Source organism: Acinetobacter sp. AOR14_HL, assembly GCF_027855175.1.
In the GTDB taxonomy this organism is placed as follows: Bacteria; Pseudomonadota; Gammaproteobacteria; order Pseudomonadales; family Moraxellaceae; genus Acinetobacter; species Acinetobacter calcoaceticus.
In genome coordinates this window covers 1-57,671 of sequence record NZ_JAKTII010000002.1, presented here as the reverse complement: position 1 = coordinate 57,671, position 57,671 = coordinate 1, and the positions used below count along the sequence as shown (strand labels likewise).

Sequence of the window (57,671 nt, the reverse complement as noted above, 5' to 3'; positions counted from 1 at the left end):
CAATTATTGTTGACTAAGACGTCGTTTAGCTAATTTTCGCATCTTATGATCGACAAAGGCCCACAGACAAAATATGAAAGAAACAACCATCGCATACATAAAGTATTCAGGTTTTAAATTTCCTTTGATCATACCTTGAAACAGTAAAGTCAGCATAAGAGCAAGCGGCGTTACTCCATACACAACTGAATCTTTGCTGTTCAGAGTGTTAATGAAGACTTGTTTGTTGAAATGTAATGATAACATCTCCATCCCTCCTTGTGGTGGTACTAAAACCTAATGTTTTAGTCAAGAATTTGTTTTAAGTTTAATGTTGTACTTCTATTTTTCATACAATTCAATAGCGAATAGAAAATTTTTTGAGCAGTTTTATAAAAACCTCTATATTTATAAAGGTTTAAGGTATTAAAAAGGTAAATATTTAATATTTTTGTATGAAATACTTATTCTTTTAGAAAAGAGAAATTATTTAAGTGAAAAGTATATTAATTTCTCTTTCCTGTCATTTTATTTTAGCTATTTTGCTTTTTAAAAAATGTGTCAATTGCGTGTTGAGCAATTTCTGCATCTTCAAAAGATTGAACACCTGATACACCAATAGCACCTAAAATTTCACCTTCATAAATAATCGGTTTTCCACCTTCTAGCATCCCTTGAGCGCTGGGCATACTTAAAAAACCAAGACGTCCACTTTTTAGAAGTTCTTCGTAAAATTTTGACGGTCTACCTGATATTGAAGAGCATTTTGCTTTTTCTAAGCATAGATGTGAACTTAAAGGAGAGGCGCCATCTAAACGTTTCATGAGTAATAGAGAGCTTGTTTCATCAACAATTGCAATGCTGACTTTAAAGTTGTGTTCAATAGCATATTTTTGAGCTTCTTCCATTAAAAACTCTGCATCTGCTAATGTTAAGTAGTATTTAGTTTTCATTGTTGCTCTTCTTTCCTGAGTAAGCTAAAAATTATTTTAGTGTAATTTTACAGTAAAAATTAATTATATCTATTGTTGATTTGTCATTAAAAGCTAGTGTGGAAATAAAATGCTGGTTGGGTAAACACAGCATTCTATTCAATATATAAAATCATGTTTGGATAAAACTCGATTTCAAAAAAGCCACTAAATTAAATGTTTTTGAATTTAACTTTGTCGATAATTACGGTAATTACAAGAACAACTAAAGATGGGATCAACCAAGCTAAGTTTTGTTCATTTAGAGGTAAATGTTGAAGAAATTCAGGTAAATAATCACTGAAACCTGCAACTTTAAGACCATCAATAATACCGAAAATTAAAGCAATACTCGTTACTGAACCGACAATAAAAGAAGGTTTGTGCCAAAATTTCCAAAAGAAGCTCAGCATAATCACCACAATTGCAGGTGGATAGATTGCACTTAAGACAGGTACTGAAATAGCAATCAGTTTAGTTAAGCCAAGATTCGAAATAATGAAAGAGAAACCAACTAAAATAAATACTAAAAGCTTATATGGTAATTTCGTTAACTGAGCAAAGTACTCACCACACGCACAAGTTAAGCCAATTGCTGTAACCATACATGCTAAAAAGATTAGGCCAGTTAAGAATAATGAACCCATATTTCCAAAAGCATGTTGAACATATGCATGTAAAATTACTGCGCCATTTGCTGCATTTGGTGCTACTTCATGGCTACCTAAACCTAATTTGAATAAGCTTAAATAAACTAAAGTAAGACCAACACCTGAAATGAGACTGGCAATAATTGCATATTTGGTGACTAACTTTTTATCAGTTACACCGCGAGAGTAAATCGCTTGAATAATAACGATACCAAATACGAGTGCACCTAAGGTATCCATGGTGAGATAACCGTTTACGAAACCTTCGGAAACAGGAGACGCAACGTAATGATTAATTGGTGCAGGAACGTAACCCGCAGGAATCATGACCGCCGCAATGCCTAAAATTGCTAAAGCGATAATTTTTAGCGGGGCAAGTACATGTCCTACTGTATCCAAAAGCTTGTTTGGATAGAGTGAAACTACAGTTACAAATGAAAAATAGATTGCACTATAGATTAAAAGACTGCTACTTGATGTTCCAAAATAAGAGGAAAAACCAATTTCATAAGAAACAGTAGCTGTACGAGGAGTGGCAAATAGTGGTCCGACTGATAAATAACAAATAACTGTCAAAATCAGGCTTGCTACTCGACCTAAGGGAGAACTAATAATTTCAATGGATCCCTGCATACGAGAGAGTGCCATGATGGTAATTACAGGTAAGCCGACAGCCGTAATCAAAAAGCCTAGTGCAGCTAACCAGACGTGTTCACCAGCTTGTTGAGCGACGATGGGAGGAAAGATAATATTGCCAGCACCAATAAAAAGGGCAAAGGTCATAAAACCTAAGGCAATAATATCTCCAGTGCGAAGATGTTGCATAAATTAAAAGTGAATAAAAAAGAAGGAATTTTAGAGCAAAAGTAATCATGTTCAAGCGCTAATTTATGTGAAAAAGCTTTTTTTCGGGTGGTTAAAACGATATATGGTGTTATACGCGATTGTTTGGTTAAAGTATGTGCTTGAAAAGCCATTAAAAGGACAAAAGAACTTCTTTTTAAGTTCTGACTTTTTATAAAAAATATGTAAGAATGAAAAGATAAACTTTTACTATGAATGCTGGATATTTAAGCATTTTAGGCTTTTGGTCTGACTTATATTCATCCTAAAATATTTTGAATTACCTTAGGTTTTGTAGGGACGGGCATGTTTATTGTCTGCGAGGATAGAATTGAATGAGAGCTTCTACTGTTACCATTAAAACTGAACAAGATCTGGAAAAATTAAGAGTTTCTGGACGCTTGGCTGCTCAAGTTTTAGAAATGATAGAGGCCTATATTAAACCGGGCGTATCTACTGAATATTTAGATAACCTCTGTAATGACTATATTGTAAATAATTTAAAAGTTATTCCTGCTAATGTGGGATATCACGGTTTTACAAAAACGATATGCACTTCAGTCAATGAAGTTGTTTGCCATGGAATACCATCGCCGAATAAAATCTTAAAAGATGGCGATATTATTAATATTGATGTTGCAATAATTAAAGATGGTTATTTTGGTGATACGAGCCGCATGTATTTTGTGGGTAATGTAAACCCACAAGCAAAAAAACTTGTTGATACAACATATGAAGCGATGGTTGCTGGTATTCATACAGTTAAGCCAGGAGCTACATTGGGTGATATTGGTTATGCTATTCAATCGGTTGCTCACCGAGAAGGCTATAGTATTGTTCGAGAGTACTGTGGACATGGGATTGGTAAGGTCTATCATGAACAACCCAATGTTTTGCACTATGGGCAGCGTGGGCAAGGTTTGGTTTTAAAGAAAGGAATGGTCTTTACCATTGAGCCTATGGTGAATGCAGGTAGGCCGCAAGTGAAAGAGTTAAATGATGGATGGACAGTCATTACTCAAGATCTTTCGTTATCTGCTCAATGGGAACATATGGTTGCAGTAACAGATACTGGCTTTGAACTATTAACACCATGGCCAGAAGGTGTGGGAAATTATCCTGCAATTTGAAGAATATAAAAAAAGTTCGATAATTTATCGAACTTTTTTATTTTAAGTAATTTTAACGTTCAGAAAGATGTTCTACTAAATAATCAATAAACACTCTGACAGCAGGCAGCAAACCTCGGCGTGATGGATAAACTGCATGAAATATGCCATGTGGTGCTTTCCATTCTGGTAAGATTGGTAGGAGTTGTCCAGACTTTACGAAATCTTCTGCTGCGCTCTCTGGTAATAAAGCGATGCCACAGTTTTGACTAGCCAATTGCGCTAACATGTGAATATTTGTACCCATTACAGTAGGACTGACTTTGATTTTCTTTTGTTGATTGTCAGGGCCATGCAAAATGAATTGTTGATCAAGATGCTCTTCAGATAAACTTAAAATGCGGTGTTCGCTAAGTTGTTCTGGATTTTTTATATCTCCAAACTCATTTAGATATGCCTGACTTGCGAATAGGCTTTGTTGTATAAGAGCAAACTGTCTAAGAACTAAACTTGGGTCGTCATCAAGTTTTGAGCGAATACGTAAAGCGATATCAATCCCTTCATTAATGACATCTACTCGGCGGTTACTGACCATAAGTTGCAAACGAATTTCTGGATATTTTTTTAAGAAAGCAGGTAGGATTTTAGGAAGTTGATTTTGAGCAATATCAACAGGCACACTAACCTTCACCACACCTCTAGGTTGAATACTTAAATGATCAACCAAATCATGAGCAGCTTGTGCAGCATTCATCATGACTTGAGCATGTCTATAAATATCCATTCCAATATCTGTAACGGCAAAATGACGAGAGCTACGTTGGATTAAGCGAACACCTAAGTTTTCTTCTAAGCTGTACACACGACGACTTAATTTTGATTTTGGTATATCTGTTACACGCTCAGCAGCACTAAAGCCACCATGCTCAACAACGAGAGCAAAACAATAAAAATCATCAAGATCAGTGAGCATTAAAATATCCTATTTCTGCAACAACCATGATTTTACATTATTATTTTTGCAACGATAATTCTTATACTAAATTTTTTGTAAGCAGGAGATAAATTCATTATCTAATTGCTGGAGATAAATTTGAAATTATAATGTAATTACGTTGTAATTTTTATGTATGTTTTTTATTGGGTTTATGGGTTGTCTATAGAACTATTAATCAATTTCTTCTACACTATAATTTTTCTCTACTTTTCAAATCTAATGCCTTATCAATTGATAGAACTTAACGATGCCTCTACGAATATTGAGTGCCCATTTTGCAAACAAGCGATAATTGACTGGACACAAGAGCAATACGTTCAGCCATGTGAACATACTTTATTTATTGCTATGGATTTGGGATTCGAGTTTGTTGCAGATCGATTTGAAGAGTGCATGAATCAGAGCGTGGATGAGTTACACGAAGATCCAAATATGAATATTTTTGAAGCTCTAACTACAACACCTTATGAGAATCTGATTGTTTTAAAATCTGATTTAGGTGTGGAGGGTTTATTCCGCTATGTGGGAGTGAGCGATTTTTAAAGTTGAGAGCATAAAAAAGCCAATCTATTGATTGGCTTTTTTATTATTTACGCTTCTGGAGCTGCGCTATATTGTTCAACTAATGGTTTTAATTCACCATTTTGGAACATTTCAAGCATGATATCGCTACCACCAATAAGTTCGCCATTTACCCAAAGTTGCGGGAATGTAGGCCAATTCGCAATTGCTGGTAAGATTGCACGAATATCAGGATTTTCCAAAATATTTACATATGCAAATGGACGACCAATTTGACTGAGCGCCTCTACAGCACGTGCAGAGAAACCACATTGTGGAAACTGTGGAGTGCCTTTCATGTAAAGTAAAACGGGATGCTTCGCAATTTGATCGCGGATTAACGCTTCAGTATCACGTGCTTGTTCAGTCATAAATAGATCCTCAACTAATCTAGCAGCATTATAGGGGGTGTTTATGTTGCTTTGCAAACCACCTGATTACTTAAAGTTGCATTGAATCTTCAATATTTTATTGTATAAACCGAAGTGATAGCGAAAAGCGGACGAAATTTTAGATAAATGATTGATGAGACTTTTCATCAGAGCCAGTTTTTGCTTATATAAACCCTTCTTAAAACCTCATACAGACTGAGTTCGTTATGACTGATATTACCCTAGCTCCAATACAACCTGATCAACCATCACACTTAATGGCTACTTACGGTCGCCAAGCGATCAGTTTTGTACGAGGCCGAGGGGCATATCTATATACTGAAGATGGTACAGAATATCTAGATGCCTTAACTGGTATTGCGGTATGTGGTTTAGGTCATGCGCACCCAGTTATTGCAGAAGCAATTGCTGAACAAGCTGCAACACTTGTGCACACAAGTAATTTATTTGAAATCCCTTGGCAAACTGCCGCTGCTCAGAAGCTTGCTGAGGTTTCTGGCATGGAAGAGATCTTCTTTTCAAACAGTGGTGCTGAGTCAAATGAAGGTGCGATTAAGATTGCTCGTAAATTTGGTACCCAACAAGGTGTACGTTTGCCAAAGATTATCGTGGCAGAGCAATCATTTCATGGTCGTACTTTGGCAACACTTTCAGCAACGGGTAATAAAAAAGTACAAGATGGATTTGCTCCCTTGGTGAATGATTTTATTCGTGTGCCATTTGGTGATGTGGAAGTAATTCAGGAAGCTGCTTTGCAGCATCCAGATATTGTTGCAATTTTGATTGAGCCAATTCAAGGTGAGGGTGGTATTAATACTGCTCCTCAAGGCTTTAGCTATCTTGAAGAAGTTCGCAATATTTGTAATCAGCATAACTGGCTTATGATGCTAGATGAAATTCAAACAGGTAATGGACGTACTGGTAAATATTTTGCATATCAGCACACCAACATTGTGCCTGATGTCCTAACGACTGCGAAAGGACTCGGAAATGGTTTCCCTGTAGGTGCTGTAATGACACAAGGTAAAGCTGTTGGTTTGTTGGGACCTGGTAGTCATGGTTCTACCTATGGCGGTACTGTACTAGGTTCTCGTGTGGTTTACACAGTCATTGATACAATTCAAAAAGAGAATGCTGTAGAAAATGCGGCGGTAGTAGGACGCTATATTGTTGACCAGCTACGTGCAAAGTTAGCTGACAAGAATGTTCAAGTGCGTGGTTTTGGTATGATGATTGGTATTCAATTACCTAAAGACTGTGCTGAACTGGTTGCTATTGCTCGTGATCAGCATAAGCTTATTATCAACGTTACAGCAGGTTCGGTAGTTCGTCTATTACCGCCTATTAATATGACTCAAGCGCAGGCCGATGACTTGTTAGGGCGTTTAGTTACTTTGATTAATAGCTATCTTTAAGTTTTAGTATAAAAAATGGGCACTTAATGTGCCCATCTTTTATTTCAAAGCATTACCCAGAGATATACTGCTTTAACTGTTCAATTAAGTTTTTCTGATCTTCCATTGCTGCTTTTACCAAGTCACCGATAGAGATAAAACCAACTAATTTTTCATTGTCCAATACTGGTAAATGGCGTAAGTGGCGATCTGTCATTAACTGTAAACATTCTTCAACTGTGTTGTTTAGACTTACAGTAAGTACTTTAGATGTCATAATTTCAGCGACTGTAGTGCTATATGAAGAACGTTCCATGAGCGTCACTTTTCGCGTGTAGTCACGTTCAGATAAAATTCCGACAACTTTTTCACCTTCAGCTACGACTAATGCACCAATTCCTTTATCAGCCATGATTTTAATGGCTTCAAGGACAGTGGCTTCTGGAGAAATTGTAAAAATATCTTGCTCTGATTTGTTTTTGATTACTTGTGCAACGATTGTCATTTCTTCTATCCCGTGTTTTATCATTTTGTTTTAAATTAGCTTGATTTTATAAAAATGCAAAGACTTGATAGTCATTCAAATACAAGTTTTACACTCAAGCGTTCAAAAAGCATTCTATATAGTGGTTAAGAACCTAAAGAAAACTTTAGGCTTCTTGCCAGTTCGGATGTTTAAAAAAGAAATGATGCATCTGCTGAGTAGATAATTTTAACTTCCTGTGAGAAGAATTAAACAAAGCGGGTGTAACGTTGAGTCGGGTTAATGTTGGCAATAAAGATTCATGAAAATCTTTGGGGGTAATTCTTCTTGGTTTGTAATGGGGCCAATGTTCTTTGGCGTAGCGGTGAGCTTGCAATCCATTGAGCCAGAAAGGAAAAATAAAATCTTCCTGATCTGATTTAATTGCCCAACCTTGATGAAATAATCCCCAAAGAACTCCGCAGTACATCATGGTTCTTAAAATATAAATTTTAATCATCAAGTCTTTTGAAACCGGTTGTAGATTGCTTAAACTATTCATTGTCAATTTAATGGTTCTTAACTTGTCTTGCTTATTATAGAAAAAATAGATGACATTTCAGTTTAAACAGGTATCAAATCGTAAACAAATATTCACAGCTAAAGCAAACGCCACCTGAGCCAGACAAAGCGATTATAGCTTTGGTTGGCGCAAGACAAACGAAGTGCGTAGTGAATTATATTTATAGAAAGTTTTTTACAGGCATAAAAAACGCTACCTGAGCCATGACTAAAGTGGCGAAGTAAGGCTTTAGATAAATTGACAATTTTAGGTTATTATAGATATAAAAAAACGCCACCTGAGCAAAACAAAGCGATTAAGCTTTGGTGAAGCGCAAGAAGAGATAAGGGGTGAATTGGTTTATATCGAATTTTTACAGACATAAAAAAACGCCACCTAAGTGACGTTTCTTTATGCTTGCATTGTGGCTAACTTTTGCCAATATTGTGCTTTAAGTGAGTCACGTTCAACACGGAAACCTTGATAATACAATTCTGCTAAGAATAGAGCAGCTTTACCGTGCCCAGCGCGAGCAACTTCTTCTAACTGTGTAACTGCATCTTGAAAGTTCATTTGAGAATGAATTGTGTTTACTGCAGTTGCATATACATGTTCTAAATCATGATGAGAGATACGTTGAATCATAGAAAACTCCTTATTGTAATTATGATTACTTTTTTCTAAAGGCCACTGCCTTTAAATTAATTTAACTTAGAATTATTAAACTAATATTACAAATTGATGGATTTGTCAACTATTAGTGCATATTGCTTAGTTCACTATTAGGATACATGATTAAACATTATTCACAAATAATTTTGATTAAAATCAATATGAGAATAAAAGACAAGGAGAATAAAATATGACAAATACAATCGATGGCTTTGTTTTTGATACTCCGCCTAAAGAGGAACAAATCATAGAATTGGCCCATTATCACCGTAAATTATTAGATGAAGCTATTTTTCATGAGGAAATCCATTTAGGGGATTACTGTCTTGCACAGCGCAAAAGGGTATTTGATTTTGCTGGTCATTTGGAACCCGCACAAAAAAACTGGTTTTATCAAGTTTATGATGGGGAGCTTCGAAAAATTGCCGATGAAGACGAGTTGCATCCAGCAGATGCAGAAGAAGGGTTAAGTATTTTTGCTATGTTTTTAGTCTTAGTGATTATTGCGGCAATTTTATACTTTTCCGTCATTCGTTCACTAATAAGTTAAGCATACTATCCAGTAAGGTACGATTATTAACCTTACTGGATGTTTGATCTTGTGCTTATGTGCATTGAACCCTACACTACACTAATTCGAGGTAGGTCATGCTCATATTCAAACAAAATTTTCTTAAATTAAAGTCTGAGTTAAAAGTTGATCAATGTTTTAACCTGTTTGTGGTTATTGTCATTGGCTGTATTTTTGTGCTGTCATATTTAGCATTACTTCGGCCTATTAGTCCGGATCAATATCAACGAATTGTACAACTTTCTCATCAGGCGACTTATCCAAGAACTCAAGACATGGCTGAGTTGCTTATAGCTCAGGCAGAAATTCATCGAGCTGAGTATTTAAAGTTAATGCATGCTTACCAATTTGAGGGTGCTCATATTAAGCAATATCCGGCACTCGCTCAGGAAGATACTCAGTAATTGGGTTAATCAGGCTAAATCTTGGTTTCCAAAGCTTTTTGAGCACTATTGTGGCAGGCAAAATTTTGAATTTATGCTAAACTTTCTCTTTTTAAACGCGCTGCTTTTCAAGGAATCCGCATGGAGCAACAATCGAATATGCAAAATAAATTCTTGATAGATGCTGAGATCGGTGATGACGATGTCACATTACCTAATTTACCTGCTATCGATGTTCCCATCGTTGAATCTCCTGTTAAATCACAAGAAAACATTGAAGTAGCCAAAGTTGAATCGGCTTCAACAGAAACAGCGGTTGAACAACCAAAATCTGGTTTTTTTGGCCGGATGAAAGAAGGTTTAACCAAAACTCGTCGTAATTTCGCTGATGGAATGGTCAATATACTGATCGGTGGAAAGGAAATTGACGATGAATTACTGGAAGAAGTCGAAGAACAATTATTGGTTGCAGACATTGGTGTTGAGGCAACTAAAACGATCATTACCAATTTAACAGAGCGTACTGCTCGTGGTGATTTGATTTATTCCCACTCTCTTTATAAAGCTTTACAAGAAGAGTTAGTTGCTTTGTTGGCTCCACGTGTTAAACCTTTGCATATTGACCCGAACAAATCACCGTATGTGATTTTAATGGTTGGGGTAAATGGTGTTGGTAAAACCACAACTATTGGTAAATTAGCGAAACGCTTGCAAGGTGAAGGTAAAAAAGTGATGTTGGCTGCTGGTGATACATTCCGTGCCGCAGCAACAGAACAATTACAAATCTGGGGTGAACGTAACGATATCGCTGTTGTAGCCCAAGGTCACGGAGCTGATAGTGCCTCTGTTATTTTTGATGCCTTTGAGAGTGCTCGTGCTAAGGGAATTGATGTATTAATTGCAGATACAGCAGGTCGTTTACATAATAAAAGCAACTTGATGGAAGAACTTAAAAAAGTTAAGCGCGTTATGCAAAAAATTGATGCGACTGCACCTCATGAAATTATGTTAGTCGTAGATGCTGGTACAGGGCAAAACGCGATTAACCAAGTGCAAGAGTTTGACCAGACGGTGGGTTTAACTGGTATTACAATTACCAAGTTAGATGGAACCGCGAAAGGGGGCGTGCTCTTTAATATTGCAAGCCGTACCCATGTGCCAATTCGTTTCATTGGCGTTGGTGAAAAAATTGATGATTTAAGACCTTTCTCGGCTAAATCATTTGTCGCTGCGCTGTTTGAAACTGATAAATAATTGGTTGCCAGCAATAAAAAGCTTCACTAAATGGTGAAGCTTTTTTATATCTATATCTTTTTTTATTGTTGCGAAAATAAAACGAACTGTCATATTTTTAATGCTGATTATAAAAAATGAGTTCAATACACTGTATTCATTCCCAAACAACGGCCCATGGTCAATCAAATAGATAGGAAATAACAAAATGTCTACTTTCTTAGATAAAATTAAAAACCGTCGTACTATTTATGCAATTGGTAAAAATGTTGCATTAGATCGCACTAAAATTGAAGAGACAATTCGTGAGGCGGTTAAACATAGCCCTTCAGCTTTTAACTCGCAATCTTCACGTGTGGTGACATTATATGGTGAATCTCATGCTAAATTCTGGAATTTAGTTCGTGAAGCATTACGTAAAATTGTTCCTGCAGACGCTTTTGCAGGTACGAACACAAAAATTGATAGCTTTGTAGCGGGTGCTGGTACGGTTTTATTTTATGAAGACCAAGCTGTTGTTAAAAATTTACAAGAGCAATTCGAATTATATGCAGATAACTTCCCTGTATGGTCTGAACATTCAAGCGCGATTGCTCAATTTGCAACTTGGACTGCGCTTTCAGAGCTTGGTTTAGGTGCATCTTTACAGCACTATAACCCAATTGTTGATGCTGAAGCAGCTGAAGCGTTTGATGTTCCTGCAACTTGGAAACTACGTGCTCAATTAGTATTTGGTTCAGTTGAAGCACCAGCAGGTGAAAAAGCATTTATTAATGATGCTGATCGTTTCAAAACTTTCAATTAATTGAAAGTTAAAAAGAGCACCTATTTGGGTGCTCTTTTTTTATGTCTTTAGAATTAATAAAAGGACTAAATAAAACGGAAACTGATGAAATTCAATTATATATTTTAAAAATAATAAATCTGAAAATTAGCCAATAACTGCACTGTCATAAAATAGTCACAATCATATTGCATATTGCTCATGATTTAATAGCTTATCAAATACAGAGAAAGAAACAGATGACTTTAAGATTAGGTGTTGCTGCAATTGGTTTATTACTCAGTGGTTCAGTATTTTCAGCAGTTACAATTACAGCACCAGAGGAAATTGTAATCCTTGCGGTAAATGGTCAAGAAGTCAATTCTGGGTTATTTCGTTCATCTAAAAATAACTATAAAGTCGATGCGGGTGAGACTAGCTTAAGTGTGCGTTACCAAGAATATTTTGAACATTTAAATGGCGAGCATGACATTGTTAAATCTGGTGTAGTCACAATTCAAACACCTGCATTGCAAGATGGGAAAACTTACAAGCTTTCGATGGTAGATGTGCCTAAGGACTTTGAAAATGCGAAAAAATATGCAGAACAACCAACAGTTGCTTTGTACAGTGCAAATAATGAATTAATTGTGAAACAAACGGGCGCAAACAATGAAGCAAAACCATGGTTTGCAACTGGCTTGTTGGGTAAAGTAACTGACTTTACGACTAAATCATCTAAACCACAGCCTGAAGCAGTGTATGCATCGGCTAAACCTACTTCTGCTCAAGTTGTTGTGCCAACTCCAACGTCTATGCCAGTAACAGGTGTAGCACAAACGAATGATCAACGGTTAGTGGAAACTTGGCAGAAAGCTTCTAAAGCTGAGCGTCAAAAATTTATGGCATGGTTAGCTGAACAATCAAATTAATCAATTGCTATTTAAAATAAAGCCGATTTAATATCGGCTTTATTTTTAGAATTTTTATAAATAGCTTAAGTATATTTTATGACTAATTTAAATTTCCGTTTAGCTCAATTCGCTGATATTCCACAGCTTGTAGATTTAATTAATAAGTCTTATCGAGAACAACAAGGCAGAAGTTGGACAACTGAGCTTGAGTTTGTAAAAGGGCAACGTATTACAGAACTTCAATTAAAAGAATAGCTACAACTTTCGAATTCGACATTATTGGTAGGGGAAAGTAACTCTTCCAAAATTGTTGCATGCATTGGGCTTACATTTGAAAACAATCAGGTTGAGGTTGGGACGTTCTGTACAGATCCTGATGTTCAAAATATGAGAGTGGGTCGCTCTGTTTTAGAATATGCGGAGCAATATGCATTGAAAGAAGTTCCTTATCTGCTCAATGCCGTAATGTATGTGCTAGATGTACGTTCAGAGTTGATCGCTTATTATGAACGACGTGGATATGTGAAACGGGTAATGAACAGCCATATCCAGTTGAAGCAAATGTAGGGGTGCCAATGGTACCTATTAAATTAATTGAAATGAAAAAAGACCTCAAATGAGGTCTTTTTTGTTTAGGTTAGAAACCAGATATAATAGCCTAAAAGCATGAGAGGCCAAGCCACCCATGGGCTAAATAGCCATTTCCATAACCAGAAGTTGGGTACAAAACCCACTCCATAAATAAAGCCACCAGAAATACCGATCATCACCAACATGAGCTGACTATGATTGTAGTGTCCGTTTGCATCTAACATGAGTGAAGGGTAAATCAGCAAAATTGCAGCAAGAGGCAATGCCAACAGAAATGAAAGGGCCATTGCGAATGCTTGAACTTTTCGATGATTTGATGCTGTCATTGCTTTTGCCATGATTTATTCCTCATCTAAGTTTTGATGGTGCTCGATATAAAGTGCACTGAGTACACCTGCAAAACATGCCATCAAAATGCCAAGGATCCATGCGAAATACCACATTTGCTTCTCCTTAATACAAGCTATGCGAGTTTGACTCGATGTGTTTGTTGGTAATGACTCCCCACATTTTGTAATAAGACCAACTGGTATAGATCAAAATGAGTGGTACAAAAATGCCAGCAGCTACAGTCATAACGCCTAAAGTAAGGTGGCTTGAGACAGCATCCCACATCGTCAAGCTAGAATTAGGATTAATGCTAGATGGCAGTAAGAACGGGAATAGTGCAAAACCTGCGGTTAAAATTGCTCCTACAATCATTAAACTTGTACCAGTGAAACTTAAACCTGCTTTTGCTTTTGAAGCTGCAATAATTGCAATGATTGCACCTAATATTGCAAGAACTGGGGCAACTTTAGTAATTGGATAGGTACTGTAGTTGTTCATCCAACCAGGGTTGCTATTGGTAACTACCTCTTTTGCTAAAGGGTTGAGTGCAGCATTTGGATCAATTGCTACTGCATAGCTATAACCGGGTATTTGACCAAAATACAACCAAGCTCCAATAACAAGAAAACAAGCTAAAAATAGCATTGCCATAATCTGGGTTGCTTTTGCAGAGCGTTGCTTTAAAGCATCGTCTGTACGCAACATGAGCCATGCACCGCCATGGGCACAGAGCATTGAAAGACTGACAATACCGCAAACTAATGCAAACGGATTTAAAAGAGCAAAAAAGCTGCCAGTATATTCAGAGCGTAAAGTGTCATCTAAACCAAAAGGTAAGCCTAGAAATAAATTACCAAAGGCTACACCGAACACAAGCGCTGGAACAGCGCCTCCAATGCATAGGCCCCAATCCCATGAATTACGCCATTTGGTGTTTTCAAGTTTGGAACGATAATCAAAGCCGACTGGTCGTAAGAAAAGGGCGAATAAAACCAGTAGTAATGCCCAATACATACCAGAGAAAGCTACAGCATATACCATTGGCCATGCAGCAAATAATGCACCGCCTGCTGTAATAAACCAAACCTGATTGCCATCCCAGTGAGGCGCGATCGTGTTAATGGCCGCACGTCGTTCGTTATCGGTTTTTCCAACGAAAGGCATGAGAGCCATGGAACCCATATCGAAACCGTCAGTGAGAGCAAAGCCGATCAGAAGTACACCAACTAACACCCACCAAATGATTTTTAATAGTTCATATTCAATCATGATAAGGCCTCCCCATTAACAGCTGCTTTTGGTTCTTGCTTTTCAAAATGATATTTACCAGTGTGCAGAGAGCTTGGCCCTAGACGAGCAAACTTGATCATTAAATACATTTCAATAATTAAAAGTGCGGTATAGAACGCTGCTAGCGCAAGAATTGAACCCCATACATCCCCACTACTTAAACTAGAAGTAGATAGGTGAGTTGGTAAGATTTCACCAATAGACCAAGGTTGACGGCCACCCTCAGCTACATACCAACCTGTTTGCGCAGCGATCCATGGAAGTGGCAGAGCAAACAATGCATATTTAAGTAGCCAAGGTTTATTTTCAGCATTTCTTTTTGCTACAGCCCAAGTTGCTAAAATGAAAAGTAATAGCATCAAGAAACCAGACGCAACCATTGCTCGGAAAGAGAAAAATAGTGCTGTAACATTTGGAACAGTATCTTTTACAGCAGCTTTAATATTTTGCTCATTTGCATCAACTACATTTGGTGCATATTTCTTAAGAAGTAGGCCATAACCTAAATCTTTTTGATTTTTTTCAAACGAAGCTAATAACTCTGGTGAGCGATCACCCGCACGTAGTTTTTCAAGTTCAGCATAGGCAAGCATACCGTTGCGAATACGAACTTCGTGCTGCTGCATGAGATCTTTAAGCCCAGTAACTTCTTTGGTTGTTGAACGGGTTGCAATTAAACCTAATGCATATGGAATTTTAACTGCATAATCTGTCCGCATTTCTTCATGGTTCGGTATACCAAATAAAGTAAATGGAGCTGGAGCAGGGTGAGTATCCCATTCAGCTTCAATTGCAGCCAGTTTGGTTTTTTGAACATCCCCTAATTCATAGCCAGATTCATCACCGAGTAAAATCACTGAAAGTGTAGAGGCAAGACCGAAAATCGCAGCAATTGCAAATGAACGACGGGCGAAAGGAAGATCACGTTTTTTAAGCAAGTAGTAGCTTGAGATGGCAAGTACAAAAATTGCACCAGTTACATAACCTGCTGATACAGTATGAACGAATTTAACCTGAGCTACGGGGTTAAAGATAAGCGCGCCGAAATCGACTAATTCCATACGCATCGTTTCAAAGTTAAATGCAGCACCTACAGGGTTTTGCATCCACCCATTAGCTACTAAAATCCAGAGCGCTGACATATTAGAACCGAGCGCAACTAACCAAGTTACACCTAGATGCTGGACCTTAGTTAAACGGTCCCATCCAAAGAAGAATAAACCAATAAATGTCGACTCAAGGAAGAAAGCCATAAGGCCTTCAATTGCTAATGGCGCACCAAAAATATCACCTACATAATGTGAGTAATAAGCCCAGTTTGTTCCAAACTGAAATTCCATGGTTAAGCCAGTCGTTACCCCTAACGCAAAGTTAATACCAAATAATTTTCCCCAAAATTTAGTCATATCCTTGTAAATTTCTTTACCGGAAATGACATAGGTGGTTTCCATGATGGCAAGGATAAATGCCAAACCTAAAGTTAAAGGGACGAAAAGAAAGTGATACATTGCGGTCATTGCAAATTGAAACCGCGAAAGATCAACCACGCTTTCAGAAATCATCAACGTGTCTCCTTAATGTTGGAAATGTTATCGCCAGCAATATGCTCGGCGACCTGATTGTCAAAATTTTTGGGGATGGTGGGAGCATCAAACCAAATATGTTTAATCGTTAAAAGAAGCACTATTTTTATTATTAGAATAATAGTGATTTCTTTAATTAAGCGACTATTAAGATTTTGAAAATTAAGGCTCATTAATTAAACCTCATTTGATATTAATTTTATTATTAATCAAAATATAATAAAAATAAACAATAAATATATTTTAAATGGATATTTAAATAATTAATTTATAAAAAACAAATATTTAATATTTGAAAAATAATACTATACTAAAATAGTTTGAATTGATTGTTAATTCCTACTAAAACACTTGTAAATAAAATTATTAAGTTGATTAAAATGGTTTGTTTTAAATTTAATTCCGACTAAAATGGTTGTATATAATATTTGTTAATTTTATTTCTAACTAAAATAGTCGGGATAATAAATAATTAATTAAAAAAGAAAATAATAAAATAAGGCCGTAATAAAGCCTGCAAAAAAGCAATAATGGATGAGAAGAATTATTAAGGATTAATCGGGTGCGAAAAGATCGTTTGAGATAGAGATTTTTTTGGCTACATAATGGCTTTTATGCACTTTGACAAGAATGACTTGGGAATATAATTCGAGTTCACCATATTCTGGTTCTACTTGAACATAGTGAAGTTGACCAAATTCATCACGTACGCGTGCTTGAGCAGAAAAACCTGGTCTGGCATTACCACTGGAAATAGTCGCTAATCGCCCTAAAAGGTTATAGTTGGTATGTGTAAGCTTCGGCTTAATCACTTGGTCAAGGCAGTGAATCATGAACACAGTAAAAAAGATTGCGATTACAAGTGCTGGGACGATTAAATAAAATGGTGAAATAAAATAATGCTGTATTGCAAAGAAAGAGAGTTGTAAAAAGTAACCTGCATAACTGAAATTGATGAGTAAAAAAATGAAAATTAGAGCTTTAGAAAATTTAACATTAAGTAGTGGTGAGTTAGAAAGCCAATCTGGTGCAATTTTTTTAAGTAACTGACTTGGACGGAGTCCAATATACATACCAATGGTTTCTACCACGCTGAGTAATATCAAAGCCACTACACTTAAGTGAAATGGCATAAGATAATAATTGAAAAAGAAATCAGCCATGGCAGAAACTCTAATGTTTATAGCTTCAGTCTACGATATAGATACCGCCATCTGAATGTACTTTAAGCTCAACTTTATTTAAAAAATCACCTAAACATGGTCCTGAAATACATTCGCCTGTTTCCACAGTAAATAAAGCACCATGAGTAGAGCACTGGATATATTCTTGGTCTTGATCGAGAAATTGATTTTCTAAATATTCAAGCTCAGTTTGTAGGTGAGGGCATAAATTCTGATAAGCATAGAATGCGCCGTCACGTTGCGTAACGAAAATAGTAGTTCCTTGTAAAGTGTCAAAAGCTCTAGCTTCACGCTCAGGAACTTCTTCCGTCATACAGATCCTTTCCATTTTAAGCACATTCCTTCTGAAAATTTTCAAGAAGTTTAGCATAATCATTTACAGCTAAACGTGGTCCAAATTGAGAGACTACTTCACTCGAAATTAAGATGGCTAACTGAGCCGCAGCATTCAAATCTTGGTGATGGTTTAGGGCATAAAGGAACGCGCCTGCAAATGCATCGCCTGCACCATTTGTATCAACTGCTTCTACGTGGCGTCCCGCAACATGAAAATGTTGAGTTGGGTTAGAAACTAAAGCACCTTTGGCACTTTGTGTAATGACTACGGTATGATTTTTAAAACGTAATTGAGTAAGAGCATCTTCTACAGAAGTTGTATTGGTATACATTAAGGCTTCTTGCTCATTACAAAATAGTAAGTCTACGCCATCATCCATAAGTTCTTCCAAGCCTTCACGAGCGTATTGCACCATGGCAGGATCTGAAAGAGAGAGGGCAATTTTAACGCCATTTGCTTTTGCAATTTCTCTTGCTTGTTTTACAGCTTTACGAGCCGTTTCACTTGTAGAAAGATAACCTTCAATATAAAGCCACTTTGCTGTTTTTAATGGTTCAAAGTCGATTTGATCTTGAGAAAGTTCAGCAGTAATACCCAAGTAGGTGTGCATAGTGCGTTCAGAGTCAGGGCTAATTAACACCATACATGTGCCAGTTACGCCTTCACTGATCGATTTTGGTGTGGTTTGGATGCCAGCTTCATTTAGACCTTGTAGGTAGATCGCACCTAAATCGTCATGACCAACACGGCAACCATAAAAAGCGCTTCCACCTAATGCACTAAAAGCTACAGTCGTATTTGCTGCAGAACCGCCACTTGCTTGACCTTTGTAGTCTTGATGCTGTTTTAACTCTGCATATAGAGCAGACTGAGTGTCACCATCGGACAACTGCATTGTGCCTTTTTGCAGGCCTTGTTGATTAAGAAAATCATCAGACACTTTAAATTCTTGGTCGATTAATGCATTACCAATTGCAAAAAGATCTACAGTTGCCATATGTGTTGTCACAAATAAAAAAATCAGGTAGCTAAGTTTACACCATTGCTTGGATTTGCTGTAGTTTGTTGAATAAAATTCAGTTAATTCAGAAAGTGACGTTTTATGTGCACTCTCATTATCGCCATCAGTGAGTTGGCGGGGGTATTCGATGCAGCCATTATTTTATTAAGAAATAGGGTATTCCGAGACAAATATGCCGAATAGTAATTTTTCTAAAAGAATAAGATGATTTTTTAACTCAGGTCTGATTTAACAAGGCCATTGAATTCATATTTTTAATAAATATTATCAATTAATAATGATTCTTGCTAATATTTACAAATATACTGTATTTCCTTGAAACTTCGCATGAAATTTTTCGTAGCGAACTTACATGAAGCGTTCTATTTTATTTATTTCATCAGTTGGGGTTATGACAAGCCATGTATATGCCGTAGAGGCAGAGCAACAGGCTGTAACGAACCTTCCAACAATTTCAGTAAAAGCTGAAAAGGAAAAAAGCTTAAAACAAGAAGTGGGACAAGCATCGAGCGCAACTAAAGGACTTATGCAATTAAAAGATGTTCCTCAAATCGTAAATGTGGTGCCTAAACAAGTTTTAAGAGAGCAGACTGTGACCTCTATGCAAGGTGCCTTGCAAAACGTTGCTGGTTTGAGCTTTAGTGTGGGGGATGGGCAACGTGATCAGGTCATGATTCGTGGTTTTTCTGCAATTACAGATAACTATGTAGATGGTATTCGTGATGATGCCTTGTATTTTCGAGATATGTCGAATGTTGAGCGTATTGAAGTATTAAAAGGGCCAGCTTCTGTATTATATGGACGTGGTTCTGCTGGTGGGTTAGTCAATAAAATTAATAAAAAACCAATGGATGAATCTTTGCGTGAAGTCAGTCTTATTGGTGGCACAACAGGTCAACGCCGTGCAGAAGTCGATGTGAATGAAAAAGTAGCAGAGAATGTTAAGATTCGTTTAACTGGCGCAGTTGAAGATTCAGATGGCTATCGTGATCAGGCCTTTTTAAAACGCCAAGCGGTTGCTCCGTCTTTACAGTGGGATATTACAGATAAGACAAAACTTTTAATTCAGGCTGATTATTTGCATGATAATCGTTTAGCAGATCAGGGTTTTCCGACAGATCCAATTACAGGTAAACCTGTTAAAACAAATCCTAAAACTTTTTATGGTGCATTAAACGGTAAAGAAGTTGGTGATGTTGATACTGAAATCTCAAGCCAAACCATAAGCTTAGACCATGAGTTTAATGATAATTTAAAATATCATGGTGCAGTTCGTCACTATAACTATTCATTAGACCGTCAATACAGTGTTGATTCACATCAAAAATTGCCAGCTGATCAAATTCAATTGACTCAAAATAAACGTCTCCGTAATGAAGATGGCGTCTATGTTCAGCAAGAATTAAGTAGTTTATTTAATACAGGATTTTTAAAGCACAACACTTTGATTGGTGCAGAGTACAGTAAGCAGCACAAAGATGAACTCGTGTGGAGCAAAGCTCGTCAAATTACAAATATATTTAACCCAGAGCTTGAAAATTGGGCTCCACTAGATACAAGTGTAGCTGCGGAAACTAATAATAGTAATACATTTGAAAACTATGGCATCTATTTACAAGATTTAATGACAGTTACAGATCAGCTGAAAGTTTTAGTTGGTTTACGTTACGATAACTTATCGCAAGATCGTAATAATAAAGTGAAATCTCAAATATTAAATAGAACTGATAACACTTATTCTCCACGAATCGGGGTGGTTTATCAGCCTTTAAGTAATATTTCCTTCTATACTTCTTATAACCGATCTTTCCAGCCTTTAGCTGATTCATTTGTTTTATATAAAAATAGTGATGATTTAAGCCCAACAAAAACTGAAAATGTTGAAGTTGGTGCAAAGTGGGATGTAAATGATCAATTGAATGTGACAATGGCTTTATTTGAGATGAGCCAAACGAATATTCAAAACCAAGATCCAGCAAACCCAAATCAAGCATTGTTAGCAGGTGAGCAAAAAACCAAGGGTGTTGAGCTTTCATTAACAGGTCAATTGACTGATCAATTGTCAGTATTGGCAGGTTATTCTTATATGGATGGTAAGATTGAAGAGTCTACTATTGGATTTACAGGCAATCATTCTGCGCTTACCCCAAATAACACTGCAAACTTGTGGTTGAAATATCAACTTAATGATCACTGGTATGCGGCTGTTGGTGGACGTGGCGAATCATCACGTTTTAGTGCTCCAGATAACAAAAACGTTTTGCCTGGGTATGCTGTTGTAAATGCAGCAGTAGGCTATCAAAGTGAACATTATGATGTGAACCTGAACTTAAATAATCTATTTGATCGCGATTACTTTGTTTCAGGTCATAGTAACGCAAATGATTCAAACATGATGGGTGATCCATTAAATGCTCAAATTGCGCTTCGTTATCGTTTTTAAGTAAAAGTTTTTCTAAAAGCTCATCGATTTGATGGGCTTTTTTATTTATTGGGTAATATATAAATAGAATTAAAAGCTTTTGTTCTGTTAGGATAAAACATTCATGGCTATGTGCTTGATATCAAAGCCGTGCCAATGAAAACTAATACTCAACAAAAACATAGTATTTTACTTGGCTTTTGTTCGCCAATCTCAAGCTGACTCAGGCTATAATGAGACTTATTCACTTATCCGATATGTTAGGAGATCACATGACTGTAGATGTCACTGAAACCATTTCTCAAACTGTTCACCCTGCGTTTCAGTTGCTACGTCAGCACCATGTAGAAGCATTAGATATTTTAGTGTCTGAATATAAGCATAAAGTTACAGGTGCTGTGCATTATCACTTGGCAACTGACTATGATGAAAATGTATTTCTTGTTGCTTTTAGAACACAACCTATGGACTCTAAAGGCACGGCACATATTTTAGAACATACCGCTTTGTGTGGATCTGAAAAGTTTCCGGTACGTGACCCGTTCTTTTTAATGATTCGCCGTTCTTTAAATACGTTCATGAACGCATTTACAGCAGCAGATTGGACTGCGTATCCATTTGCTACTCAAAACAAAAAAGATTTCCAAAACTTACTTTCTGTTTATCTTGATGCGGCGTTTGCCGCTAATTTGAATCCACTTGATTTTGCTCAAGAAGGTATTCGTATTGAACTTGAAAATGGACAACCTGTTTATAAAGGTGTGGTCTTTAATGAAATGAAGGGTGCCATGAGTGCGCCGTCTGACCAACTTTATCACCAGTTGGCTCATCATTTATTTCCTGAAACGACCTACCATTACAATTCAGGTGGCGATCCGAAAGATATTCCTGATTTAACGTATGAGCAGTTAGTCGAGTTTTATAAAACTCATTACCATCCAAGTAATGCGGTGTTTATGACTTTCGGGAATCAAACAGCTTACGAGTTACAAGAGCAATTTGAAAAACTAGCTCTAAATAAGTTTTCTGCGGGTACAACTTTATATTCTAAGCCTGAAAAACGTTTAGCTGCGCCAATTGAAGTAACAGAAAATTATGGCGTTGATAGTGATGATTTAAAAGATAAAACTTATCATATTTTATCTTGGTTATTACCTGAAGCAAACGATGTTAAATTGCGTTTGGGAATGCGTTTAGTTGAAGGGATTTTATTAGAAAATTCAGCTTCACCACTGCGCCATTACCTAGAAACGTGTGGATATGCTCAATCAACCGGTCCATTAATGGGTGTAGACGACAGTAACTTTGAAATGACTTTCTATTGTGGTGTTCAAGGTTCAAATCCTGAACATGCTGAAACCTTTAAAGATGGCGTTTTAAATATTTTAAGTGATGTCGCTGCAAAACCAATTGATAGCGATTTAGTCGATGCAATTTTACATCAAATTGAATTACATCAACGTGAAATCAATGGGGATGGTACGCCATATGGTTTAAGTCTAATTTTAAATGGCTTAAGTGGTGCGATTCACCACAATGACCCAATTCAAATTTGGGACGTTGACAGCGCAATTGCGCAAGTTAAAGAAGAATTGAAAGACCCTATGTGGTTATCAAATCTAATTCAAACGCATTTGCTAGACAACCCACATCGCGTACAGATGACTCTAGTTCCAGACCCAACAAAATCTGTAAAAGAGCAAGAGGCAGAAAAAGCACGTTTAGCTGCTATTGGTGAAAAACTAACAGATGCTGATAAGGCTGAAATTATTGCTAATACCAAGGCTTTAGAGGAGCGTCAGGATACTCCAGATAACCTTGAACTATTACCAAAAGTAGGCTTGGAAGATGTACCTGCTGACTTGCATATTGTGCAGGGTCAATTACGCGAGATTCTTTGCAATCGCATGGATACGCCGTTGAATTTGTATCATGCTGGTACGAATGGCATTTACTATCAACAAGTCCTCATTCAAATTCCTGAAGATATTGTAATGTCACCTTACTTCAATTTGCTTTCTATCTTGATGGGCGAAGTGGGCGCAGGTGAATATGATTATCTTGAGCTGCAAAACTTACAAACAGCTGTAAGTGGTGGTTTGGGAATGGGCGCTTCTTTACGTAGTAAAGTTGACGATAAAGATAAAATTAGTGCTTGGTTAACGTTAACGACTAAATCGTTGACCCAAAAAAATGATGCAATTCATTTATTAAAATTAGCATTTGAACAGCTTCGTTTTGACGAGAAAGAGCGCATTATTGAGTTATTGCAACAGCGTAAAACACGTTGGCAGTCTCGTTTGTCTGGCGCAGGTCATAGTTATGCAATGCAAATTGCATCACGTAATATGAGTGCCTTGGCTCAACGTGATTATCAAAACACTGGTTTAGGTGCATTAAACTGGTTGGGTGAGCTTGTTACTAAAATTACCCAAGATGATGCAGCTTATGATGAGTTAATTTCAGAATTAAAGCGTATTCATCGTAAATTATTGCAAGCGCCTAAACAGTTCTTGCTTGTATGTGAAGAACATCAGTCGGAGCGTTTGGTTGAAGAAATCCAAAATGTTTGGGATAAATTAAACGTTGATGCAACTGCAACAGAGTTAACCCACGTAGAACAAGTAAATGATAATAATCATGAAGCATGGTTAATTCAGGCAAATGTTCAGTTCTGTGCTTCTGCTTATCAGGCTGTCGATGTATCACATCCAGATGCGGCTCCCTTAATGGTATTAGCGGCTTATTTGCGTAATGGGTTCTTACACAGTGCCATTCGTGAAAAAGGCGGTGCTTATGGTGGCGGAGCAAGTTATGATGGGAATGCATGTTCATTCCGTTTCTATAGTTACCGTGACCCACGTTTAGCAGAAACATTTAAAGACTTTGAAGCAAGTGTGCAATGGTTATTAAATGCGGAACAACAGCCTCATCAGCTTGAAGAAGCGATTCTTGGACTCGTTGCAAGTATGGATAAACCAGGTTCACCAGCGGGTGAGGCGATTACAGCATGTTATGCATTGTTGCATGCAAGAACACCAACTTTCCGCCGTACCTTACGTGAACGCTTGCTGCATGTAACATTAGAGGATTTACAACGTGTTGCTCGTCAATATTTGGTTGAGCAAACTCCTGTAAAAGCTGTAGTTGCGCCATTTGCAAAACGCGATGAATTGCAGCAATTAGGTTTTACCATTCAACAAGTTAATTAAAATAAAAATTGGAGATGAACATGGCGTTCAGACAATTTGAACGCACACCTTTACAGCTAAGCATGGGAATCGTGCTTAGCTGTTTATGTGCGTCTGTGACATATGCTGACACCTTGGCACCTGTAACCCCTGCGACAGTAGATGCATGTGTTGCTCTTGCTTCGAATGCCGATCGTCTGGCTTGTTATGACTCTGTATTTAAACCAGCAGCTTTACCAGTTATTCAAGCTGCGGCTGTACCAGAGCCTGTTAAAAAAATTGATGCACCTGCTGTTCCACCTGAAACCTTTAAAGAGAAGGTGGTAGATACAGTGAGTAATATCAAAATAATTGGTAAAGCACCAAAACTTGAACCTACTACTTCTTTACTAGATCAACGTTGGGAGTTGTCTGAAAAAAGTAAACTGGGGGTTTGGAATATTCGTGCTTATCAACCAGTCTATTTGCTACCTGTATTCTGGACCAGTGATAAAAATGAGTTGCCACATAGCCCGAACCCAAACAATACGGTGACAGAAGATCAAAATCTGAAATCGACAGAAAGTAAATTTCAGATTTCTTTAAAGACCAAAGCTTGGGAAAATATTTTTGGCAACAATGGTGATTTGTGGTTAGGTTATACACAATCTTCACGTTGGCAGACATTTAATGCTGAAGAATCTCGTCCTTTCCGTGAAACGAATTATGAGCCTGAAGCAAGTTTGATGTTTAGAACCAACTATGAACTGCTTGGTCTAGATGGTCGTTTGCTTGGAGTCACTTTAAATCACCAATCAAATGGTCGTTCAGATCCATTATCTCGTAGCTGGAATCGCGTAATCTTTAATGTGGGATTAGAGCGCGGTAACTTTGCTTTAATGCTTCGTCCATGGGTGCGCATTGAAGAAGACAGCAAAGACGATAATAACCCGGATATGGAAAATTACATCGGTCGTGGTGATTTAACAGCATTTTATAAGTGGAAGGAAAATGACTTCTCTTTAATGCTGCGTCACTCTTTGAAAGGTGGTGATGACTCTCATGGTGCTGTTCAATTTGATTGGGCTTTTCCAATCAGTGGCAAACTGCGTGGACACTTCCAGCTGTTTAATGGTTACGGTGAAAGTTTAATTGACTATAACCATCGAGCAACTTACGCGGGCTTGGGTGTTTCACTCATGAATTGGTACTAAGTCTTTACTTGTAAAAATGCCGCTTTTATAGCGGCATTTTTATTATCCAATTTGAATATTGGCTTGAGGGTGCTTGAGTCGACTTTTTTTCGGAGTGGCAATTAAATAAGCCAGTGTTAATGGGCCGAGTCGCCCAGCAAACATCAACAAACTTAAAATGAACAAACTACTATTATGTAGCTCAGGCGTGATTCCACGAGAAAGCCCCACAGTACAAGCTGCTGAAACAACCTCAAACAGCAAGTTCATAAAGTCTGCTTTAGGTTCTAAAAGCAAAATAATAAAGAATCCCATGAAAATGAGTATGCTCGTAATTGCAGTGACTGCTAAAGCTTTATAAGTGGTTTCGTGCGCGACTGAATGATTAAATATTCGAATTTCATCTGTGCGCCGTAAAAATGAAATAACACTGAGCACTAAAATCACAAAGGTTCCAACTTTGATTCCACCTGCGGTACTAAGCGAGCCACCACCAATAAACATAAGTAACATCATGAGTAAGGAGCTACTGTTGGTCATTGCTCCTGTATCAATGGTATTAAATCCTGACGAGCGTGGAACAGTGGCTTGAAACCAAGCATTTAATGCTTGATCACCGATACTGAGCATTCCTAGGGTATGAGGGTTTTGAGCTTCTAAAGCCCAAATTAAAATAAAGGCAATAATATTAATCACTGTAATAGTGGTAAGAATTAGCTTGCTATTCGGCGTGAGTTTTTTCCATTTTTTATTTTGCTTAATGTCCATGAGAACCAAAAAGCCCAGCCCGCCTAAGGTATAAAGTATGCTAATGGTTATACAAATCAGGTAGTTACTTTGGAAATTTATTAAGCTATTGGAAAATAATGAAAAACCAGCATTGTTAAATGAAGAAATACTATAAAAAACTGCATAATATAGTCCACGTGCAAAACCGTAACTCGGTGTAAAAGCAGTGGTGAGAATAATTGTGCCGATGAGCTCAAAAATAAGAGTATAAGTCACAACCCCTTTAGCTACAAAAGTAACCTTTGACAGGCTTGTTTGTCCGAGACTATCTTGTGCCATCATTTGCTGCTTAAGGCCAACTTTAGGTGACAAACTTAGTGCCGCCAATATGGCAAAAGTCATGAAACCTAAACCACCAGATTGAATGAGCAACAAAATGATAGTTTGCCCGAACAGGGTAAAAGACTCATGAATATTTAAAACAGATAGGCCGGTGATTGTGACTGCCGAGGTTGCGGTAAATAGCGCATCCATCCAGCTCACATGACCTGTATTGGCAAATGGCAGTTTTAATAATAAAGTGCCAAAAATAATAAAGCCCAAAAAACCCAGTGCCAAGAGTGAAGGCGGGCTTAAATTTAATGTTTTATTGGGCTTGGGATATATAGACATATTCTAGATTTCGCCTCTTATGTGAAGCAATGAGAAAGTTTCTTTAACTGCGGTAAATGACCTTCTAAAATAAGAATGTCATGTGTTTGCAAGGTGAAATTTTCTTCGGTCTCAAATAAAATTTGCTGCTGTCTTTTTACGAGCAATGTTTTGACCTGTGGTGCTTGCTGCATAATGCCATATAAGTTAATGCCATTAAGTTTTTCAGGAATTTCAATTTTAATAATGTAGTGATCATCGTCTAAGGACATATAACGACTCACCATTGGATAGTTCAGGGCTTGAGCAACGCGTACCCCCATATCCTCTTCAGGATGAATAATTTTATTGATATTGAGATGCGACAAAATGGTGTGATGTGCTTTGGTTTTTGCTTTTACCCAAATCTTGTCCATCCCTAAATTTTTTAAATTCAGGACACATAAGATACTTGCTTCAATATCTTCACCAATTGCGACCACAACTGCATCACAATTTTGAATATTAAGTTCATCAAGTACATGTTCGTCGGTCGCATCGGCAATGACGGCATGAGTTAAAACGTTGGCAAGATTTTCAACATTCTTTTTTACCGTATCAATGCCAATAACATCATGATTTAATTTTGTGAGCTCTTGAGCAACAGTTGCTCCGAAACTCCCTAAGCCAATGACTGCAAACTGTGCCATGTTGGTCCTTGTTTCCTGATTAGACGTTTATTTTTAAGGATATTTTCTTTGAGATAAAGAGAGGCAATGTAAATATGATGGGAATATTAAAATAATTATAAGAATAAGCCGACAAATTTGTCGGCTTATTTATCAAAATCAAAGATTATTTCAAGAAACGTTTGTAGCCAACATTATTCGTAATTTCTGCATACGGATAGCTAATCTGCTCAAGAGTTTCAATTAACCCATCAGGATTTTGTTTCGCATCGGTTGCTTGTAAACCGACTAATACACGTCCTTCTGCTGCACCGTGGTTACGATAATGGAATAGCGTAATATTATGGGTTGGGCCTAAACGAGTTAAGAAGGTTAAGAGGGCGCCTGGACGTTCAGGGAACTCAACGCGAAACAATCTTTCATCATCCAGATTTGCATGACCGCCAATCAAATAACGAATGTGTAACTTGGCAACTTCATCATCAGATAGATCATCTACCACATAATTTTGTTGCTTCAATTGTTCTAAAATCTCATGGCGCTCAGCGTCACCACCTTTTAAGCTAATACCAACAAAGACTTGCGCTTCTTCTGTGTTGTTTGCTCGGTAGTTAAACTCGGTAATATTACGACCTTGTAAAGCGCGACAGAAGCCTAAGAATGCACCTTTTTCTTCTGGTAGTGTCACCGCATAAATGGCTTCACGCTGTTCACCTAACTCGGTACGTTCAGCAATATAACGTAGACGGTCAAAGTTCATGTTGGCGCCACATACAATCGACACAATATTTTTATTGCTGATTTTATGTTCGGTAATATATTTCTTGATGCCAGCAAGGGCCATTGCACCAGATGGTTCAACAATACTGCGGTTTTCATCAAATGTATCTTTAATTGCCGCGCAAATTTCATCTGTGTTTACAGTCACAATATCAGGGTCAACAATTGGACCAGAATTATCAGACTTACGCAGACGAATAATATCAAATGGTAAAGCGCCAATTTGTGCAACAGCAGTACCATCTGCAAACAAGCCTACATGTGGCAAGATTACGCGTTCATTTGCTTCTAAGGCTGCTTTTAAGCACGCAGATTCTTCATATTCAACGCCAATAATTTTCACGTGAGGTGCAACTTCACCAAGGTAAGCTGCTACGCCTGAAATAAGGCCACCACCACCTACAGCAACAAACACATATTCTACATCACGCCATTGACGTAATATTTCATTTGCAATAGTACCTTGACCAGCAATGACAAGTTCGTCGTCATAAGGTGGAATAAATACAAGGCCTTCAACTTCGGCACGTTGTTGAGCATATTTATTTGCTATATCAAAACTATCGCCATGTAACACAACTTGACCACCCAAGCGTTTAACTGCTTGAACTTTAATGTCCGGAGTTGTGCTTGGCATAACAATAATCGCTGGAATTCCTAAACGTTGACCTGATAATGCTACGCCTTGAGCATGGTTACCAGCAGATGCACAAATTACCCCACGTTCGAGTTGTTCTTTAGGTAATTGGCTAATACGGTTATAGGCACCGCGTAATTTAAAAGAAAAAACAGGCTGTAAATCTTCACGTTTAAAACGAATAATATTATTTAATTTTTGACTAATTCGTGGAGCTGCTTCGAGAGGTGTTTCAATTGCAACATCATAAACCGTTGCTTGTAAAATTTGTCGTACCACACGAGACAGCATGTTCATCTTCCCTATAACAGTTTAAAATAGGAAGTTATTGTAGCAAACCCCTGTGCATTTGCGCCGATTATTGGTGCATAAATGTCAAAAAATAGTTGAGTGATGTCATGAGTCTATACGCAACCCAAGATGAAAAGAAACAAGCTGCTGCGAAAGCTGCTTTAAAACACTTACCCAAAGGTGGCATTTTGGGGGTTGGGACTGGAAGTACAGTAAACTTTCTAATTGATTTATTGCCTGAATTACAATTAGAAGCTGCTGTGGCAAGTTCTCAAGCAACTGCCGATCGCCTTAAAAAAATAGGCATTGAAGTTGTAGATATGAACCATGTAGGTGGTTTAGATGCCTATGTTGATGGTGCAGATGAGATTGACCGTCATATGCATATGATTAAAGGCGGTGGTGCTGCATTAACACGTGAAAAAATTGTTGCTTCAATTGCTAAAAAGTTTGTATGTATTGTTGATGATTCAAAGTGGGTTGATCAACTTGGTCGTGATTTTCCACTCCCAGTAGAAGTTATTCCAATGGCTCGTTCGGCAGTTGCTCGTAAACTAGTGGCTTTAGGTGGTGATCCGGTTTATCGCGAAGGCGTCGTAACAGATAACGGTAATGTGATTTTGGATGTATTTAATCTTAATATTTTAAATGCGATTGATGTAGAAAAAACCATTAATAACATTCCAGGTGTTGTGACTAATGGTATTTTCGCTTTAAACCCAGCAACGATTGCAATTGTTGCAACAAATAATGGTATTGAAGAGCGTACAGCACAGTAATGTCTGCAAAAATGCCAGAGATTAAAATCGTTCGACACGTAAGAGCAAGAAAATTGCGCTTACGTGTTGAGCCAGCTTCAATACGCCTGACAGTTCCTTTGTTTTGTAGTAAGAATCAAATTCAACTTTTTTTAGCACAATCTGAGCAATGGTTGATCGAAACGTGGAATAAGCAACAACACGTTCAATCTAATTCGCTTGAGATTCCTTCAGAAATTTATTTTTTTAATAAAGAGCAACCATTTCAAGTTATTGTTCAAAAGCAACATCGTGTTTTCCAATTTGATTGGGAAAATAACTGTCTATTTATTAAAGATACGCAGCCATATTTTGCGTTGCAAAGTGCAGTTATTGCTTTTGCAAAACAAGAATTACCAAAGCTTTTAAACGATTTAAGTGAGCAAACTCGTCTAAATTACAGCGAATGTTCAATCCGCCGTCCCAAAACTCGTTGGGGAAGCTGTAGTAGTCAGCATAATATTATGCTGCATGCAGGTTTGGTGCTCATGCCACATGAGATTGCTCGCTATGTCGCTATTCATGAGTTAGCGCATACTAAACATTTTGATCATAGCCCTGCATTTTGGGCAGAAGTTGAAAAATACGATCCATATTTTCAAAGACATCGCAGACAACTTAAATCAAATCCATTGCCTGCATGGTGGTATGTCTCAAATTAACTAAAACTACATTCTAATTGTGGTGTTTGTAAGTTATCTGGTGCTTTTCGGCTATCTAGACCTGCTTTGGCACTCACGATTTTATTTGTTTTAATCGATAATTGTATAAAGTTGTATTGCTGCGTTGAGTTATTTGGTTCGGCTGAACTCGAGTTGAGTAAATAACTTGAGCTTGCAGCATCTGTTTGCAATAAATTATCTGTACTATCCGCACTTAAAGCAGAGCGATAAGTCTGTGATCCTTTAATAAGTTCGATTTGACCATTCGCACGGAAATTAAGTTGGCAACCTGTTGCAGTGTCTTCATAGTGACCTACTAAATAGTCTGTAGCTGGTAGTTTGGGGTCGGACAGATTAATGCTGGTCAAACCTTGTTTACAAGGATATATAGAACCGTTACAGGTCGCTGTAATACCGCTAAAACCTACAGCACGGCGATAATCACCAGCCCCATCTATACGGAAAAAGTCAGTTGTATTTCCGGCAGGTATGACCCCTGAATATAGTTTCTTTTGCAGTAGATCATAGCCTGTTTGATCTAAACTGGATTGGTTTTGGGTATCTGCCAATTTTAAAGTCGCGGCTTTTAAATTGGTTGCAAAATTATCGCGCGTAGCTTTTTGATTAGCTGCGATATCTAGCAATGTATTTTTAACTGGATCAATATTATCTGGAGCAGATGTGAAAATAGGGGCAAAAGTCGTTTGATCCCCATGAAGTTTTTTCCCATCTAAAAAGCCATCTTTTAAATCGGTTGCCAAACTTTTAATGAGCTCTTGGTATGTAGTTACTCCGCTATGAAAAGTTGACCAATGTTGTAAATAGCCAAAGCTAAGATAACTATCTACATATGTGCTAGGTTTTTTAGTTGAGTACTGCAATAAAGTTAAAACCGTAAGGGGGTTGGCTGGACTTAAACTTGGAATGTCGGCATCTTTGAACGCATTAAGAAGAGATCTATAAACGTCTTGAGAAGCTAAATCCACATGCAATTGCTCAATGCGTGTTGGGTCAATCGTCTCTTGAGGAAGTTGGCCTGAGCGTATAACAGCACGTTGGTAAATTGCTTCACTGCTTGGACTTATGGATAGGGTTCTGCCACTTACACTGTTTGGTGTAATAAACGCATGATAAATACCAGAGAAATTTTGGTATGTTGAAGTAATTGGATCAAATACTTGAGATGAATTTTGAGTCGTAATTTCTACACGATATAAACGATTCAATTTAGCGGTAGGAATTTTGACATTAAAGCTGTTTAAACTTGCAATTGAAGTATCTAATAAAACAGAGTTCGTGGTGTTGTCATATACTTTTAGTTGGATATTACGCATCTCTACAGGAGATTTAAGAGTAACATCAGTCGTTGCCTCTGGAGTAGGATCAACAGGTGTTGGAGTGCTTGGTGAGTTGCCACTACTACTGCCTCCACCTCCGCAACCTACAAGTAGGGCACTTAAAATTAATGTGCTCAAGCCAAGGTAAGTGTGTAATTTTGTTTCTTTTGATTGATGAAGCATCCTAGCTCTCCGAAATTAAATCTCGTATTTATTTGCTGATATTTGTTTAGTTATGACAGTTCAATAAGTTCTATCTAATTGTCGCTAAAATTAAAAAAATTAAAATTACCAAGCATGAAATGGTTTTGTAAGCTTGGACATCCTGTCATACTACGGCACAAGTATAGATTCAAAAATTGAGGTAATGCACGTGATTTCTGTCGGAATTGTTGGTGGAACGGGTTATACAGGCGTTGAACTATTACGTATTTTATTACGACATCCTAAAGCGCAGGTTCGAGTTCTTACTTCACGTACAGAAGCGGGCAAACCAGTTGCAGATATGTTCCCTAATTTACGTGGACATACTGATCTTCAATTTTCTGATTTAAATATTGATGATTTAAAAAAGTGTGATGTTGTGTTTTTTGCAACTCCTCACGGTGTTGCTATGCAACATGCAAAAGAATTGATTGCGGCTGACACTAAAGTTATTGATTTGGCTGCTGATTTTCGTTTACAAAATCTTGAGCAGTTTGAGAAATGGTATGGCATGGAACATGCTTGCCCAGACGTTCTGGAAAACTCAGTATATGGTTTAGCTGAACTAAACCGCGAAAAAATTAAACAGGCGCAAGTGATTGGTAACCCTGGTTGCTATCCGACTACCGTTCAATTGGGTTTGGCTCCACTTTTGAAATCAGCGCAAGCATTGATTGAAACAAAAAATATTATTATTGATGCGAAGTCAGGCGTTTCAGGAGCAGGCCGTAAAGCAAGCTTAGGCATGATCTATAGTGAAAATGCTGATAACTTCAAGGCCTATGGGGTTGCGGGTCACCGTCACCACCCAGAAATTGTTGAAGCATTAGAAAATATTGCGGGGCAAAAAGGTGGTTTTGAAGGGCTCTTGTTTGTTCCTCATTTAGTTCCAATGATTCGCGGTATGCTCAGCACAATTTATGTTGATTTGACAGAAGCTGGAAAACAAACGGATATTCAGGCATTGTATGAGCACTTTTATGCAAATGAAAAATTTGTTGATGTGATGCCTGCTAATAGTTCGCCTGAAACACGTAGTGTGCGCGGTGCGAATGAGCTTCGTATTGCTTTATATAAGCCGCAGCCGAATAAGCTTATTATTCTTGCGGTACAAGATAACCTTGTGAAGGGTGCATCTGGTCAAGCTGTACAAAATATGAACCTTATGTTCGGCTTTGATGAAGATGAAGGCTTACAAGGGATTGGTTTATTACCATAAAAAACTCTTTTTTGCTTCACACACATTTAAATTTCGATTTAAATGTGTGTCTTGACTCTGATCTTAAACACTGAGATGACGATGCAAAACTCTGGACAGACGACTTCGGCAGAAAGTTCGTTGCAAAAGAAAAATTTTTTAAATACCAATAAACCTTTGTTTATTGGTGCGGCTATTTTAATGAGTGGTTGTCTTGCGCTCGGCTATACAATTGGGCACCGTCAAGGTCTAACTGTTGTAGGTTACGATGCAGATGCAGAGCAATTGGTTGAAGTGGTGCAAAAGCAAAAAACAGCTTTAGATGCAGTTAATAAAAGCCTGAACGCTGCAGTACAAGAGCGTGATGTTGCTGTAACAAATGCAAATGATCTGTTTGAAGCTCTTAACCAGGCGAATGCTGATAAAACGCAGCAAGAAGGTATGAGTAATATCTACCGTGATATCTTGAGGCAGCGCGGTGGCTTAAGCTTAACGATTCAAAATTTGGCGATTAAACCTCTGCCTGAAAATGCTTATGAATATCAGTTGGATTTAGTACAGGTGAGCCCAAGCAAGCGCCGTGCTTCAGGATCGATTGAGATAAGACTCATTAAAGATACAGAAGTTTTGGTTGTACCCCTTGAGGCTAAAAACTTTAACTTTACTGATTTTGAGCGTTTAACAGGTCGTTGGACGATGCCTAAAGGTTTTACACCTCAATTTATTGAGGTACGTTTAACAGGCGGTTCTGATACACCAGTTATTAAACGTTTTAGTTGGCAGCGCGGTAAACCTGTCGAAACATCTTCTGCTTTTGTGGCAGAAATTCCTCAAGCTGAAGCAAATTCACAATAGTAACATCCTATGCGAACAAATAAGCGTCAAACAAACTTAAAAGATATCAAGGCTTCTTTTCAGCAGTCTGGTTATGTCGATTGGCACTTCCATCCACGCTTAAGTGATTCGCAAAACGAAGATCATGACGGAGAGGTTGTTGTACAAACAGCACCTCCTGAACTCAAGCGTCCGCCGTTATATGCAGTCGTCTTAATGAATGACGATTACACGCCAATGGACTTTGTAATTGAAATTTTACAACAATACTTTGCAATGAATCTTGACCAAGCAACTCAAGTAATGCTAACAGTACACTATGAAGGTAAAGGTATTGCTGGGGTATATCCAAGAGACATCGCGGAAACCAAAGCAAACCTTGTTAATAATTACGCTCGATCGCAAGGTCATCCATTACTTTGCCAGATTGAGCCTAAAGCATAAGGGGGTTACATGCTCAGTCGTCAATTAGAAGTATCATTACGTTTGGCTGTTAGCATGGCTCGTCAAAAGAGACATGAGTTTCTTACAGTTGAACACTTATTATTAGCACTACTCGACAACGATTCGGCCGTGAATGCATTAAAAGCATGTGGGGCTGATATAGTTTCTTTACGTAAAGAATTAGAAGAATATGTAGAACAACATACTCCTAAGCTTGGCGAAAATAGCGAGCAGGCGCCTCATCCAACAGAAAGTTTCGACCGCATTTTGCAACGTGCTATTTTCCATGTGCAATCAAGTGGCGGCGATCGTACTGTTGAAGGTGCGGATGTTTTGGTCGCAATGTATTCAGAGCGTGATTCTTTTGCTGTGTATTTGCTTAAACGTCATCAAATCAATCGATTGACATTGACTCAATACTTGTCTCATGGGACACGTAAAGATGAAGTGCAAGTTGAAGAAGAAGTTGAAGATATTGAGGGTGAAACGAGTACGGGCAATGCAGGGCCATTAGAGCTTTATACGCTGAACTTAAATGTTGAAGCGCAAAAAGGCAAAACTGATCCACTGATTGGTCGTGAAAAAGAAATTGAGCGTACAGCACAGATTCTGTGCCGCCGTCGCAAAAATAATCCATTACTCGTAGGTGATCCGGGCGTTGGTAAAACCTCGATTGCTGAAGGTTTGGCATGGTTAATTGTGAATGGTAAGGCGCCTAAACCTTTGAGTCAGGCAGAAGTTTATAGTTTAGATATTGGTGCATTAGTTGCTGGGACCAAATATCGCGGTGACTTTGAAAAACGTTTAAAACAATTGCTTAATGCTTTGAAGAAAAATCCAAATGCGATTTTATTCATTGATGAAATTCACATGATCATTGGCGCAGGCTCAAGTATGGGCAGCACAATGGATGCTTCGAATCTCATCAAGCCAGCTTTGGCAAATGGTACTTTGCGTTGTATCGGTTCAACGACGTTCCAAGAATATCGTCAGGTTTTTGAAAAAGACCATGCGTTATCACGTCGTTTCCAGAAAATTGATGTCAATGAGCCAAGTATTTCTGAAACAATTGATATTTTACGTGGCTTAAAATCTAAATTTGAAGATTTTCACCACGTACAATATGACGATAAAGCATTGGTATCAGCTGTAGAGCTTTCTGCTAAATTCATTAATGATCGTTTCTTGCCAGATAAGGCAATTGATGTGATTGACGAAGCTGGTGCTCAGCGTCGTTTGAAGGCTGAAAGTGATGATAGTTTGATTACGGTAGAGAATATCGAAGATATCGTTTCTAAGATCGCTCGTATTCCACCAAAAACTGTTTCTAAAGATGATAAGTCAGTGCTTGAAAATCTTGAGCGTGATTTAAAACGTGTTGTGTTTGGTCAGGATGAAGCGATTACAGCGTTAGGCTCGGCAATCAAGTTATCTCGTGCTGGATTGAAATCACCAGATAAGCCAGTAGGTAGTTTTGTTTTTGCTGGCCCAACAGGTGTGGGTAAAACTGAAGTCACTAAACAGTTGGCGAAGTTGTTAGGTGTGGAGTTGGTGCGTTTCGATATGTCTGAATATATGGAACGTCATGCGGTTTCACGTTTGATTGGTGCACCTCCGGGTTATGTGGGTTATGACCAAGGTGGTTTGCTCACTGATGCAATCCATAAGAATCCGCACTGTGTTTTATTGCTAGATGAAATTGAGAAAGCACATCCAGATGTGTTCAATCTCTTGCTGCAAATCATGGATCATGGTGCTTTAACGGATAACAACGGACGTAAGTCAGACTTTAGAAACGTTATTATTGTCCTGACTACGAATGTGGGAGCAGAGAGTATTTCTCGCGCGAGTATTGGTTTTACTGAACAAGATCATAGTTCTGATAACCAAGAAGCAATGAAACGTGCTTTCTCACCAGAGTTCCGTAACCGTCTAGATAGTGTTATTCAATTCAAGTCATTACCAACAACTGTTATTGAGTCTGTGGTTGATAAATTCTTAACAGAATTACAAGCTCAACTAGATGACAAACAAGTTGTACTTGATGTCGACCAAAGTGCTCGTGATTGGTTGGCAACAAACGGTTATGACCGCTTGATGGGTGCGCGTCCAATGCAACGCCTCATTCAAGAACACTTGAAGAAACCATTAGCTGAAATGATTTTGTTTGGTGAACTGGCAGATCATGGTGGTAATGTGGCTGTATCAGTGAAAAATGAAGATGGCAAAGCTGTTGGTTTAAAACTTGAAGTGTTTGAAGATCATCATACGGCAGAACCAGCATAACTCATGTTAATTGATAGTCTTGCTATAACCCGAATACTGAGTGTATTCGGGTTATTTATTATTACAGCAATTGCTGAAATTCTGGGTTGCTATTTCCCTTATCTGATTTTAAGAGAAGGCAAGTCGGCTTGGCTGTGGTTACCTACAGTTTTAAGTTTGGGTGTCTTTGTATGGCTATTGACCTTACATCCAGCGGCTTCAGGGCGCATTTATGCTGCATATGGCGGTATTTATATTTTTACTGCGTTAATGTGGCTGCGCTTTGTTGATCAGGTCGGATTAACAATATGGGATATATTAGGTGGTCTAATAGTGCTTTGTGGAGCTGGCTTAATTATTTTGCAACCTCAAGGGCTGATTCGTTAAGACAATGAGTGAATCAAATCTTAAGCGTGAAAATAAGAAGTTTTTTCAAAAAAAAGACTTGTCAAAGCCCTCAACAATGCGTATTTTAGATTTAAGGAACATATTTTTATATTTGAGATAAAGATGTTAAATCTATCTGTGAACACTAACGCATATTATTATTTTTGGCAATTTAGATAGTTGCCTGAGCGTATTCGGGCATGAGAAAGTTGCCCATCACAGTTAATACCTGATCGGCAACCCCGATCAGGTTTTTTTATGCTTTATCTTTTTTGAATCGAGGAACTTAAAATGAACAACATGACTTATTCATACTTTAGCAACTTTTATTGGTTTTACTTTTGCTTGCCTTTACCAACGAATAGATCCAAAACGCTCAAATAAATGATCGGACTGAATAGATTGCAGTCCCAAGGAAAAACCAATGAATGCCCTAAATACTTTATTGACACAAAGCAATACAAAAGAAACTCCAGTTAGTTTACCTGTCCAGTTAAAAGCAAAATATCCGCTTGCACACTCTTTCGTGCGTCAAATTGCCGAACACCGTCAAACTATTCAAAATATTCTTATTGGCAAAGATCATCGGTTAATGGTAATTACAGGGCCTTGTTCTATTCATGATCCGGTTGCAGTACTTGAATACGCTGAAAGATTGCAAAAATTACAAGAAAAAGTAAAAGATCAGATTTTTATCGTGATGCGTGCATACATTGAAAAACCACGTACAACTGTGGGTTGGAAGGGTTTCATGTATGATCCAAATTTAGATGGTTCATCAAATTTACAACTTGGCTTAGAAAAGTCTCGCGAACTTTACTTACAAATTATTGAAAAGGGTTTGCCAATTGCGAGTGAAATTCTAAGTCCAATGGCAACTGGCTATTTTGATGATTTATTGGCTTGGGGTGCAATTGGTGCTCGTACAAGTGAGTCTCAAATTCATCGTGAAATCTCAAGCCACATGCCATACAGTATTGGTTTCAAGAATGGTACTGATGGCTCAATTCAGATTGCCTTAGATGCAATTCAGTCAGCACAAAATGAACATCAATTTTTAGGAATGAATCAGCAAGGTTTACCTTCAGTGATTCAGAGCGCTGGTAATCCCTTACCACACTTGATTTTGCGCGGAGCGAATCATGGGCCAAATTATGATTTAGCTTCAATTCAGGCGATACGAGAAAAACACAAACAAAATCTTCCTGCATTAGTGATTGACTGTAGTCATGGTAATAGCAGTAAAGATCCGTTACGTCAGCCAGAAGTTTTACAGCAAATCGTTGATGAACGTTTAAAAACACAAGTAAAGGGTGTCATGATTGAAAGTCATTTGGTTGATGGTAGCCAAAAGATTTCTTGTGATATGACTTATGGGCAGTCAGTAACTGATGGTTGCTTGGGATGGGAAAAAACAGAGCGACTTTTGTTAAGTGTTTCAGAGCAATTAAAAGCAAAAGAGTTAGCTCATTCAGCTTAATGACTTACACATTTAAAAAGGGATCTGTGAACAGATCCCTTTATTTTTTAAGAAGCATGTTTTAATTCTGATAAAAATGTTGTGATTTCATGGCCAAATTTTTTCGGCTCGGTCAATAAAGGTGTATGGCCTGAGCGCTCAAAATATATTGCTTTTGCATGCTCGACACTCTGTGCAATAAGTGTCTGCCCAGTTTCAGGATAAAGTGTCGAATTACGACCAATAAAGAAAGTGGTTGGGCACTCTAATTGCTGGATAGCTTCACGATAATCTTCATTGTGATAAAGATAATTTTCCACATACCAAAACAAGTAATCTAAACGTTGAATAGGTAATAAATATTTTTGTAGAAACGGTTGTTTTAGCGCTGTTTTAAAAACTAAAGGACTAAATGGATTGCTACTTTGTAAATCAATAAAATCTACCCAAAGGCGAACCAATTCCTGTCGATCTGGAAGTGATAATTCATAAAGATATTTGGCATTTTTGTGCTTTGATAATAATTGATAGATATCATTTAGTAATTGTTTGAACTGAGTATGATGAGAACCAAATAAACCATATTCCCATGTTGAATCTACAGATATTTTGGGTGTTTGGTCGATATGTAAATAAGCTTTTAGTTGCTGTGCGAGATGAGCATGTTTCATGCCGTGCATGGCCGTCGTGGCGCCCATTGAATAACCCATCAAGATAAAATTATCGAGTTTTAATTGTTCTATTAAATGAGCAACGTCTTGCCAATGGCTTGATATCGCATCTTGCTCAGGTATTGCACAATTTTTTGAACCGCCAAACCCACGCCAATCTGGAATAATAAACTCATAATCTTTACGGTTTGCATAGATAAAAGGTAGCCATTGCCAACTTTGCATACCAAGACCAGATAAAACCAAAACTGGTTCACCACGACCAACACGACGTACAAATAAATTTTCCCGATCGGGCATGGTGTAATATGGCATGGCTATTCTCCGGATACGCTATGTTGGGCAAAGCGTTTTAATTGAGGGATGACTTGTTCCAACCATTTGATCCATTCACTTTCCATTGTAATTCCAAGTTCTAAGATCATTTTATGGATGTATAACACACGGTCATTTAGATGATTGCTATCTTTAAAATCTTTGTCATAAATACTTTGATAAAGTTTCAGCTTTTCCTGATGTAGACCAAGGTGTCGTAACAGTTCAGGTAATATCTGATTATTGCTCAATTGTGCTTCAGCACGCAATCTAACCATCAAGTCATCACGAAGCTGCGCAGGTTCACTTTGTTGCGTCATCCATGAAGCTAGCTCAATACGTCCCAGTTGTTCAACTTGATAGGTCTTTTTTCGACTATTTTCCATTTCATTTTCTAATGTTGAAACCCAACCTTTTTTGAGCATGTTGTTGAGTTCACGATAAATTTGCTGGTGTGTGGCATTCCAGAAAAAGCCCATTGAACGGTCAAAGCGGCGGGCAAGTTCGAACCCTGTGCTTGGTCGTTCAAGCAGGCTGGTCAATAAAACATGAGGAAGTGACATGGCAATCCGTTTGTAAGCAAAAGTAAAGTGTGACTGATGAGATTATGCAACATGTTGCATAAAAGTCAAAATTTGATTATAAATTAATGCAACAAGTTGCATTAGCAAGCTAATTGCTAGCCAAAGGAGAAAATATGTCAGCTTATCCACATTTATTAAAGCCACTTGATTTGGGCTTTACTACTTTAAAAAACCGTGTGCTTATGGGGTCTATGCATATTGGGTTAGAAGAAGCACCGCAGGGATATGAGCGTATGGCAGCATTTTATGCTGAGCGCGCAAAAGGTGATGTTGGATTGATCGTAACTGGCGGTGTTTCTCCGAATGATGATGGTGTTGTATTTAGCCACGGTACCAAGCTCGATACAGTTGAAGAAGCTGAAAAACATAAAGTGATTACTCAAGCTGTGCATGAAGCTGGTGGTAAAATCGCTATGCAGATTTTACATACTGGGCGCTATTCTTATCAGGCAAATAACGTTGCGCCTTCAGCAATTCAAGCACCAATTAACCCGATTAAGCCTAAAGCTTTAAGTTCTGCCGAAGTACAACAGACCATTGATGACTTTGCAAACTGCGCCAAACTTGCTCAGTATGCAGGTTATGATGGCGTAGAAATTATGGGCTCTGAAGGCTACTTAATTAATGAGTTTATTGCTGCACGTACTAATCATCGTGATGATGAATGGGGTGGTAGTTACGAAAATCGTATTCGTTTCCCCATTGAAATTGTAAAACGTACGCGTGCTTTGGTTGGTGAAAATTTTATTATTATTTATCGCTTATCTATGCTTGATTTAGTGGAAGGTGGTTCAAGTTTTGATGAAGTGATTCAGCTTGCAAAAGAAATTGAAAAAGCAGGTGCAACAATTATTAATACAGGCATTGGTTGGCATGAAGCACGTATTCCAACCATTGCAACGAAAGTACCTCGTGCTGCATTTACGTGGGTCACTGAAAAACTCAAAGGTGAAGTATCTATTCCTTTGATTACTTCCAACCGAATTAATACCCCAGAAATGGCTGAACACGTGTTGGCTTCTGGTCATGCCGATATGGTGTCCATGGCGCGTCCAATGCTAGCCGATGCAGAGTTTGTTTTAAAAGCAAGCCAAGGTCGTAGCGATGAAATTAATACATGTATTGGGTGTAACCAAGCGTGTTTAGATCATATTTTTTCAATGAAAATCGCAACGTGTTTAGTGAACCCTCGCGCATGTTATGAAACTGAACTTATCTTTAAAGAAGCACAGATTCAAAAGAATATTGCTGTTATTGGCGCGGGTCCGGCAGGTTTAAGTTTTGCGGTATATGCAGCTGATCGCGGGCATAAAGTCAAAGTTTTTGAGGCAAGTCATCAAATTGGTGGTCAGTTTAATATTGCAAAGACTGTTCCTGGAAAAGAAGAGTTTTATGAAACTTTACGTTACTTTGGCCGTCAAATTGAATTGCGACCAAATATTGAGCTTGTCTTAAATCATAAAGCAACTTATGAAGAATTGAGCCAAGCAAATTTTGATGAAATTGTGGTTGCAACAGGGGTAACCCCTCGTCAATTACAATTTGATGGAATTGATCACCCTAAAGTACTGAGCTACTTACAAGTTCTAAGAGAGCGTGTTCCTGTGGGGCAGCGTGTAGCGATTATTGGGGCGGGTGGTATTGGTTTTGATACGGCGGAATATCTTACTCACGAAGGTGATAGTGGCAGCTTAAACCCAGAAAAGTTCTATGCTGAATGGGGAATTGATACTCAATATGAGAATGTTGGCGGGTTAAAACAGCCAAAAGTTGAAGATTCGGAACGAGAAATTTATTTACTGCAACGTAAAGCTGCTGCTGTAGGGGCTGGTTTAGGTAAAACTACTGGCTGGATTCACCGTACAGGTCTGAAAAATCGTCAAGTCAAAATGCTTGCCGGGGTTCAATACGACAAAGTTGATGATCAAGGTCTTCATATAACAGTAGATGGAAAACCGAGTGTACTTGAAGTTGATCATGTTGTGATTTGTGCAGGCCAAGAATCTTTCACTGCAATGTATGAGCAATTAAAAGAAGACGGAAAAAATGTTCATTTAATTGGTGGAGCTAAAGAGGCCGGAGAGCTAGATGCAAAACGAGCTATACGACAAGGTGCTGAATTAGCAGCGACACTATAAATCTATATGGGCATTTCTTTGAAAAGGAAATGCCCATAATTTTATTAAGTAGATTAAAGGAAAAATAATAATGGCACTTGAAACAACAAAACAGTCTTTAGAAAAATGGCATCACATGATTCAGGCAGGTAACTTGTCCGATCTAAATGATTTGCTGGCAGATGAAGTCGTTTTCCGTTCTCCTGTTGCCCATAAACCTTATGAAGGAAGGCAAGTCGTTTTCTTCATTTTGAGCAATGTTATTCAGGTATTCCAAGACTTTACTTATCATCGCGAGTTTTATACGGAAGATGGCGAAAATGTGGTACTTGAGTTCAGTGCAAATGTAAGCGGCAAGTCATTAAAAGGTATTGATATGATACGTTTTAATGAGCAAGGCAAAATTATTGATTTTGAGGTAATGATTCGTCCAATGAGTGGTTTAGCGGCGCTAGCTGAACAAATGGGTGAAAGAATCACCAAGTTTCAACCGCAATAATTTTAGCAAATAGCCTAAGTAATATTATTGAGGTCATTAGAATGTGGTTAAAACTTTCAACATTAGTCTTATTGCCTGTATTATTTATACAAGGGGCAAAGGTTCGTAAGAATACACCACGTCTATTAGAGGCCATTGGCGAGCGTGAAGGTCTGTGCGGACACGGAAGACCTTTGTCATTGCTTATTTTAGGTGATTCTGCAGCGGCAGGTGTCGGAGTTGAAACACAAAAAGATGCTTTGTCTGGCGCAATTATTTCTGAGTTGCAAGATGAGTATTCTTTATGCTGGAAACTTCATGCAAAAACAGGTGATACAACCAAGCAGGTTTTTCAAGCTCTACAGCATTTAGAGCAACAAAATTATGATGTTGTAGTCACATCTATCGGTGTTAATGATGTGACAAAACTAACCTCAGCAAATCTATGGTTAAAACAACAAAAGCAATTATTTCAGCAAGTACAGACGCGTTTTCAACCTAAACTCATTATCGTATCTGGTGTGCCGCCAATGCAACATTTTCCAGCTTTGCCGAATCCATTGGCTTGGTTATTTGGAAAATATGCGGAGCAAATGAATCAGGCATTATATAAATGGTTAGAATCACAAAACCAATTTAGATTCATTCAATATGATATTGAAAGTTTTCAAGCGATGAATTTGCCTATGGCAAGTGATGGTTTTCATCCAAGCAAAGAAATTTATGCAATTTGGGGGCAGCAGGTTGCAGCATTAGTGCGGCAATCATTTAACTCATAATCAGAGGTCGTGATTGGATATGGGCATATCTACTTTAAATAAAATTAAAGCTTTCGGTTCAGAATTGTTTGATTCGGTGCTGGGTGCTGAACAGCCAAAAGTCTATTATGACCCACAAGGGAAAATTAAAGATGTTTTGGATAAATTGCCCCAACTTAAGCAAAAATATCGTCCTACGCCATGGTTAAGTAACAATCATGTTCATCTTTTATATTTCGATATTATTAGAAAAAAAACCATCAAGCTTGAATATGACCGTATTGATCAGCTCACCATGAAAGATGGCGGTGTAACTGCAATCGCATGGTATGGCTATAATCTTCCAAAATCTACTCCTACAGTTGTCATCATGCATACCATTACAGGTACGCCTGAAAGTATGCGTGAACTGGTGAAAGATTTACATCAATATACTGGGTGGAGAATAGCGCTTTGCTTACGCCGTGGGCATGCTGGTTTACCAATGCCTGTACCACAGATTTCTCTTTTTGGATCAACAAGTGACCTTAAAGAGCAGCTTACGCATATTCAAAATTTGTTTCCTGAATCAGATCTGTACGCTGTCGGCTCCTCTGCTGGCACAGGATTGTTAGTTCGTTATTTGGGAGAGCAAGGCACTGACACGCCATTTAAAGCTGCTTTTGCAATGTGTCCCGGCTATAACACTGAGATTGGCTTTAAAAATGTTCATCCGTTTTATAGCAAAATGATGACTAAAAAGTTATTCAAATATTTTATTCATCCTTATCAAAGTACTTGGAACCAGATTTCTTCTTTAGAAAAAGTTCTAGCGACGACTAGTCTGGAAGAGTTTGAAAAAGAATACTTTGAAATGGCTGGCTTTCAGGATTATCAAAGTTATTGTCAGGCAATTAATCCAATTTACGTATTTGAGAATGTCAAAATTCCATTAATGATTCTTAATGCTGAAGATGATCCGGTATGTTCTATTAAAAATTTAGAGCCTTATAAAGAAACTATTCAGCAAATGAGTAATATTGCAGTTGTAACCACTAAAAAGGGAAGTCATTGTGGTTTTTACGAGGGTTGGAAAAGTACCTCTTGGGCTGCCAAATTAATGGCGAATTATTTTATGGTTAATCATAAACAATGACGGTGTTGCTGTAATAAATTAAATAAAGCCCATCTATTGAATGGGCTTTATGATTTTATCAGGTCAAGATAAAAGCAATTTTGGATCTTTCAGTCCAATTTTGATTTTGGTACTAGCAACGAGGTCTTTTTCATCTGTTTGGTTAGGGTGGAAATCAAAGCGATAATAGTCAAAAAATTTAGGGATTAATGTTCTATATTGTTTGTTAGCAAAACTAAAGAAATTACGCCAAGAGTTGAAATTTAGAAGTTGGTGATCTCGTTTCATAAGAACGAATTGATAAATTGTTGTGAAGCCTGTAATTAAAAATAAACTTAAAGTAAAGACTGTAATGCGAGGGAGATAGGCGCTCAGTCCACTTCCATATAAGTGTTGATAAAGATCAAAGGCGACAGCTTTATGTTCTGTCTCTTCAATGCTGTGCCATAACCATAAATTACGGATTGTTGAGTCTGTCATCAGTTCATTAACAGACTGCATCATGTTAACCACAAGTACCGCGGTATAGTGTTCTAAGCCAACTGTTACGAGCAAATTCCATTTTTTACTAAAAACTTTTTCAATACTTTTTAAAACGATACCAGTTGCTTTTTCCAAAGATTCGGGGTCAAGGCCATGCTGTTGGGCGCTGAGATGAAAAGCATGATGCTCTTTTGAATGCATTGCTTCTTGACCAATAAATGCGCTGATTTCGCGATCTAGAATTTCATTCGACTTTGCTTTGGCACGTAACGCTCGAACTGAACGAACAAAATATGATTCACCCTCAGGGAACAATGTAGATAAGCCTGTAAAATAATGGGTAAGAGAGGGTTCGTTATTGCACCAGTAACGAGGTGTATTTTCAAAATTATAGTCCATACGACGGACTGGAAATGAGGCGGGTACGCGATTTGATACAGTAGTCATTTTAAGCTCCAATCTTCTTTTAATTAAGGTTCCAAAAGGGAACTTGTTAAAAAGCTACATCTCAGCGTGAGTAACGTCAATGCTTTTTCAGGGGGAATAAGTAGATTGTCCTAAATTGATATCTAGGAAAACTTTAAAGACAAATTAGAAAGAGAAAGGTAGAACTGATTATTGAATTGATAATTTTAATAATATTTAAAAAGCCCAAATCAACTGTTCAATTTGGGCATATTCACACGGGAACTTAGTTTTTAAGCGCTGGTGTAGCAGCAGCAATTGCAGCGGCAACAGCATCATCTTCAGTTTGAGATGGCTCAGCTGGTTTAGCTGGTTTTGATTGAACTTTTTCAGGCTTAGGCTCTGGTTTTGGCTCAGGCTTAGGTTCCGGTTTTGGTTTCGGTTCTGCTTTAGGTTGCTCAGAAGCTGTTGTTTGTGAACTTTGATCAGATTGGGCAGGACGAGTTTCACGGCGAATTTCAGTTGTGGTATTCGCTGTTTCTTCGTGATGAACTTCAACTTGCGTTGGTTCCTGCGTTTGAGCTTCTTCAGTTTTAACGCTTTCTAAAGACTCAAATTTTGCAGGTTCAGCAGGCTTAGGTTCTGAAACAGCAGTTTCAACCTTTTCTTGCTCTTCTTCTGGTGTTTCTTTTTTGACACATGCGGTTAACAATAGTCCAGCTGCAATTGCAGCACAGATTAAAAGTTTTTTATTTGCCATTGTCCTAAACAACATTTAATTGAGGAGCTGGCATTATAACAGCAAAAGAGAATGAAAAAATCATGTGAGATGGACCTAATTTTTTATTAAAAATGCTGATAGAATAACCAGTTGTTTAATGATCTTTGAATTGATGCGGTTTGACTTTGCTTTATAGGGGCAGAGTAAAGTAAAATTGCCCAACATTGTAGGCCGATTTCGGCTTGATTGTACGAGAAACTTAATGACCCATTTTATTTTTGTTACTGGTGGTGTGGTTTCATCGCTAGGTAAAGGTATTTCTGCTGCTTCAGTTGCTGCACTTTTGGAAGCCCGTGGCTTAAAAGTCACAATGGTTAAAATGGATCCTTACATTAATGTCGATCCGGGGACAATGAGTCCTTTCCAACATGGTGAAGTTTTTGTCACAGAGGATGGTGCCGAAACTGATCTAGACTTGGGTTATTACGAACGTTTCTTACGTCGTGCGAAAATGACCAAACTGAATAACTTTACAAGTGGCCGTGTATATCAAGATGTTCTAAATAAAGAACGTCGTGGTGACTACTTAGGTGGTACGGTTCAAGTTATTCCACATATTACTGACAACATTAAAGAACGTGTACTTCGCGCAGGTGAAGGTTACGACGTTGCAATCGTTGAGATTGGTGGTACGGTTGGTGATATTGAATCACTTCCATTTATGGAATCAGTCCGTCAGTTAATGGTTGAGCTTGGTCATAAACGTACCATGCTGATGCATTTAACTTTGTTGCCATATATTAAGTCGGCAGCAGAGCTTAAGACGAAACCAACCCAACATTCTGTAAAAGAATTACTTTCAATTGGTATTCAGCCAGATATCTTAATCTGCCGTACTGAATATGATGTAGATGTTGATACGAAACGTAAAATTGCATTGTTCACTAACGTGGAAGCGCGTGCCGTTGTGGTATGTAAAGATGCGAAAACGATTTATCAAATTCCACGTACATTCTATGAACAAAACGTTGATGACCTCATTTGTGAACGTTTTGGGTTTAATGATCTTCCAGAAGCAAATCTAGAAGATTGGGATAATGTAGTCGAAGCATTACTTAACCCAGAATACACTTTACGTGTAGCTATGGTTGGTAAATATGTTGAATTACCAGATGCTTATAAATCTGTGAATGAAGCATTGTTACATGCAGGCATCAAAAACCGTGTGAAAGTACAGATTGACTATGTCAATGCTGAAGAACTTGAAAGCCAAGACATTTCTATTTTGCAAACAGCTGACGCAATTTTAGTCCCAGGCGGCTTTGGTGAGCGTGGTACTGAAGGCAAAATGAAAGCTATTCAATATGCACGTGAAAATAAAATTCCATTCTTGGGTATTTGTTTAGGAATGCAATTGGCTGTAATTGAATATGCACGTCATGTGGCAGCTATGCCGGAAGCATCTTCTACAGAATTTAACCGTTCTACAAAGTATCCATTGATTGGTTTAATTACCGAATGGTTAGATGAGCGTGGCGAGTTACAACAACGCAGCGTAGAGTCTGATTTAGGCGGCACTATGCGTTTGGGTGCACAAAAATCTGAATTGGTTGAAGGCACTAAAACTCGTGAAGTCTATGGTAAAGCAGAAATTACTGAGCGTCATCGTCACCGTTATGAAATGAATAACCGTTTCATTGAGGCGATTGAACAAGCTGGTATGAAGATTTCTGGTTACTCTTCGGCTCAACATTTGGTTGAAACTGTAGAAATTCCTGAACATCCTTGGTTTATTGCTGTACAATTCCACCCGGAATTTACAAGTTCACCACGTGATGGACATCCATTATTTGCTAGTTTTATTGACGCTGCGAAAACACAGCATCAAAAAAGTAAATAATGCGATTTTAAATAAACTGGGAAAGTTTAAATGTCACAATTAAAACCACAAGAAGTTGTACGTTTAGGCGATATACAAATGGCAAATCATTTGCCATTTGTATTATTTGGCGGAATGAACGTACTTGAATCAAAAGATTTAGCTTTCGAAATTGCAGAAACTTATGTTGATATTTGCAAACGCTTAGACATTCCTTATGTATTTAAAGCGAGTTTCGATAAAGCAAATCGTTCTAGTCTGCATTCGTTCCGCGGTCCTGGACTTGAAAAAGGTATTGAATGGTTAGGCGATATTAAAAAACATTTTAATGTTCCTATCATTACCGATGTTCATGAACCACACCAAGCTGAAGCAGTTGCAGAAGTAGCCGATATTATTCAGTTACCGGCTTTCTTAAGTCGCCAAACTGATCTTGTTGAAGCGATGGCAAAAACACAAGCTATTATTAACATTAAGAAAGCTCAGTTTTTGGCACCTCATGAAATGCGTCATATCCTGAATAAATGTTTAGAAGCAGGAAACGATAAACTTATTCTTTGTGAGCGTGGTTCAGCATTTGGCTATAACAACCTTGTTGTAGACATGCTTGGCTTTGACATCATGAAAGAAATGAATGTTCCTGTTTTCTTCGATGTAACACATGCGTTGCAAACTCCTGGTGGTCGTGCTGACTCGGCAGGTGGTCGTCGTGCTCAAATTACAACTTTAGCGCGCGCTGGAATGGCAACAGGCTTGGCTGGATTGTTCTTGGAAGGTCATCCAGACCCAGAACATGCAAAATGCGATGGACCTTGTGCATTACGCATGTCGCAGCTTGAGCCATTCTTGGCACAAATAAAAGAATTGGATACTTTGGTTAAAGGATTCAAAAAGTTAGACACCCATTGAGTTTTTACTCATTTACGCTGCTTTAATCGCAGCTCATATTCATTCAACAGAGGAATTGTTCATGAGCCAAATCGTTGACATCCGTGCACGTGAAATTTTGGACTCTCGTGGTAACCCAACCATCGAAGCAGACGTAATTTTAGAATCTGGGGTTGTTGGTCGTGCATGTGCACCATCTGGTGCTTCAACTGGTTCTCGTGAAGCTTTAGAACTACGTGACGGTGATAAATCACGTTACTTAGGTAAAGGTGTTAAAACTGCGGTTAACAACGTAAACACGATTATCCGTGATGCTTTAGTGGGCAAATCAGTATTTGAACAAAAAGACATCGATAATACGATGATCGAACTTGATGGTACTGAAAACAAAGAAAAGTTGGGTGCAAATGCAACTTTGGCTGTGTCATTAGCTGCTGCACGCGCTGCTGCTGATGAAAAGAAAATTCCTCTTTTCCAATACATCGCTGACTTACGTGGTCAAACGATTTTGACTATGCCTGTACCAATGATGAACATCATCAATGGTGGTTCGCATGCAGACAACAACGTTGATATTCAAGAGTTTATGATTGAGCCAGTAGGCTTCACTTCATTTGCTGAAGCATTACGTGCTGGTGCTGAAATCTTCCATTCTCTAAAATCAGTTTTAAACAAAAAAGGTTTAAACACTGCTGTGGGTGATGAAGGTGGTTTTGCACCAAACTTGCGTTCAAACGAAGAAGCAATCACTGTTATTCTTGAAGCTATTGGTCAAACTGGTTACAAAGCTGGTTCTGACATTATGTTGGCGCTTGACTGTGCATCTTCAGAATTCTACAAAAATGGCCAATATGTTCTTGCGGGTGAAGGCAATAAAGCATTCACAAGCAACCAGTTCTCTGACTATTTAGCAGGCCTTGTAAACCAATATCCAATTATCTCAATTGAAGATGGTTTAGATGAATCAGATTGGGAAGGTTGGTCTTACTTGACATCTATCCTTGGTGACAAAATCCAATTGGTTGGTGATGACCTGTTCGTTACAAACCCTAAGATTTTACAACGTGGTATTAATGAGAAAGTAGGTAACTCTATCTTAATCAAATATAACCAAATTGGTACGTTGACTGAAACTCTAGATGCAATTTACCTTGCTAAAGAAAATGGTTATACAACTGTAATTTCTCACCGTTCTGGCGAAACTGAAGATTCAACTATTGCTGATTTAGCAGTAGGTACAGCAGCTGGCCAAATTAAGACTGGTTCACTTTGCCGTTCTGACCGTGTTTCTAAGTACAACCAATTACTTCGTATTGAAGAATTGACTAAAGCTGCTTACCGCGGTAAAGCTGAGTTTAAAGGTTTAAACTAATCTTTAAATAAAAAGTTAAAATTAGTTTTTTAACGTTTTAAGGTGCTATTTCTCTTTTTTAATAGGAAATAGCGCCTTTTTAATTTATAAAAATAAATTAATTTTTCATTTTCTATTACTTCTTTTATTGCATCTCGAAAATACAAAATTCTATCTATTAGATCTTTTCTGGAAAAACTTAATATCTGATACTTATAATACTCAATTCTTTTATTATCCTAGGCGACGGGTTTTTAAAGACTTAGCCCAACTATGGTGTTTGCAACGAGAACACTCTTGATCGAGTGTATTTAGAATTTTAGTTTCACCACATTTCATACATGAATAAAAAGTATTGATTTTAAGTACGTCAGCTTTGCAATAAGCATCGGGGAATAGGGGAAGTCCCCATTTTACTTCTTCATCTTCATAGTACAGTAAGCTAAGGATACCGTCGGACTCCAGTAAAGCTGTTCTCACTTGACCTAAATGTTCAACATTTTGTTGGCGCATCTCTGAGAAAAACTCATCATGTGAATATGATTGTTTCTGGAAATCTTTGTAGACTAAAAGTCCATCTTTGACCACGCAAAGTGCTTTTCCTTCTAATAGATCTTCAATTTTTTTATGCTTCACCATGGCCCAAGTTACTAGGCGATAGAGAAAAAGAATAACGATAAATACGATAAAAGCATGGGCAATAGGTAAGTCCTTGGTAAACATTGGATCACCAGCAGCCGAGCCTAAACATAAAATAATTGCGAGTTCAAAAAGGGAAAGTTGGCGAACACCACGCTTACCTGATAGTCTTAAAAAACTAATAATAATGATAAACATGACGAAACATCGAACCAAAATTTCCAAAATAAAGGTCCAAGTCGTGTCACCTATGAAAATACTAAAAAAATCCATTTTTTCTCCTTTCTAATAGGTGAAAGAAATCTTTATAAAATTCTTAGCAAATTAAAAATAGAAAAAATATACTTTTTAAGTAGTTATTGGTTAAAAAATCGAACTCTCTGTGATTTTGTATAAATTTCATTTTCAAACTATGCATTAGAATAAACATATAGCGTGGGTTTTAATTGTAGATAAATAGCAAGATAGAATGATTGTTGAAGTTGTTAAACAGGATGAAAGTGTATTTATTAGAATTTTAGTTTTTAATGTCTTTTTCTATATTGGCTAGGAATTACGGCACTTTATTTTTCCAATATCTAATATTAATAGATATATTTTAATATTTTTGGATTTTATGAGGAATTTTATATCATGAGAAAGCAATATCATTTTAGAAAAATTGAAAATGATACTTATATTTGAGATGTAGATAATTTAGTAGCATTAACTAAAAAATTTAAAGTAAAAGAAATTTTACTATCAGAAATAAAAGAATTAGATGAACCGTATTGGTATCCGGATTCTCATCCTACTACTCAAGATATTATTAATCATATGCTACTGATTCAAGAAGCAGACTTGTCTTATCCAATAATAATATGTTCACAGGGTAGAATAATGGATGGTATGCATAGGGTGGGAAAAGCAAAAATTTTAGGTAAGGTTAAAATATGTGCTGTACAATTTGATAAGGATCCCCAGCCAGATTATATCAATGTTGATGAAAATGATCTTATCTATGATGATTAATTATTTAGTTTCCATAAGTTTTATATTTAGAAATATAGAATTTATTAAAATTTTTTCTATGTTTAGGATTAATTATGGAAAATTTATTTAGCTACGGATGATACAGAAGATTTTGCTTATACTGTTTTATTTTTAATCTCAATTATTTTATGTTCTATTAAATGCAAGCCAAATTTTTGAGGAGGATGGTGGCTTATAACATCCATTACTATACTTTACTGACAATTCGGGCTATACGGAATGGCATCTAAACGTTTTTGAAAAGCACTGGCATTCAGTATATTTTCATACATTTGTTGATATGTTTTTTTGTGATCTTCAATGTTGTGATAATCAATAGTTTCTTGAAGTTTATCTCTATATTCTATATGGCCGGCATGGAACATTGCTGCATAATGTCCCCACAATACATATTGATATCGTACAGCTGCCTTCGGAATTAAATTTATTTCGTCTAAATAGCTATGGGCCGTTTTTTCATAACATTCTTTTATTTCATGAGCATCTTTTTTCATTTTTCTTAAGAAAATGCATTGCATCTCTTGTAGTTGTGAACTATCTGTTTTATTTAGAATTTTTTCGGTAACTCTATATGCTCCTTTAAGGCAACCTAAGTGAATAAGTACCTTGCGTTTGGTTTTTAAAATATCTAAATTATTATCGCTAGAGGGAATTTTTTTTAATAAGTTTTTAAATTTTAAATGGACAGTATCTGGATCTTGTCCAGCTTTTAGTGTGTACACAATATCATTATATTCAAATATATAAGGGGTGGCTGATGTATGTTGTATCTGATTACTCTCCATATTAAGTATTTTTGAAGGTCTATCATCAGTAGGGTTATTACAAGCACTTAAACCTAAGCTTGCTAAAGAAAATGCTAAAATTTTATGCACTACAGTTTATACCTTTATTCTCTTTTATGAGATTTATGAAGAATAATAAAATATAAAAGAAAATACTGTGTAGTTTTTTATTTCTCATGTTCTTGAGCAGTTCCATAGTCAATTTGAATTTGAAAATTGGTTTATATATTTTTGAATCAATAATATAAAGCCCATGGCTGCAGCCCCATGACTCAACAAGATGAGTATTCAATCCGTTAGATATCCAAATTTTGATGTGTGGATAGCGATTCTGTGATTTATGCAATATTGATTAGTAAATCATATTAAACAAATAAGAATAATTATTAACTTAAAGTTGATAACAATTATCATTCGTGTTAATTTTTGTGCCGAACTTTTACTACTGTGTAACAAGGAACAAGGTAGTGGAAGGCTAAAAATATGGTTCATAACATTAGTTATTATGGAATTTTCTTATGTACAATCCGCCCTTTAGAAAAGCATTTAAAGTTCACCCTTTAGTACTTTCTATGGCTTTGACGGTACCTTCATTTGTTTATGCAGAACAACCAACCGAAACAGCCACTTTAGCAACGATAAAAGTACAAGCAGAACAAGAAAATCCGGCTGTTACTGAAGGCTCGGGCAGCTATACAGCAAAAAGTTCAAATACTTCTACAAAATTAAATTTATCTCTTCGTGAAACTCCTCAATCGGTCAAAGTTTTAACCCGTGAATATTTAGATGATCGAAAAATCGATTCCTTTCAAGATTTAATGAATAATATTACGGGTGTTTCAACCTCACGTACTGATGAGCGTCAAAGAGTTTATGCACGTGGTTTTGAGGTGGATTATTACTTAATTGATGGAATACCTAGTACTACAAACTTAGGCACTGGTGATTTAGATTTAGATATTTATGATCGTATCGAAGTAGTAAAGGGTGCCAATGGCCTAACCACAGGTGCTGGAAACCCAGCGATGGCGCTGAACATGATTCGAAAACATGCAAACTCAAAAGAACTCACTGGTAATGTCAGCACATCTTTAGGCTCATGGAATTCTTGGAGTAGCTCAGCGGATGTTTCCACACCGCTTAATGCAGATGGATCATTACGTGGCCGTATGTTTGTAAAACATTCTGATGAAAAATCATTTATGGATTTTTATGAGAAAGAGCGGAATGTATTTTATGGTGCAGTTGATTATGACTTGAGTGACAAAACAAGCATGTCACTTGGTGCTACTTATCAAGAGTTACATCGTGATGGTATCCGTTGGGGCGGGACACCGGCTTTTTATACTGATGGGACTCGGACCAATTTTTCTAGGAACTTAACTGTAAGTGCACCTTGGACTTATTGGGATGTAAATACAACGGCAGTATTTGCGAACTTAAAGCAGAATTTATTTAATGACGTTAATTTAAATATTGCTTATACCTTCCGTAAAGAAGATACAGCTTCTATGTTGTTGTATACAGCTGGAAAAGTAGACAAGGCAACCAATACAAGTCCATTAAAAAATGAAGAGGACAAGAAGAAGGATAATGTCTCAGTATATGGTGCAAAAGCTGCAAATGAAGAAAATAATATTGATGTTTTTATCAATGCGCCATTTACGCTTTTTAATCGTCCACAAGAAATCATTATTGGTGGATCTTGGAATAAGAATGAGAAAACAAAGGATATTTTTGGTGGATCTAACACAGACCAAGACATTGAAAAATATTTAGGTGGACCACTTAACTATAATGATATGGCTCAAGAGTTGCTTCAACCAGTAGTATTAAATGGTAAAAATGCACTCAATGAAACTACACAAAGTGCTGCTTATGTTGCTGGAAAATTTCAAATTTTTGATCCTTTAAAAGTTATTGCTGGGGCACGTTTATCTAACTGGGAATATAAATCTGAAAATGATAAAGGTAACCGTGAATTTAACAATGAATTAGCACCATATGTTGGCGCTATTTATGATTTTGCCCAAGATCATTCTATATATGCGAGTTATACAGAAATTTTTAAACCTCAAGAACGTAAAGATATAAATGATCAATATATAGATCCGATTACAGGTAAGAGTTATGAGGCTGGCTTAAAGAGTGAATGGTTTGGAGGACGGTTAAATACAGCATTGTCAGTATTCCGGATCGAGCAGTCTAATTTTGCTGAATCGATACCTGACACGTTCATTATTCGCAATGGTACACAAACTACAGAGCAGGCCTATCGCGCTGTAGATGGGGTTGAAAGTAAAGGTTTTGAGTTTGAAGTTGATGGCGAGATTAATGACAATTGGGGTATTAACTTTGGTATTGCTAATTTTGAAGCAAAAGATGCACAAGGCACAAAGGTTAATACGACAAACTCTCGAGCAACCTCGAATCTATTTGTTAAGTACAAACTTGATCAATGGAGTGCAGGACTTGGTTTAAATTATAAGAGTAAATACTATACAGGTAGCGGAAGCTCCCGTATTGAGCAGGATGCTTATGTTTTAGCAAGTGCAATGCTAGGCTATCAAGTAGATAAAAATATCAAACTTCAATTTAATATCGATAATATTTTTGATGAAAAATATTATGAGGGTATTGGTGCTAACTCAATGAATTGGGGAACACCACGAAATGCAACGTTGAGTGTTCGTTATAATTTCTGATTTAGACTCTCATAAGCAGTCGATTTATAAGAGCCCTTTACTGAGGGCTTTTCTATATTTACTCAGCATAATTTCATCATAGTTAGACTGGTGTTTAGGTGCATAGATTGATTTATAAGCAATTGTACTTATAAATATTATTTCCCTTTCAAATTCCATTCATTTTTGACAAAATGAAACATGTCACAATGGTCAATTAAAGTAATATGCCCATTAATAATTTTGCTTAAATTTTTGCAGGAATTGCGCATGTTGTTTGTTAATTACTATACAATACAAACTCTTAACGAAAGTTTTTAATTAAAAATCTTAATGATATGTTAGAAGTATTTCGATCCACTTCAAGCAAACTGATATTGCTACTTGTTATTGTTTTAGTAGCTATACTGCAATATCAATTTTGGTTAGGTGAGGGTGGCTATATCCCTCATCAAGCTCTCATGCAACAAATTCAGCAACAAGCTGAGGTAAATGAAGAGCTTAAAGAACGAAACCGTATTTTGGCAGCAGAGGTTTTTGACCTGAAAAATGGTACAGAAGCAATAGAAGAACATGCTCGCCTTGATCTTGGTTTGGTTAAACCTCACGAGACATTTGTTCAAATGAGTACAATCAGTACCCATTACAAGCCTATTTATATTGACCCGAACGCTAAAGTTGATTTGGAAACGAATGAGACACCTGCATCCCCAGATATCCCAGACTAAATTATGGGCAGTTATACCAGCTGCAGGGTCAGGAAGTCGATTTTCTAAAACTGAATTGAAACAGTATCAATATATTCAGAATACGACTGTTTTAGAACATACTGTTCGGCGCATAAGTCAACTTCCATTAAATGGTTATGTTCTGGCAATTGGTACCCAAGATACCTTTGCTCAGACTCTCGCATTTCAAGATATAGATAAGGCCCATTTTTGTATGGGTGGGGCAGAACGAGTCCATTCGGTATTAAACGCATTAAATCATCTTTTAACTTTTGCTGATGAAAATGATTGGGTCCTTGTACATGATGCAGCTCGGCCTTGTGTAACAATTGATTGTTTAAATGCACTTGTGTCAAAAGCAATTGAATCAAATGATAGTGCTATTTTAGCAATTCCTGTTCGTGATACTTTGAAGCAGGTTCAAACAGGCGATCATATTGATAAAACAGTAAGCCGAGACTCATTATGGCAAGCTCAAACGCCTCAAATTACTAAAATTGGTAAACTCAAAAAAGCAATTGAGCATGCTTTAGAAAATAACGTCACTATTACCGATGAGGCAAGTGCACTTGAATATCTAGGTGAAACTGTACGGGTCGTGATGGGGCGTTCGGATAATATAAAAATTACTTATCCCGATGATTTAGAACTTGCGCGTTTGATTCTCCAATCTCAATCTTAATTCTATTATTTTTAAATTGCTTGGATGATTAAATCGTCTAAGCAAATTTTCTACATATCTATTTATAACAACTCATATTCTTTTACATTTATAAGTTTTACGATTTATCCGGATTATACAACTATCTTAGATAATGTTCGATCATCGAACAAATTTCACTTATACCGAACAAAACCATAGTGGGATAACTAGATCAAATTATAAAAATTATCAAGAATGTTTAAAAGGGAAATCTAAGGGAAACACTCGGGATTGAGTGAAATATTTATCTATTCTTCTCGCCTCAGTGTGCCTAACTCTCTTACCTATCTCTTCTTCAATGAGCACAATGGAGTTGTCTAATGATTGACAAAAGTAAGTCCTCACTTAGCGAGGTTCTATCGCAAATTAAAGATGGTGCCACCATCCTGATTGGTGGTTTTGGTACCGCAGGACA

56 protein-coding genes and 2 pseudogenes are annotated in these 57,671 nt (G+C 37.4%); 32 read left to right on the top strand and 26 right to left on the bottom strand.

Annotated elements, in window-relative coordinates; translation table 11 throughout:
• Nucleotides 1-3: 3 nt before the first annotated feature.
• From MKL38_RS00455 to brnQ, 3 genes are all read right to left on the bottom strand, one after another.
• The gene (locus MKL38_RS00455) at nucleotides 4-246 is read right to left on the bottom strand and encodes a hypothetical protein (protein ID WP_004643085.1); all 243 of its coding nucleotides are present in this window, start codon (nucleotides 244-246) and stop codon (nucleotides 4-6) included.
• Nucleotides 247-512: 266 nt separating this feature from the next.
• A complete protein-coding gene (locus MKL38_RS00450; RefSeq protein WP_270902186.1) occupies nucleotides 513-932 on the bottom strand; it encodes a GlcG/HbpS family heme-binding protein in 420 nt (139 codons plus the stop codon).
• A 191-nt stretch (nucleotides 933-1,123) separates the two neighbouring features.
• A complete protein-coding gene (brnQ, locus tag MKL38_RS00445; protein WP_270902185.1) occupies nucleotides 1,124-2,425 on the bottom strand; it encodes a branched-chain amino acid transport system II carrier protein in 1,302 nt (433 codons plus the stop codon).
• A 353-nt stretch (nucleotides 2,426-2,778) separates the two neighbouring features.
• Here brnQ and map point away from each other — a divergent pair, with 353 nt between their 5' ends.
• On the top strand, nucleotides 2,779-3,573 hold the full coding sequence (gene map / locus MKL38_RS00440) for a type I methionyl aminopeptidase (RefSeq protein WP_003652125.1): 795 nt from the start codon (nucleotides 2,779-2,781) through the stop codon (nucleotides 3,571-3,573).
• 52 nt (nucleotides 3,574-3,625) lie between these two features.
• Here the strand turns inward: map and MKL38_RS00435 are convergent, their stop codons facing one another.
• Complete coding sequence (locus tag MKL38_RS00435; protein ID WP_270902184.1) at nucleotides 3,626-4,525, bottom strand: LysR family transcriptional regulator; 900 nt, start codon at nucleotides 4,523-4,525, stop codon at nucleotides 3,626-3,628.
• Between the two features lie 243 nt (nucleotides 4,526-4,768).
• On the opposite strand from MKL38_RS00435, the gene MKL38_RS00430 reads away from it, so the two are divergent.
• The gene (locus tag MKL38_RS00430; protein ID WP_199989642.1) at nucleotides 4,769-5,092 is read left to right on the top strand and encodes a hypothetical protein; all 324 of its coding nucleotides are present in this window, start codon (nucleotides 4,769-4,771) and stop codon (nucleotides 5,090-5,092) included.
• Between the two features lie 47 nt (nucleotides 5,093-5,139).
• Here MKL38_RS00430 and grxD read toward each other — a convergent pair whose 3' ends face one another.
• The gene (grxD, locus tag MKL38_RS00425; RefSeq protein WP_004643080.1) at nucleotides 5,140-5,481 is read right to left on the bottom strand and encodes a Grx4 family monothiol glutaredoxin; all 342 of its coding nucleotides are present in this window, start codon (nucleotides 5,479-5,481) and stop codon (nucleotides 5,140-5,142) included.
• Nucleotides 5,482-5,708: 227 nt separating this feature from the next.
• Between grxD and MKL38_RS00420 the strand changes: the two genes are divergently transcribed.
• Entirely contained in the window at nucleotides 5,709-6,917 is a 1,209-nt protein-coding gene (locus MKL38_RS00420; protein WP_270902183.1) for an aspartate aminotransferase family protein, read from the top strand.
• A gap of 52 nt (nucleotides 6,918-6,969) precedes the next feature.
• Here MKL38_RS00420 and MKL38_RS00415 read toward each other — a convergent pair whose 3' ends face one another.
• The 3 genes from MKL38_RS00415 to MKL38_RS00405 form a co-directional block, all read right to left on the bottom strand.
• Nucleotides 6,970-7,401: a CBS domain-containing protein gene (locus MKL38_RS00415; protein ID WP_004791938.1), complete on the bottom strand. Its 432-nt coding sequence runs from the start codon at nucleotides 7,399-7,401 to the stop codon at nucleotides 6,970-6,972.
• Nucleotides 7,402-7,546: 145 nt separating this feature from the next.
• A complete protein-coding gene (locus tag MKL38_RS00410) occupies nucleotides 7,547-7,921 on the bottom strand; it encodes a DUF2750 domain-containing protein (RefSeq protein ID WP_056480557.1) in 375 nt (124 codons plus the stop codon).
• Nucleotides 7,922-8,332: 411 nt separating this feature from the next.
• The gene (locus MKL38_RS00405; RefSeq protein ID WP_003652111.1) at nucleotides 8,333-8,566 is read right to left on the bottom strand and encodes a hypothetical protein; all 234 of its coding nucleotides are present in this window, start codon (nucleotides 8,564-8,566) and stop codon (nucleotides 8,333-8,335) included.
• 217 nt (nucleotides 8,567-8,783) lie between these two features.
• Between MKL38_RS00405 and MKL38_RS00400 the strand changes: the two genes are divergently transcribed.
• The 6 genes and pseudogenes from MKL38_RS00400 (at nucleotide 8,784) to MKL38_RS00375 (ending at nucleotide 13,077) form a co-directional block, all read left to right on the top strand.
• On the top strand, nucleotides 8,784-9,143 hold the full coding sequence (locus MKL38_RS00400; protein WP_004791942.1) for a hypothetical protein: 360 nt from the start codon (nucleotides 8,784-8,786) through the stop codon (nucleotides 9,141-9,143).
• Between the two features lie 98 nt (nucleotides 9,144-9,241).
• Nucleotides 9,242-9,568, top strand: coding sequence for a hypothetical protein (locus MKL38_RS00395; protein WP_080027258.1), 327 nt, complete (start codon nucleotides 9,242-9,244; stop codon nucleotides 9,566-9,568).
• Between the two features lie 120 nt (nucleotides 9,569-9,688).
• Entirely contained in the window at nucleotides 9,689-10,801 is a 1,113-nt protein-coding gene (gene ftsY, locus MKL38_RS00390; RefSeq protein WP_005040068.1) for a signal recognition particle-docking protein FtsY, read from the top strand.
• Nucleotides 10,802-10,988: 187 nt separating this feature from the next.
• A complete protein-coding gene (locus MKL38_RS00385; RefSeq protein WP_005040069.1) occupies nucleotides 10,989-11,585 on the top strand; it encodes a nitroreductase family protein in 597 nt (198 codons plus the stop codon).
• A gap of 218 nt (nucleotides 11,586-11,803) precedes the next feature.
• Complete coding sequence (locus MKL38_RS00380) at nucleotides 11,804-12,475, top strand: YccT family protein (protein ID WP_003652104.1); 672 nt, start codon at nucleotides 11,804-11,806, stop codon at nucleotides 12,473-12,475.
• A gap of 78 nt (nucleotides 12,476-12,553) precedes the next feature.
• Nucleotides 12,554-13,077: pseudogene (locus tag MKL38_RS00375) on the top strand (GNAT family N-acetyltransferase).
• Between the two features lie 12 nt (nucleotides 13,078-13,089).
• Here the strand turns inward: MKL38_RS00375 and MKL38_RS00370 are convergent.
• The 8 genes from MKL38_RS00370 to MKL38_RS00335 all read right to left on the bottom strand — a co-directional run bounded on the left by MKL38_RS00370 (nucleotide 13,090) and on the right by MKL38_RS00335 (nucleotide 18,769).
• Nucleotides 13,090-13,389: a cyd operon YbgE family protein gene (locus MKL38_RS00370; RefSeq protein WP_270902239.1), complete on the bottom strand. Its 300-nt coding sequence runs from the start codon at nucleotides 13,387-13,389 to the stop codon at nucleotides 13,090-13,092.
• Nucleotides 13,390-13,491, bottom strand: a complete 102-nt coding sequence (gene cydX / locus MKL38_RS00365) for a cytochrome bd-I oxidase subunit CydX (RefSeq protein WP_000270276.1) — start codon at nucleotides 13,489-13,491, stop codon at nucleotides 13,390-13,392.
• Nucleotides 13,492-13,501: 10 nt separating this feature from the next.
• Complete coding sequence (cydB, locus tag MKL38_RS00360; RefSeq protein ID WP_005040079.1) at nucleotides 13,502-14,647, bottom strand: cytochrome d ubiquinol oxidase subunit II; 1,146 nt, start codon at nucleotides 14,645-14,647, stop codon at nucleotides 13,502-13,504.
• On the bottom strand, nucleotides 14,644-16,230 hold the full coding sequence (locus tag MKL38_RS00355) for a cytochrome ubiquinol oxidase subunit I (protein WP_005040081.1): 1,587 nt from the start codon (nucleotides 16,228-16,230) through the stop codon (nucleotides 14,644-14,646). The genes cydB and MKL38_RS00355 overlap by 4 nt, the downstream gene beginning before the upstream one ends.
• On the bottom strand, nucleotides 16,230-16,424 hold the full coding sequence (gene cydP, locus MKL38_RS00350; protein ID WP_003652097.1) for a cytochrome oxidase putative small subunit CydP: 195 nt from the start codon (nucleotides 16,422-16,424) through the stop codon (nucleotides 16,230-16,232). Before cydP ends, MKL38_RS00355 begins: the two co-directional genes overlap by 1 nt.
• A 381-nt stretch (nucleotides 16,425-16,805) precedes the next feature.
• On the bottom strand, nucleotides 16,806-17,414 hold the full coding sequence (locus tag MKL38_RS00345) for an OB-fold-containig protein (protein ID WP_270902182.1): 609 nt from the start codon (nucleotides 17,412-17,414) through the stop codon (nucleotides 16,806-16,808).
• A 25-nt stretch (nucleotides 17,415-17,439) separates the two neighbouring features.
• Entirely contained in the window at nucleotides 17,440-17,748 is a 309-nt protein-coding gene (locus tag MKL38_RS00340) for a Rieske (2Fe-2S) protein (RefSeq protein ID WP_003652095.1), read from the bottom strand.
• A 16-nt stretch (nucleotides 17,749-17,764) separates the two neighbouring features.
• A complete protein-coding gene (locus tag MKL38_RS00335) occupies nucleotides 17,765-18,769 on the bottom strand; it encodes an adenosine kinase (RefSeq protein WP_151743661.1) in 1,005 nt (334 codons plus the stop codon).
• A gap of 376 nt (nucleotides 18,770-19,145) precedes the next feature.
• Between MKL38_RS00335 and MKL38_RS00330 the strand changes: the two genes are divergently transcribed.
• From MKL38_RS00330 to MKL38_RS00320, 3 genes are all read left to right on the top strand, one after another.
• Nucleotides 19,146-21,236, top strand: coding sequence for a TonB-dependent receptor (locus MKL38_RS00330; protein WP_270902181.1), 2,091 nt, complete (start codon nucleotides 19,146-19,148; stop codon nucleotides 21,234-21,236).
• 251 nt (nucleotides 21,237-21,487) lie between these two features.
• Nucleotides 21,488-24,427, top strand: coding sequence for an insulinase family protein (locus MKL38_RS00325; RefSeq protein WP_270902180.1), 2,940 nt, complete (start codon nucleotides 21,488-21,490; stop codon nucleotides 24,425-24,427).
• A 20-nt stretch (nucleotides 24,428-24,447) separates the two neighbouring features.
• Nucleotides 24,448-25,599: a phospholipase A gene (locus MKL38_RS00320; RefSeq protein WP_270902179.1), complete on the top strand. Its 1,152-nt coding sequence runs from the start codon at nucleotides 24,448-24,450 to the stop codon at nucleotides 25,597-25,599.
• A 42-nt stretch (nucleotides 25,600-25,641) separates the two neighbouring features.
• Here MKL38_RS00320 and MKL38_RS00315 read toward each other — a convergent pair whose 3' ends face one another.
• The 3 genes from MKL38_RS00315 to ilvA form a co-directional block, all read right to left on the bottom strand.
• Nucleotides 25,642-26,979 (bottom strand): TrkH family potassium uptake protein, encoded by a 1,338-nt coding sequence (locus MKL38_RS00315; RefSeq protein WP_270902178.1) that lies wholly within the window; start codon nucleotides 26,977-26,979, stop codon nucleotides 25,642-25,644.
• A 17-nt stretch (nucleotides 26,980-26,996) separates the two neighbouring features.
• Nucleotides 26,997-27,647 carry a potassium channel family protein gene (locus tag MKL38_RS00310; protein ID WP_270902177.1) on the bottom strand — a complete coding sequence of 217 codons (651 nt, stop codon included), beginning with the start codon at nucleotides 27,645-27,647 and terminating at the stop codon, nucleotides 26,997-26,999.
• Nucleotides 27,648-27,792: 145 nt separating this feature from the next.
• Entirely contained in the window at nucleotides 27,793-29,340 is a 1,548-nt protein-coding gene (ilvA, locus tag MKL38_RS00305) for a threonine ammonia-lyase, biosynthetic (protein WP_170834049.1), read from the bottom strand.
• 101 nt (nucleotides 29,341-29,441) lie between these two features.
• Here ilvA and rpiA point away from each other — a divergent pair, with 101 nt between their 5' ends.
• Together rpiA and MKL38_RS00295 are read left to right on the top strand one after the other, a co-directional pair.
• The gene (gene rpiA, locus MKL38_RS00300; protein ID WP_270902176.1) at nucleotides 29,442-30,113 is read left to right on the top strand and encodes a ribose-5-phosphate isomerase RpiA; all 672 of its coding nucleotides are present in this window, start codon (nucleotides 29,442-29,444) and stop codon (nucleotides 30,111-30,113) included.
• Nucleotides 30,113-30,793 carry a YgjP family zinc-dependent metalloprotease gene (locus MKL38_RS00295; RefSeq protein ID WP_270902175.1) on the top strand — a complete coding sequence of 227 codons (681 nt, stop codon included), beginning with the start codon at nucleotides 30,113-30,115 and terminating at the stop codon, nucleotides 30,791-30,793. Before rpiA ends, MKL38_RS00295 begins: the two co-directional genes overlap by 1 nt.
• Here MKL38_RS00295 and MKL38_RS00290 read toward each other — a convergent pair.
• Complete coding sequence (locus MKL38_RS00290) at nucleotides 30,790-32,313, bottom strand: hypothetical protein (RefSeq protein ID WP_270902174.1); 1,524 nt, start codon at nucleotides 32,311-32,313, stop codon at nucleotides 30,790-30,792. The genes MKL38_RS00295 and MKL38_RS00290 overlap by 4 nt on opposite strands.
• A 184-nt stretch (nucleotides 32,314-32,497) precedes the next feature.
• On the opposite strand from MKL38_RS00290, the gene argC reads away from it, so the two are divergent.
• From argC to MKL38_RS00260, 6 genes are all read left to right on the top strand, one after another.
• The gene (argC, locus tag MKL38_RS00285; protein WP_270902173.1) at nucleotides 32,498-33,553 is read left to right on the top strand and encodes an N-acetyl-gamma-glutamyl-phosphate reductase; all 1,056 of its coding nucleotides are present in this window, start codon (nucleotides 32,498-32,500) and stop codon (nucleotides 33,551-33,553) included.
• Nucleotides 33,554-33,628: 75 nt separating this feature from the next.
• Nucleotides 33,629-34,387, top strand: coding sequence for a DUF6776 family protein (locus tag MKL38_RS00280; protein ID WP_133746738.1), 759 nt, complete (start codon nucleotides 33,629-33,631; stop codon nucleotides 34,385-34,387).
• A gap of 9 nt (nucleotides 34,388-34,396) precedes the next feature.
• On the top strand, nucleotides 34,397-34,810 hold the full coding sequence (gene clpS, locus MKL38_RS00275; protein WP_002121129.1) for an ATP-dependent Clp protease adapter ClpS: 414 nt from the start codon (nucleotides 34,397-34,399) through the stop codon (nucleotides 34,808-34,810).
• A gap of 9 nt (nucleotides 34,811-34,819) precedes the next feature.
• Nucleotides 34,820-37,096: an ATP-dependent Clp protease ATP-binding subunit ClpA gene (gene clpA / locus MKL38_RS00270; RefSeq protein ID WP_003652076.1), complete on the top strand. Its 2,277-nt coding sequence runs from the start codon at nucleotides 34,820-34,822 to the stop codon at nucleotides 37,094-37,096.
• A 3-nt stretch (nucleotides 37,097-37,099) separates the two neighbouring features.
• Nucleotides 37,100-37,462 (top strand): YnfA family protein, encoded by a 363-nt coding sequence (locus tag MKL38_RS00265; protein WP_270902172.1) that lies wholly within the window; start codon nucleotides 37,100-37,102, stop codon nucleotides 37,460-37,462.
• Nucleotides 37,463-37,886: 424 nt separating this feature from the next.
• On the top strand, nucleotides 37,887-38,942 hold the full coding sequence (locus MKL38_RS00260) for a 3-deoxy-7-phosphoheptulonate synthase (protein WP_151798877.1): 1,056 nt from the start codon (nucleotides 37,887-37,889) through the stop codon (nucleotides 38,940-38,942).
• Nucleotides 38,943-38,989: 47 nt separating this feature from the next.
• Here the strand turns inward: MKL38_RS00260 and MKL38_RS00255 are convergent, their stop codons facing one another.
• Together MKL38_RS00255 and MKL38_RS00250 are read right to left on the bottom strand one after the other, a co-directional pair.
• Complete coding sequence (locus tag MKL38_RS00255) at nucleotides 38,990-39,907, bottom strand: alpha/beta fold hydrolase (RefSeq protein ID WP_004643050.1); 918 nt, start codon at nucleotides 39,905-39,907, stop codon at nucleotides 38,990-38,992.
• A 2-nt stretch (nucleotides 39,908-39,909) separates the two neighbouring features.
• The gene (locus MKL38_RS00250; RefSeq protein WP_270902171.1) at nucleotides 39,910-40,470 is read right to left on the bottom strand and encodes a PadR family transcriptional regulator; all 561 of its coding nucleotides are present in this window, start codon (nucleotides 40,468-40,470) and stop codon (nucleotides 39,910-39,912) included.
• A gap of 134 nt (nucleotides 40,471-40,604) precedes the next feature.
• Here MKL38_RS00250 and MKL38_RS00245 point away from each other — a divergent pair, with 134 nt between their 5' ends.
• The 4 genes from MKL38_RS00245 to MKL38_RS00230 all read left to right on the top strand — a co-directional run bounded on the left by MKL38_RS00245 (nucleotide 40,605) and on the right by MKL38_RS00230 (nucleotide 44,979).
• The gene (locus tag MKL38_RS00245) at nucleotides 40,605-42,629 is read left to right on the top strand and encodes an NADPH-dependent 2,4-dienoyl-CoA reductase (protein WP_270902170.1); all 2,025 of its coding nucleotides are present in this window, start codon (nucleotides 40,605-40,607) and stop codon (nucleotides 42,627-42,629) included.
• Between the two features lie 70 nt (nucleotides 42,630-42,699).
• The gene (locus MKL38_RS00240) at nucleotides 42,700-43,107 is read left to right on the top strand and encodes a nuclear transport factor 2 family protein (protein WP_005046694.1); all 408 of its coding nucleotides are present in this window, start codon (nucleotides 42,700-42,702) and stop codon (nucleotides 43,105-43,107) included.
• Nucleotides 43,108-43,148: 41 nt separating this feature from the next.
• A complete protein-coding gene (locus tag MKL38_RS00235; protein WP_270902169.1) occupies nucleotides 43,149-43,865 on the top strand; it encodes an SGNH/GDSL hydrolase family protein in 717 nt (238 codons plus the stop codon).
• A gap of 19 nt (nucleotides 43,866-43,884) precedes the next feature.
• A complete protein-coding gene (locus MKL38_RS00230; protein ID WP_005040119.1) occupies nucleotides 43,885-44,979 on the top strand; it encodes a YheT family hydrolase in 1,095 nt (364 codons plus the stop codon).
• Between the two features lie 63 nt (nucleotides 44,980-45,042).
• Here the strand turns inward: MKL38_RS00230 and MKL38_RS00225 are convergent, their stop codons facing one another.
• A complete protein-coding gene (locus MKL38_RS00225) occupies nucleotides 45,043-45,888 on the bottom strand; it encodes a metal-dependent hydrolase (protein WP_213033704.1) in 846 nt (281 codons plus the stop codon).
• A 244-nt stretch (nucleotides 45,889-46,132) separates the two neighbouring features.
• Nucleotides 46,133-46,606 (bottom strand): hypothetical protein, encoded by a 474-nt coding sequence (locus tag MKL38_RS00220; protein ID WP_005040124.1) that lies wholly within the window; start codon nucleotides 46,604-46,606, stop codon nucleotides 46,133-46,135.
• A 223-nt stretch (nucleotides 46,607-46,829) separates the two neighbouring features.
• Between MKL38_RS00220 and MKL38_RS00215 the strand changes: the two genes are divergently transcribed.
• The 3 genes from MKL38_RS00215 to eno all read left to right on the top strand — a co-directional run bounded on the left by MKL38_RS00215 (nucleotide 46,830) and on the right by eno (nucleotide 50,706).
• Nucleotides 46,830-48,467: a CTP synthase gene (locus MKL38_RS00215; RefSeq protein WP_270902168.1), complete on the top strand. Its 1,638-nt coding sequence runs from the start codon at nucleotides 46,830-46,832 to the stop codon at nucleotides 48,465-48,467.
• A 30-nt stretch (nucleotides 48,468-48,497) separates the two neighbouring features.
• Complete coding sequence (gene kdsA / locus MKL38_RS00210) at nucleotides 48,498-49,355, top strand: 3-deoxy-8-phosphooctulonate synthase (protein WP_003652054.1); 858 nt, start codon at nucleotides 48,498-48,500, stop codon at nucleotides 49,353-49,355.
• A gap of 61 nt (nucleotides 49,356-49,416) precedes the next feature.
• Nucleotides 49,417-50,706, top strand: coding sequence for a phosphopyruvate hydratase (gene eno, locus MKL38_RS00205; protein WP_017392264.1), 1,290 nt, complete (start codon nucleotides 49,417-49,419; stop codon nucleotides 50,704-50,706).
• Nucleotides 50,707-50,919: 213 nt separating this feature from the next.
• Here the strand turns inward: eno and MKL38_RS00200 are convergent, their stop codons facing one another.
• Nucleotides 50,920-51,597 carry a DUF421 domain-containing protein gene (locus MKL38_RS00200; protein WP_270902167.1) on the bottom strand — a complete coding sequence of 226 codons (678 nt, stop codon included), beginning with the start codon at nucleotides 51,595-51,597 and terminating at the stop codon, nucleotides 50,920-50,922.
• Nucleotides 51,598-52,056: 459 nt separating this feature from the next.
• On the opposite strand from MKL38_RS00200, the gene MKL38_RS00195 reads away from it, so the two are divergent.
• Complete coding sequence (locus MKL38_RS00195) at nucleotides 52,057-52,335, top strand: hypothetical protein (RefSeq protein WP_442866686.1); 279 nt, start codon at nucleotides 52,057-52,059, stop codon at nucleotides 52,333-52,335.
• Between the two features lie 215 nt (nucleotides 52,336-52,550).
• On the opposite strand, the gene MKL38_RS00190 is transcribed toward MKL38_RS00195, so the two are convergent.
• The gene (locus MKL38_RS00190) at nucleotides 52,551-53,231 is read right to left on the bottom strand and encodes a hypothetical protein (RefSeq protein WP_270902166.1); all 681 of its coding nucleotides are present in this window, start codon (nucleotides 53,229-53,231) and stop codon (nucleotides 52,551-52,553) included.
• Between the two features lie 428 nt (nucleotides 53,232-53,659).
• On the opposite strand from MKL38_RS00190, the gene MKL38_RS00185 reads away from it, so the two are divergent.
• The 4 genes and pseudogenes from MKL38_RS00185 to MKL38_RS00170 form a co-directional block, all read left to right on the top strand.
• Nucleotides 53,660-55,846, top strand: a complete 2,187-nt coding sequence (locus MKL38_RS00185; protein ID WP_333724262.1) for a TonB-dependent siderophore receptor — start codon at nucleotides 53,660-53,662, stop codon at nucleotides 55,844-55,846.
• Between the two features lie 317 nt (nucleotides 55,847-56,163).
• A complete protein-coding gene (gene ftsB, locus MKL38_RS00180) occupies nucleotides 56,164-56,553 on the top strand; it encodes a cell division protein FtsB (RefSeq protein ID WP_004643028.1) in 390 nt (129 codons plus the stop codon).
• On the top strand, nucleotides 56,519-57,235 hold the full coding sequence (gene ispD, locus MKL38_RS00175; RefSeq protein ID WP_270902165.1) for a 2-C-methyl-D-erythritol 4-phosphate cytidylyltransferase: 717 nt from the start codon (nucleotides 56,519-56,521) through the stop codon (nucleotides 57,233-57,235). Before ftsB ends, ispD begins: the two co-directional genes overlap by 35 nt.
• A 341-nt stretch (nucleotides 57,236-57,576) precedes the next feature.
• A pseudogene (locus MKL38_RS00170) lies at nucleotides 57,577-57,671 on the top strand (hypothetical protein); the annotation flags it as partial.

Bases quoted from the DNA above. Each gene is read 5' to 3' on its own strand.
- MKL38_RS00455 (WP_004643085.1), bottom strand. From the start codon at position 246: ATGTTATCATTACATTTCAACAAACAAGTCTTCATTAACACTCTGAAC.
- MKL38_RS00450 (WP_270902186.1), bottom strand. From the start codon at position 932: ATGAAAACTAAATACTACTTAACATTAGCAGATGCAGAGTTTTTAATG.
- brnQ (WP_270902185.1), bottom strand. From the start codon at position 2,425: ATGCAACATCTTCGCACTGGAGATATTATTGCCTTAGGTTTTATGACC.
- map (WP_003652125.1), top strand. From the start codon at position 2,779: ATGAGAGCTTCTACTGTTACCATTAAAACTGAACAAGATCTGGAAAAA.
- MKL38_RS00435 (WP_270902184.1), bottom strand. From the start codon at position 4,525: ATGCTCACTGATCTTGATGATTTTTATTGTTTTGCTCTCGTTGTTGAG.
- MKL38_RS00430 (WP_199989642.1), top strand. From the start codon at position 4,769: ATGCCTTATCAATTGATAGAACTTAACGATGCCTCTACGAATATTGAG.
- grxD (WP_004643080.1), bottom strand. From the start codon at position 5,481: ATGACTGAACAAGCACGTGATACTGAAGCGTTAATCCGCGATCAAATT.
- MKL38_RS00420 (WP_270902183.1), top strand. From the start codon at position 5,709: ATGACTGATATTACCCTAGCTCCAATACAACCTGATCAACCATCACAC.
- MKL38_RS00415 (WP_004791938.1), bottom strand. From the start codon at position 7,401: ATGACAATCGTTGCACAAGTAATCAAAAACAAATCAGAGCAAGATATT.
- MKL38_RS00410 (WP_056480557.1), bottom strand. From the start codon at position 7,921: ATGAATAGTTTAAGCAATCTACAACCGGTTTCAAAAGACTTGATGATT.
- MKL38_RS00405 (WP_003652111.1), bottom strand. From the start codon at position 8,566: ATGATTCAACGTATCTCTCATCATGATTTAGAACATGTATATGCAACT.
- MKL38_RS00400 (WP_004791942.1), top strand. From the start codon at position 8,784: ATGACAAATACAATCGATGGCTTTGTTTTTGATACTCCGCCTAAAGAG.
- MKL38_RS00395 (WP_080027258.1), top strand. From the start codon at position 9,242: ATGCTCATATTCAAACAAAATTTTCTTAAATTAAAGTCTGAGTTAAAA.
- ftsY (WP_005040068.1), top strand. From the start codon at position 9,689: ATGGAGCAACAATCGAATATGCAAAATAAATTCTTGATAGATGCTGAG.
- MKL38_RS00385 (WP_005040069.1), top strand. From the start codon at position 10,989: ATGTCTACTTTCTTAGATAAAATTAAAAACCGTCGTACTATTTATGCA.
- MKL38_RS00380 (WP_003652104.1), top strand. From the start codon at position 11,804: ATGACTTTAAGATTAGGTGTTGCTGCAATTGGTTTATTACTCAGTGGT.
- cydX (WP_000270276.1), bottom strand. From the start codon at position 13,491: ATGTGGTATTTCGCATGGATCCTTGGCATTTTGATGGCATGTTTTGCA.
- cydB (WP_005040079.1), bottom strand. From the start codon at position 14,647: ATGATTGAATATGAACTATTAAAAATCATTTGGTGGGTGTTAGTTGGT.
- MKL38_RS00355 (WP_005040081.1), bottom strand. From the start codon at position 16,230: ATGATTTCTGAAAGCGTGGTTGATCTTTCGCGGTTTCAATTTGCAATG.
- cydP (WP_003652097.1), bottom strand. From the start codon at position 16,424: ATGAGCCTTAATTTTCAAAATCTTAATAGTCGCTTAATTAAAGAAATC.
- MKL38_RS00345 (WP_270902182.1), bottom strand. From the start codon at position 17,414: ATGGCTGATTTCTTTTTCAATTATTATCTTATGCCATTTCACTTAAGT.
- MKL38_RS00340 (WP_003652095.1), bottom strand. From the start codon at position 17,748: ATGACGGAAGAAGTTCCTGAGCGTGAAGCTAGAGCTTTTGACACTTTA.
- MKL38_RS00335 (WP_151743661.1), bottom strand. From the start codon at position 18,769: ATGGCAACTGTAGATCTTTTTGCAATTGGTAATGCATTAATCGACCAA.
- MKL38_RS00330 (WP_270902181.1), top strand. From the start codon at position 19,146: ATGAAGCGTTCTATTTTATTTATTTCATCAGTTGGGGTTATGACAAGC.
- MKL38_RS00325 (WP_270902180.1), top strand. From the start codon at position 21,488: ATGACTGTAGATGTCACTGAAACCATTTCTCAAACTGTTCACCCTGCG.
- MKL38_RS00320 (WP_270902179.1), top strand. From the start codon at position 24,448: ATGGCGTTCAGACAATTTGAACGCACACCTTTACAGCTAAGCATGGGA.
- MKL38_RS00315 (WP_270902178.1), bottom strand. From the start codon at position 26,979: ATGTCTATATATCCCAAGCCCAATAAAACATTAAATTTAAGCCCGCCT.
- MKL38_RS00310 (WP_270902177.1), bottom strand. From the start codon at position 27,647: ATGGCACAGTTTGCAGTCATTGGCTTAGGGAGTTTCGGAGCAACTGTT.
- ilvA (WP_170834049.1), bottom strand. From the start codon at position 29,340: ATGAACATGCTGTCTCGTGTGGTACGACAAATTTTACAAGCAACGGTT.
- rpiA (WP_270902176.1), top strand. From the start codon at position 29,442: ATGAGTCTATACGCAACCCAAGATGAAAAGAAACAAGCTGCTGCGAAA.
- MKL38_RS00295 (WP_270902175.1), top strand. From the start codon at position 30,113: ATGTCTGCAAAAATGCCAGAGATTAAAATCGTTCGACACGTAAGAGCA.
- MKL38_RS00290 (WP_270902174.1), bottom strand. From the start codon at position 32,313: ATGCTTCATCAATCAAAAGAAACAAAATTACACACTTACCTTGGCTTG.
- argC (WP_270902173.1), top strand. From the start codon at position 32,498: ATGCACGTGATTTCTGTCGGAATTGTTGGTGGAACGGGTTATACAGGC.
- MKL38_RS00280 (WP_133746738.1), top strand. From the start codon at position 33,629: ATGACGATGCAAAACTCTGGACAGACGACTTCGGCAGAAAGTTCGTTG.
- clpS (WP_002121129.1), top strand. From the start codon at position 34,397: ATGCGAACAAATAAGCGTCAAACAAACTTAAAAGATATCAAGGCTTCT.
- clpA (WP_003652076.1), top strand. From the start codon at position 34,820: ATGCTCAGTCGTCAATTAGAAGTATCATTACGTTTGGCTGTTAGCATG.
- MKL38_RS00265 (WP_270902172.1), top strand. From the start codon at position 37,100: ATGTTAATTGATAGTCTTGCTATAACCCGAATACTGAGTGTATTCGGG.
- MKL38_RS00260 (WP_151798877.1), top strand. From the start codon at position 37,887: ATGAATGCCCTAAATACTTTATTGACACAAAGCAATACAAAAGAAACT.
- MKL38_RS00255 (WP_004643050.1), bottom strand. From the start codon at position 39,907: ATGCCATATTACACCATGCCCGATCGGGAAAATTTATTTGTACGTCGT.
- MKL38_RS00250 (WP_270902171.1), bottom strand. From the start codon at position 40,470: ATGTCACTTCCTCATGTTTTATTGACCAGCCTGCTTGAACGACCAAGC.
- MKL38_RS00245 (WP_270902170.1), top strand. From the start codon at position 40,605: ATGTCAGCTTATCCACATTTATTAAAGCCACTTGATTTGGGCTTTACT.
- MKL38_RS00240 (WP_005046694.1), top strand. From the start codon at position 42,700: ATGGCACTTGAAACAACAAAACAGTCTTTAGAAAAATGGCATCACATG.
- MKL38_RS00235 (WP_270902169.1), top strand. From the start codon at position 43,149: ATGTGGTTAAAACTTTCAACATTAGTCTTATTGCCTGTATTATTTATA.
- MKL38_RS00230 (WP_005040119.1), top strand. From the start codon at position 43,885: ATGGGCATATCTACTTTAAATAAAATTAAAGCTTTCGGTTCAGAATTG.
- MKL38_RS00225 (WP_213033704.1), bottom strand. From the start codon at position 45,888: ATGACTACTGTATCAAATCGCGTACCCGCCTCATTTCCAGTCCGTCGT.
- MKL38_RS00220 (WP_005040124.1), bottom strand. From the start codon at position 46,606: ATGGCAAATAAAAAACTTTTAATCTGTGCTGCAATTGCAGCTGGACTA.
- MKL38_RS00215 (WP_270902168.1), top strand. From the start codon at position 46,830: ATGACCCATTTTATTTTTGTTACTGGTGGTGTGGTTTCATCGCTAGGT.
- kdsA (WP_003652054.1), top strand. From the start codon at position 48,498: ATGTCACAATTAAAACCACAAGAAGTTGTACGTTTAGGCGATATACAA.
- eno (WP_017392264.1), top strand. From the start codon at position 49,417: ATGAGCCAAATCGTTGACATCCGTGCACGTGAAATTTTGGACTCTCGT.
- MKL38_RS00200 (WP_270902167.1), bottom strand. From the start codon at position 51,597: ATGGATTTTTTTAGTATTTTCATAGGTGACACGACTTGGACCTTTATT.
- MKL38_RS00185 (WP_333724262.1), top strand. From the start codon at position 53,660: ATGTACAATCCGCCCTTTAGAAAAGCATTTAAAGTTCACCCTTTAGTA.
- ftsB (WP_004643028.1), top strand. From the start codon at position 56,164: ATGTTAGAAGTATTTCGATCCACTTCAAGCAAACTGATATTGCTACTT.
- ispD (WP_270902165.1), top strand. From the start codon at position 56,519: ATGAGACACCTGCATCCCCAGATATCCCAGACTAAATTATGGGCAGTT.